This window comes from Leucobacter sp. UT-8R-CII-1-4, assembly GCF_030010235.1.
In the GTDB taxonomy this organism is placed as follows: Bacteria; Actinomycetota; Actinomycetes; order Actinomycetales; family Microbacteriaceae; genus Leucobacter.
The window spans coordinates 422,478-471,071 of the sequence record NZ_JASCRS010000003.1 but is presented as its reverse complement, the minus strand read 5'-3'; the positions used below and the strand labels follow the sequence as shown (position 1 = coordinate 471,071).

The 48,594-nt window shown below is 57.2% G+C and carries 39 protein-coding genes, 1 tRNA gene and 2 pseudogenes; 10 read left to right on the top strand and 32 right to left on the bottom strand.

Annotated elements, in window-relative coordinates:
- From QBL02_RS09535 to secA, 5 genes and pseudogenes are all read right to left on the bottom strand, one after another.
- Positions 1-852, bottom strand: a pseudogene (locus QBL02_RS09535) (hypothetical protein); the annotation flags it as partial.
- Positions 853-1,088: 236 nt separating this feature from the next.
- Positions 1,089-2,045, bottom strand: a complete 957-nt coding sequence (locus QBL02_RS09530; protein ID WP_282726181.1) for a DMT family transporter — start codon at positions 2,043-2,045, stop codon at positions 1,089-1,091.
- A 108-nt stretch (positions 2,046-2,153) separates the two neighbouring features.
- A tRNA-Thr gene (locus QBL02_RS09525) sits at positions 2,154-2,226 on the bottom strand.
- A 101-nt stretch (positions 2,227-2,327) separates the two neighbouring features.
- Positions 2,328-3,281 (bottom strand): thioredoxin domain-containing protein, encoded by a 954-nt coding sequence (locus QBL02_RS09520; protein WP_282726180.1) that lies wholly within the window; start codon positions 3,279-3,281, stop codon positions 2,328-2,330.
- Between the two features lie 75 nt (positions 3,282-3,356).
- Positions 3,357-6,161 carry a preprotein translocase subunit SecA gene (gene secA, locus QBL02_RS09515; RefSeq protein ID WP_282726179.1) on the bottom strand — a complete coding sequence of 935 codons (2,805 nt, stop codon included), beginning with the start codon at positions 6,159-6,161 and terminating at the stop codon, positions 3,357-3,359.
- 121 nt (positions 6,162-6,282) lie between these two features.
- Here secA and QBL02_RS09510 point away from each other — a divergent pair, with 121 nt between their 5' ends.
- The gene (locus QBL02_RS09510) at positions 6,283-7,086 is read left to right on the top strand and encodes a polyprenol monophosphomannose synthase (protein ID WP_282726178.1); all 804 of its coding nucleotides are present in this window, start codon (positions 6,283-6,285) and stop codon (positions 7,084-7,086) included.
- 31 nt (positions 7,087-7,117) lie between these two features.
- On the opposite strand, the gene raiA is transcribed toward QBL02_RS09510, so the two are convergent.
- From raiA to manA, 11 genes are all read right to left on the bottom strand, one after another.
- Positions 7,118-7,750 carry a ribosome-associated translation inhibitor RaiA gene (gene raiA / locus QBL02_RS09505; RefSeq protein WP_282726177.1) on the bottom strand — a complete coding sequence of 211 codons (633 nt, stop codon included), beginning with the start codon at positions 7,748-7,750 and terminating at the stop codon, positions 7,118-7,120.
- Positions 7,751-7,767: 17 nt separating this feature from the next.
- Positions 7,768-8,583, bottom strand: coding sequence for a phosphoribosyltransferase family protein (locus tag QBL02_RS09500; protein WP_282726176.1), 816 nt, complete (start codon positions 8,581-8,583; stop codon positions 7,768-7,770).
- A gap of 104 nt (positions 8,584-8,687) precedes the next feature.
- Positions 8,688-10,367: an LpqB family beta-propeller domain-containing protein gene (locus tag QBL02_RS09495; RefSeq protein ID WP_282726175.1), complete on the bottom strand. Its 1,680-nt coding sequence runs from the start codon at positions 10,365-10,367 to the stop codon at positions 8,688-8,690.
- Positions 10,364-12,073 carry an MtrAB system histidine kinase MtrB gene (mtrB, locus tag QBL02_RS09490; protein WP_282726174.1) on the bottom strand — a complete coding sequence of 570 codons (1,710 nt, stop codon included), beginning with the start codon at positions 12,071-12,073 and terminating at the stop codon, positions 10,364-10,366. Before mtrB ends, QBL02_RS09495 begins: the two co-directional genes overlap by 4 nt.
- Positions 12,074-12,077: 4 nt before the next feature.
- Positions 12,078-12,761: an MtrAB system response regulator MtrA gene (gene mtrA, locus QBL02_RS09485; protein WP_282726173.1), complete on the bottom strand. Its 684-nt coding sequence runs from the start codon at positions 12,759-12,761 to the stop codon at positions 12,078-12,080.
- A gap of 92 nt (positions 12,762-12,853) precedes the next feature.
- Positions 12,854-13,297 (bottom strand): hypothetical protein, encoded by a 444-nt coding sequence (locus QBL02_RS09480; RefSeq protein ID WP_282726172.1) that lies wholly within the window; start codon positions 13,295-13,297, stop codon positions 12,854-12,856.
- Positions 13,298-13,310: 13 nt separating this feature from the next.
- A complete protein-coding gene (locus QBL02_RS09475) occupies positions 13,311-13,550 on the bottom strand; it encodes a DUF3499 family protein (protein ID WP_282726171.1) in 240 nt (79 codons plus the stop codon).
- Between the two features lie 10 nt (positions 13,551-13,560).
- On the bottom strand, positions 13,561-14,967 hold the full coding sequence (locus tag QBL02_RS09470) for a DUF5719 family protein (protein WP_282726170.1): 1,407 nt from the start codon (positions 14,965-14,967) through the stop codon (positions 13,561-13,563).
- Positions 14,964-18,224, bottom strand: a complete 3,261-nt coding sequence (locus QBL02_RS09465; RefSeq protein ID WP_282726169.1) for a glycosyltransferase — start codon at positions 18,222-18,224, stop codon at positions 14,964-14,966. The genes QBL02_RS09470 and QBL02_RS09465 overlap by 4 nt, the downstream gene beginning before the upstream one ends.
- 162 nt (positions 18,225-18,386) lie before the next feature.
- On the bottom strand, positions 18,387-18,704 hold the full coding sequence (locus QBL02_RS09460; RefSeq protein ID WP_282726168.1) for a WhiB family transcriptional regulator: 318 nt from the start codon (positions 18,702-18,704) through the stop codon (positions 18,387-18,389).
- A gap of 95 nt (positions 18,705-18,799) precedes the next feature.
- A complete protein-coding gene (gene manA, locus QBL02_RS09455) occupies positions 18,800-20,140 on the bottom strand; it encodes a mannose-6-phosphate isomerase, class I (protein ID WP_282726167.1) in 1,341 nt (446 codons plus the stop codon).
- Between the two features lie 37 nt (positions 20,141-20,177).
- Here manA and QBL02_RS09450 point away from each other — a divergent pair, with 37 nt between their 5' ends.
- On the top strand, positions 20,178-21,557 hold the full coding sequence (locus QBL02_RS09450; RefSeq protein ID WP_282726166.1) for an O-antigen ligase family protein: 1,380 nt from the start codon (positions 20,178-20,180) through the stop codon (positions 21,555-21,557).
- A gap of 76 nt (positions 21,558-21,633) precedes the next feature.
- Here QBL02_RS09450 and QBL02_RS09445 read toward each other — a convergent pair whose 3' ends face one another.
- Positions 21,634-22,437 carry an alpha/beta fold hydrolase gene (locus QBL02_RS09445; RefSeq protein ID WP_282726165.1) on the bottom strand — a complete coding sequence of 268 codons (804 nt, stop codon included), beginning with the start codon at positions 22,435-22,437 and terminating at the stop codon, positions 21,634-21,636.
- A 69-nt stretch (positions 22,438-22,506) separates the two neighbouring features.
- Here QBL02_RS09445 and QBL02_RS09440 point away from each other — a divergent pair, with 69 nt between their 5' ends.
- Complete coding sequence (locus QBL02_RS09440) at positions 22,507-22,881, top strand: hypothetical protein (RefSeq protein ID WP_282726221.1); 375 nt, start codon at positions 22,507-22,509, stop codon at positions 22,879-22,881.
- Here the strand turns inward: QBL02_RS09440 and QBL02_RS09435 are convergent.
- Genes QBL02_RS09435 through QBL02_RS09425 form a run of 3 tightly spaced genes read right to left on the bottom strand, consistent with a single transcriptional unit; the run spans position 22,870 to position 27,601 of the window.
- Positions 22,870-24,408 (bottom strand): DUF2142 domain-containing protein, encoded by a 1,539-nt coding sequence (locus QBL02_RS09435; protein WP_282726164.1) that lies wholly within the window; start codon positions 24,406-24,408, stop codon positions 22,870-22,872. The two genes, QBL02_RS09440 and QBL02_RS09435, sit on opposite strands and share 12 nt — an antisense overlap.
- Positions 24,409-24,464: 56 nt before the next feature.
- Positions 24,465-25,823 carry a glycosyltransferase family 4 protein gene (locus QBL02_RS09430; RefSeq protein WP_282726163.1) on the bottom strand — a complete coding sequence of 453 codons (1,359 nt, stop codon included), beginning with the start codon at positions 25,821-25,823 and terminating at the stop codon, positions 24,465-24,467.
- On the bottom strand, positions 25,820-27,601 hold the full coding sequence (locus QBL02_RS09425; RefSeq protein ID WP_282726162.1) for an ABC transporter ATP-binding protein: 1,782 nt from the start codon (positions 27,599-27,601) through the stop codon (positions 25,820-25,822). The genes QBL02_RS09430 and QBL02_RS09425 overlap by 4 nt, the downstream gene beginning before the upstream one ends.
- Positions 27,602-27,701: 100 nt before the next feature.
- Between QBL02_RS09425 and QBL02_RS09420 the strand changes: the two genes are divergently transcribed.
- Complete coding sequence (locus tag QBL02_RS09420) at positions 27,702-28,871, top strand: glycosyltransferase family 4 protein (protein WP_349238640.1); 1,170 nt, start codon at positions 27,702-27,704, stop codon at positions 28,869-28,871.
- Between the two features lie 70 nt (positions 28,872-28,941).
- The gene (locus QBL02_RS09415) at positions 28,942-30,087 is read left to right on the top strand and encodes a hypothetical protein (RefSeq protein ID WP_282726161.1); all 1,146 of its coding nucleotides are present in this window, start codon (positions 28,942-28,944) and stop codon (positions 30,085-30,087) included.
- A 23-nt stretch (positions 30,088-30,110) separates the two neighbouring features.
- On the opposite strand, the gene QBL02_RS09410 is transcribed toward QBL02_RS09415, so the two are convergent.
- The 4 genes from QBL02_RS09410 to QBL02_RS09395 are packed head-to-tail and all read right to left on the bottom strand — an operon-like array spanning position 30,111 to position 33,323.
- Positions 30,111-31,253 (bottom strand): hypothetical protein, encoded by a 1,143-nt coding sequence (locus QBL02_RS09410; RefSeq protein WP_282726160.1) that lies wholly within the window; start codon positions 31,251-31,253, stop codon positions 30,111-30,113.
- A gap of 51 nt (positions 31,254-31,304) precedes the next feature.
- Positions 31,305-32,315, bottom strand: coding sequence for a ketoacyl-ACP synthase III (locus QBL02_RS09405; RefSeq protein WP_282726159.1), 1,011 nt, complete (start codon positions 32,313-32,315; stop codon positions 31,305-31,307).
- A 16-nt stretch (positions 32,316-32,331) separates the two neighbouring features.
- Positions 32,332-33,099 (bottom strand): SDR family oxidoreductase, encoded by a 768-nt coding sequence (locus QBL02_RS09400; protein WP_282726158.1) that lies wholly within the window; start codon positions 33,097-33,099, stop codon positions 32,332-32,334.
- Positions 33,096-33,323 (bottom strand): acyl carrier protein, encoded by a 228-nt coding sequence (locus QBL02_RS09395; protein ID WP_282726157.1) that lies wholly within the window; start codon positions 33,321-33,323, stop codon positions 33,096-33,098. Before QBL02_RS09395 ends, QBL02_RS09400 begins: the two co-directional genes overlap by 4 nt.
- Positions 33,324-33,370: 47 nt before the next feature.
- Here QBL02_RS09395 and QBL02_RS09390 point away from each other — a divergent pair, with 47 nt between their 5' ends.
- The gene (locus tag QBL02_RS09390) at positions 33,371-34,273 is read left to right on the top strand and encodes a DapH/DapD/GlmU-related protein (RefSeq protein ID WP_282726156.1); all 903 of its coding nucleotides are present in this window, start codon (positions 33,371-33,373) and stop codon (positions 34,271-34,273) included.
- A 54-nt stretch (positions 34,274-34,327) separates the two neighbouring features.
- Here the strand turns inward: QBL02_RS09390 and QBL02_RS09385 are convergent, their stop codons facing one another.
- A complete protein-coding gene (locus QBL02_RS09385; protein ID WP_282726155.1) occupies positions 34,328-34,999 on the bottom strand; it encodes a GCN5 family acetyltransferase in 672 nt (223 codons plus the stop codon).
- Between the two features lie 76 nt (positions 35,000-35,075).
- Between QBL02_RS09385 and QBL02_RS09380 the strand changes: the two genes are divergently transcribed.
- A complete protein-coding gene (locus QBL02_RS09380) occupies positions 35,076-36,263 on the top strand; it encodes a hypothetical protein (protein ID WP_282726154.1) in 1,188 nt (395 codons plus the stop codon).
- A gap of 27 nt (positions 36,264-36,290) precedes the next feature.
- Here QBL02_RS09380 and QBL02_RS09375 read toward each other — a convergent pair whose 3' ends face one another.
- Positions 36,291-37,427, bottom strand: coding sequence for an acyltransferase (locus tag QBL02_RS09375; protein WP_282726153.1), 1,137 nt, complete (start codon positions 37,425-37,427; stop codon positions 36,291-36,293).
- A 77-nt stretch (positions 37,428-37,504) separates the two neighbouring features.
- On the opposite strand from QBL02_RS09375, the gene QBL02_RS09370 reads away from it, so the two are divergent.
- Positions 37,505-38,590 (top strand): glycosyltransferase, encoded by a 1,086-nt coding sequence (locus tag QBL02_RS09370; RefSeq protein WP_282726152.1) that lies wholly within the window; start codon positions 37,505-37,507, stop codon positions 38,588-38,590.
- A 57-nt stretch (positions 38,591-38,647) separates the two neighbouring features.
- Here QBL02_RS09370 and QBL02_RS09365 read toward each other — a convergent pair whose 3' ends face one another.
- Positions 38,648-39,937: a nucleotide sugar dehydrogenase gene (locus tag QBL02_RS09365; protein ID WP_282726151.1), complete on the bottom strand. Its 1,290-nt coding sequence runs from the start codon at positions 39,935-39,937 to the stop codon at positions 38,648-38,650.
- 85 nt (positions 39,938-40,022) lie between these two features.
- Between QBL02_RS09365 and wecB the strand changes: the two genes are divergently transcribed.
- Positions 40,023-41,096 (top strand): UDP-N-acetylglucosamine 2-epimerase (non-hydrolyzing), encoded by a 1,074-nt coding sequence (gene wecB, locus QBL02_RS09360; RefSeq protein WP_282726150.1) that lies wholly within the window; start codon positions 40,023-40,025, stop codon positions 41,094-41,096.
- A 75-nt stretch (positions 41,097-41,171) separates the two neighbouring features.
- Here wecB and QBL02_RS09355 read toward each other — a convergent pair whose 3' ends face one another.
- Genes QBL02_RS09355 through QBL02_RS09345 form a run of 3 tightly spaced genes read right to left on the bottom strand, consistent with a single transcriptional unit; the run spans position 41,172 to position 45,229 of the window.
- On the bottom strand, positions 41,172-42,305 hold the full coding sequence (locus QBL02_RS09355) for a glycosyltransferase family 1 protein (RefSeq protein WP_282726149.1): 1,134 nt from the start codon (positions 42,303-42,305) through the stop codon (positions 41,172-41,174).
- Positions 42,302-44,080, bottom strand: a complete 1,779-nt coding sequence (locus tag QBL02_RS09350; RefSeq protein ID WP_282726148.1) for an ABC transporter ATP-binding protein — start codon at positions 44,078-44,080, stop codon at positions 42,302-42,304. The genes QBL02_RS09355 and QBL02_RS09350 overlap by 4 nt, the downstream gene beginning before the upstream one ends.
- Before the next feature lie 33 nt (positions 44,081-44,113).
- On the bottom strand, positions 44,114-45,229 hold the full coding sequence (locus tag QBL02_RS09345) for a DegT/DnrJ/EryC1/StrS family aminotransferase (RefSeq protein WP_282726147.1): 1,116 nt from the start codon (positions 45,227-45,229) through the stop codon (positions 44,114-44,116).
- A gap of 124 nt (positions 45,230-45,353) precedes the next feature.
- On the opposite strand from QBL02_RS09345, the gene QBL02_RS09340 reads away from it, so the two are divergent.
- Positions 45,354-47,129: an asparagine synthase-related protein gene (locus QBL02_RS09340; RefSeq protein WP_282726146.1), complete on the top strand. Its 1,776-nt coding sequence runs from the start codon at positions 45,354-45,356 to the stop codon at positions 47,127-47,129.
- 15 nt (positions 47,130-47,144) lie between these two features.
- Here QBL02_RS09340 and QBL02_RS09335 read toward each other — a convergent pair whose 3' ends face one another.
- Complete coding sequence (locus QBL02_RS09335) at positions 47,145-48,320, bottom strand: hypothetical protein (protein WP_282726145.1); 1,176 nt, start codon at positions 48,318-48,320, stop codon at positions 47,145-47,147.
- 48 nt (positions 48,321-48,368) lie between these two features.
- Positions 48,369-48,594: pseudogene (locus tag QBL02_RS09330) on the bottom strand (hypothetical protein); the annotation flags it as partial.

Sequence of the window (48,594 nt, the reverse complement as noted above, 5' to 3'; positions counted from 1 at the left end):
CTGCCACACCTCAGCAAACGAACCGAACACGACATACGTGCCCGTGAACTTCCCCGCGAGCGGCGGACGCGAACCCGAAGTCTCCGGATCACTCGCCACAAAACCAGTACCCCGCACCGTCACCACATTCGCAGCATCCGGATCAAGATCAGAAACAGCACCCTCAACAGTCACCGCAGGAGCAGCAACCACTGGCGCACTGTAGGCGACCGCTGTGGTGGTGTCCTGTGACTTATCGCCCATGCCCTGGCCGTGAGCCTTTGAGGTGTACACGGCGTACGACTTTGCATCTTCGAATGCAGGGGCGGTGAACGTAGTTGTAAACGTTCCGTCGGCATTGAGCTTTGCGGTGCGTCCCGCCTCGGTTGAGCCGTCCTCGTTCGTTGGTCCAACGAACACTGTGTCAAGCATGCTGCCTGACCCAATGTAGAAACCGGGGAGCCCGGCTGGACCGAATCCGACATACACGCCCGGGGCTGCGGGGTTAAAACCGCTACCCGTTACGGTAATGGTGCCGCCGGCACGCGCAGCTTCAGTGGTGACCACAACTGGCGTCGAAACCGCTGCCGCTTGTGGAGCTTCAGCTGGAGCTTCTTCGCTCGCCGGTGCCTCTTCGACTGCAGTCTCTTCGGCAGGAGCTTCGGTAGCTTCCGAAGGCTCAGCCGTTTCTGATGCCTCAGTCGTTTCTTCGGCAGGAGCTTCAGCAACCGGTGGCTCAACTACCTGGCTGGTCTCTGCGGCCGGCTCTTCAGCAGACGCAGCTGGAGCAGCAAGTAGCGCCCCGCTAACTACTAGGGCAGCAGAGAGCAGCGTGGCGAGTCCGCCACGCATCCGCTTACCAAATGCCTCCACGGCAACACTCCTCGGCTCAGGACAAACAAAACGGGGGCACACAAAGACCCCCATCGGACTTAGCTGAGGTAAACCTAACTTCAGCCAACTCTAATAGTCTGACGAATATCATCAGATGTTGCAAGTCTCATGCATTAATTGGCGTACGAAAAGCACAGTCGCTTCATTACTGGGCGCGCCAACGTTTCTCCCCAGCGCAGCAAAAAGCTTGAGCTACGAGGATCGCCCACCCACAGCTACGGGCGTTTTTTAGCGGGCAACGCAGCGATCAGAACCGCCACTAGCGCAATACCCGTGCCGATCAGCATGCCAGTAGAAACGCCACCGGCGAGCGGCATCCCTGCTTCGATAGCGACCGAAGTGAGCAACTGACCCGCCACATTCGACATGCTGAGCAAGAGCACACCCGCCGTGCGCACGAGCACCGCCGCGAGTCCAATAAAAACAGTACCGAGCGCTCCGCCTAGGTAATACAGCGGCTCAGAGGGCCAATACCCTGGCCAGCCATGTATTCCGACCGAGACAGCAGCGATGGCCGCGAGCAACACAGTTCCAAATAGAAAACTAATTGTCGTTGCAGTCAATGCGCTCTGTGCCGCCGAGCGCAACACCCCATTCACCGCAGCCTGCATCGAAACTCCAGCACCGACGAGAACGGGGATCACGATAAGCCACATCTGCGAACCAACCCCGCCCGAGCCAGACAGGTCAGCAACAACCGAGAATCCGACTGCGATCAAGGCAAGAACGGTTCCGAGAACTCGCGTAAGCGTCGGATTCACGCGACCGCCGGGGCCAATACCCATCCGATCGATCATGAGCCCGCCAAGCACCTGGCCTGCAACCATACCGACTGTAAACATAGCGAGCCCGAGAACGGTCGCAACGATACCCTGGGAAAGCACCAGAAATGCGCCAAAGGCACCGCCGCACAACGCCCACCAAGGCAGATGCCCGCTACGAAACTCACGCCAGACCAGCGCAAACCCTTTTCTCCCACGACGACTAAGCGCGGCAAAGATTGCTGCCACCGCGAGCCCCATGGCAAAAGAGATAAATGCGGTGAGATACGGGTCACCGATCTGCTGGCTCAGACCACCATTGATTCGCGACTGGGTTGCTGTGAGCGCACCTGCAAAGCCGCTACCAACGAGCGCCAGCCAAAGCGGAAGACTCGATTTTGTTGACGGCACTCAACTATCGTACCGTCGCCCCGTGGCTTCGTGATCCACAGCAAAACATCGCAGCCTGCGGAACACAAACCAAAAAGGACCCGCCGAAGCGGGTCCTTTTTTCGTCTGAGCCCCCTGTCGGACTCGAACCGACCACCTGCGGTTTACAAGGCCGCTGCTCTACCAGATGAGCTAAGGAGGCAATGGTACTCAGTCGAAACTGACCACCTAGAAGAGGATACCTGGTTTTTAGGTGCTTCGCTGACCACGCGCAATGAAACGCGGCCAGCGAAGCTAAAAAACCTAGTTGCTTGACTCTGCAGCCGCGTCTTTCTTCGCGTTGCTGCCGTCAATCTCGGCCTTTACCTTCAGCAGGTACTCTTCGAGAGTTCCGTCGCGGCCTTCAACCCACTGCTGACCGTTCACAATAACGGTTGGCGTGCTGGTGAGGCGCTGTGGCTTGTCGGCAGGCTGCAGATCGCCGACACGAGGGTCATTGATTAGCTGAGCGCCTTCCGCGAGACCAAGCAATCCGGTCTCGCTTGCTGACTTCCAGTTGCCGTTGATGAAGCTTGCGAAACGCTGGTCCTTCACGCACTGCTTCAGCTCGGTGGTGAGCTTTGCTCCCGCAGCCTCTGCGTTCTCAAGCAGCTGATCATCGGTCAGGCCAGTGGTCTGCTCCTGTGGCTGCACACCAGCGCTAAGCAGACGATTGTGCAGCGCGAACGCGCTGTCTGGCTGCTGGTCAACGACACAGCTCACCAGGTTTGCCGCACGAGTCGAGTACTTCGTACCAAGCGACTGACCATCAAGGAAGTTCAGCGGGAAGACGGTGAGAGCGATGTCACCGCTGCCGGCGTACTGCTCAAGCATGGTGCCGTTCTGCTGCTCAAAGTTGCCACAGGCTGGGCACATGTAGTCGACGTAAATCGTGACGTCAACCGGCAGCGATTCGAAGTCTTGGTCGAGCGCCTTACGATCCTCGTCGGGCTGCAGAGCCTTGGTCTTTTCAACCTTCAGATCTTTGCCGAAGGTAACACCACCAGAAATCATGTTCAGTGGGCCGGGGCCAGCTGGCTTAGCGTTCTGAGTCAGAACCAGCGCAACCACAGCGACGATCGCGATGATAACTGCCGCGATGCCGCCCTGCAGGAACAGGCGGTTGCGCTTTTCGCGCTTCTTCTCAGATTCGCGAGCGACACGTGCTTGTTCACGCGCCTGCTCACGTCGCTGATTCTTAGTAAGTTTCTCGTTCATTGAATCTCCATTTGGACCGGAAACCGGGTATCAATTCATGCTCCACCGGGGCGACCCGGCAGTGGAGTGGATGTGCTACTTCTTCTTACGGCGATCTGCACGGTTGCCGGCGTCGCCACCCTCAACCTGCTGACCAAACGCACCGCGCTGTGGCGCTGCTGCCTGCGAATTCTGGGCAGAAGACGCCTGTTGCGCTGCGGCTGCAGCGGCAGATTTAGCCTTCTTGCCGTTCTTCGCGGGGTTACCGCTCTTGCCAGTCTTTGTCGCAGCGCCGCTTACCGCGGTGCCACCATCCTCGTCAGGGGCCGAGTAGCTAAATGCAGAGTCGTCAACGCTCTGTTCAGCTTCAAGTCCGCCACCCTCAAGGTGTACGTGGTCTCCTGGTCCCTCTGCCTGACGCACCTGAACCTCAAGGTTGTAGAGCAGCCCAAGCGACTCTTCCTTGATCTGGCCCATTGTGCTCTGGAACAGGGTGTAACCCTCGCGCTGGTATTCGACCAGCGGATCGCGCTGAGCCATGGCACGCAGGCCAATACCCTCCTTGAGATACTCCATCTCGTAGAGGTGATCGCGCCAGCGGCGGTCAATAGCGGTCAGCACAACGCGGCGCTCAAGCTCACGCATTGCTTCTTCGCCGAGTGCCTCTTCACGCTTCTGGTATGCCAGCTCAGCGTCGGACAGGATCTCGCGACGGAGGAAGTCTCGGCTTACGCTCTTGCCGCCGGACTCTGCAAGGATCTCGTCGGGAGTGATGCTTACCGGGTAGATCTGCTTCAGATCGTTCCACAGCGAATCGAGATCCCAGTCGCCGGTGTCATGCGAATCGAGAATCGCATCGGTTACCTGCTCACGGAACACCTCAACACGGGCCTGAATGTCTTCGCCGTCGAGAATCTGGGCGCGGTCAGTGTAGATAGCCTTACGCTGGCGATCCAACACGTCATCGTACTTGAGCACGTTCTTGCGAATCTCAGCGTTGCGCTGCTCAACTTGGCTCTGCGCGCTCTGGATTGCTCGCGTAACAACCTTCGATTCAATTGCGAGGTCGTCCGGGAAGCTTGAGCGGTTCATCAGAGCGGCGGCTGCACCCGAGTTGAATAGACGCATCAGGTCATCAGTCAGTGACAGGTAGAAACGACTTTCGCCTGGATCACCCTGTCGTCCCGAGCGGCCGCGCAGCTGGTTATCGATACGACGCGACTCGTGACGCTCGGTACCGAGCACGTAGAGACCACCGGCCTCGATGACCTTTTCCGCCTCCTGCGAGACTGCTTCTTTCACAGCAGCAAATACTGCGGGCCATTCGGCCTCGTATGCCTCTGGGTCTTCTTCAGTCGAGAAGCCACGGCTGGTCATCTCCTGCACTGCAAGGAACTCAGCGTTTCCACCGAGCATGATGTCAGTACCACGGCCTGCCATGTTGGTGGCGACGGTGACGGCACCAAGGCGACCAGCTTGAGCAATGATCGAAGCCTCACGCGCATGGTTTTTAGCGTTCAGGACCTCGTGACGCACACCAGACTTCGCGAGCAGACGCGAAATGTACTCGCTCTTCTCAACGCTGGTGGTACCAACCAGCACAGGCTGGCCCGACTTGTGACGTTCGGCGATATCGGCAACTGCCTGCACAAATTTCGCTTCTTCGTTCTTGTAGACCAGGTCTGGCTGATCCTTGCGCTGCATGGTGCGGTTCGTTGGGATCGGTACGACGCCGAGCTTGTAGGTCGACATAAATTCGCCGGCCTCGGTCTCAGCAGTACCGGTCATGCCTGACAGCTTCTCGTAAAGACGGAAGTAGTTCTGCAGGGTAACGGTCGCGAGCATCTGGTTCTCGGCCTTGACCTGAACGTTTTCCTTGGCCTCGATGGCCTGGTGCATACCCTCGTTGTAACGACGGCCCGCAAGAATACGGCCGGTGTGCTCGTCAACGATCAGCACTTCGCCGTTCAGTACGACGTAGTCCTTGTCACGGGTGAACAGGGCGTTTGCCTTGATGCTGTTGTTCAGGAACGAGATCAGTGGGGTGTTCACCGATTCGTACAGGTTCGTGATGCCGAGGTAATCCTCGACCTTTTCAATGCCTGGCTCGAGCACACCAATGGTGCGCTTCTTCTCGTCAACTTCGTAGTCAACGCCTGCCTTCAGCGTCTTCGCGATCCGCGCAAACTCGGCAAACCAGCGATTCGCGTCACCTGAAGAAGGGCCCGAAATGATGAGAGGCGTACGCGCTTCATCGATCAGGATCGAGTCGACCTCGTCGATGATGGCGAAGAAGTGGCCGCGCTGCACACGATCGGCAGAGGTGCCAGCCATGTTGTCGCGCAGGTAGTCAAAACCAAACTCGTTGTTGGTGCCGTAAGTAATGTCTGCGTCGTACTGCTTGCGACGTTCAGCTGGCGACTGGCCTGCGACGATGCAGCCGGTGGTCATGCCCAGGGCACGGAAGACGCGGCCCATCAGCTCGCTCTGGTAGCTCGCGAGGTAGTCGTTCACCGTAATGATGTGCACACCCTTGCCAGCGAGCGCGTTGAGGTACGCAGGCATGGTTGCTACGAGGGTCTTACCTTCACCCGTCTTCATCTCACTGATGTTGCCGAGGTGCAGGTTCGCGCCGCCCATGACCTGCACGTCAAATGGACGCAGGCCGATTGTGCGCTTCGCAGCTTCGCGAACCGCGGCGAACGCCTCCGGCATCAGGTCATCAAGTGTCTCGCCATTTGCGAGACGCTCGCGAAACTCTTCGGTCTCGCCACGCAGCTCTTCATCACTGAGCTGTTCAAATGTGGGTTCGATCGCTGCGATGGTCTTGGCCAGTCGCTCAAGCTTCTTCAGGGTGCGACCTTCGCCTACGCGAAGGACTCGTTCGAGGACTGTCGCCACGTCGTATCTCCTGGAAATTGTACGGTGAGAGCCCGATGCGTCTGAGCCCAGGCACGCCGTGCTTTCTGTTGCCGAATTGTGACAACGCCTCAGCTTAGCAAGCCTGGCCTAGGGTTGTTCTGTGAGTGAGGATCAACTTTCTTCTCCGGCGGGCGAGCCCACGGAGGTTGCTCAGTCGCGCGGTAGCGACTCAGTGCTGGTGATTCTGCCTACTTTTAATGAGGTTGCAACGCTCGGCGAAGTGGTTTCTCGCCTCACTCAAGTGGTTTCCGAAGCTCACATTTTGATCGTTGACGATGCCAGCTCTGACGGCACAGCGGAACTGGCAGATGAACTTTCTGCGAACTCACCGAGCATCTTCGTGTTGCATCGCAGCGCAAAGCTTGGTCTTGGTACCGCGTATTTGGAAGGGTTTGAGTGGGCTGCTGCTCGCAGCTACCGCTGGCTCGTTGAAATGGACGCCGATGGATCGCATCTTCCTGAGCAGTTGCCCGAGCTTTTGCGGGCGGCGCGAGACGGTGCGGGGCTTGTCATTGGAGCGCGTTGGATCGAAGGCGGTCGTGTGCAGGGCTGGCCCTGGTATCGGCGCTGGATCTCTCGAACCGGGACGGGCGTGGCGAGGATGCTGCTGCGTTCCCGTTTGCACGACATCACGAGTGGCTTTCGGGTCATTGATCAGAGCTGGCTTTCAAGACTCCCTGAAGGCTTTCCAAGCACGCAAGGCTATGGCTTCCAAGTTGAGCTCGCATGGGGTCTTGAGGAGGCTGGCTGCCCGATTGCGGAAGTGCCGATCACGTTTGTCCAGCGCCGTGCCGGTAAATCGAAGATGACGGTCGGGATCGCCTGTGAGGCGCTTACTTTGGTGCTTCGACACGGACTCCGTTTGCGCTTGGCACCTAAAACGCCAAGTGGCCCGCTGGAATGATCCAGCGGGCCACAGGCTAAGTAACTATCGTTTAGTCGTCTGCGAGCGAGATGACACCGTAGTTCCATCCCTTTCGGCGGTACACCACACTTGGCTTCCCTGACTCGGTTTCGATGAAAAGGAAGAAATCGTGACCGACGAGTTCCATCTGGTCGACCGCTTCATCGATGGTGCAGCGTTCTGCCGGGAATTCCTTCTGGCGGATCACCACTGGGGTGTACTGCTCTTCAGTCTGCTCGGCGTTTATGACCGGATTCGCGCCGGTTGCAACTGCCTCGAGAGTTTCAAGCGGTGCGGGTGCAACATCAACCACGCTGAAACCTTCGGCTGCAGCTTCACCGAGCGAGGTGCGACCTTTGCCTCGACGATCTTGTTTGCGATCTTTCATACGGCGAATGCGTTCGAGCACTCGACCGTATGCGATGTCGAACGCGGTGTATTTATCGTTGCCGGTGCTTTCAGCTCGAATGACCGGGCCGGGACCTACTACCGTGATTTCGACGCGGTCCCCGTTGTTTGGACTGCGGTCGCTGAGACGCGAAACCTTAACTTCGAAGGCTTGCGCTTTCGGGAGGAGGAGTTCGACCTTATCGGTTTTCGAACCCACATAGTTCTCGAAGCGATCGGTTACTCCGACGCCCCTGCCGCGAATGCTTACATCCATGGTGACCTCCTTTGGGTTCAGGCGGGTGGCCACATTGGCGGACGCACCTTCACGCCTTTCTCGAACCCTACCGCTGTTGCCCCCTCCAGTTCCACATTGTTCAGCAATCCGTCAGAATTGATTTCATCTTTTCTCTGAGTGTTGTTCATGATGGCCACCGCGACTACTCGGGCGCCAACTGCGGCGAGCGCTTGCATCGCAGCATTCAGAGTGGCTCCGGTGGTCATGATGTCATCGACCAGCACCACTTCGGAACCTTGCAATCTGCTGTGCAAATGTCTTGGTACGCGCACCTTTTTGGCGTTGCGAATTCGATCTGCCGCGCTCAGACCAAGCTGCCCGGCTCGCCCAGGAGCTGCTTGGAGTGCACCCGGCAAAAAACTCCCGAGCTGGCCTCTCTTGTGCCCCTGCCTTGTTATGTACCGAAGCGAGTGGCTCACGATCAGGTCGAGGTGTCGATACCCGCGGCTTCGCACGCGCTCGATGCGCGATGGGGCGGTCACGATGAGTGCTGATCCGCTGCCGCGCTCTAGCGCTGCAACTAGGGGTCCGGCGAACAGTGCTCCGAGCAGTGGAGCGAACCGGATTGCTCCGCCGTGCTTGTACTTCACGATGAGGCGACGCATTGCGCCCTCATAGGGGCCGTACGCCCACACCTCGGCAAGCAGTGGGGCAGCAACCCGACCGGCCCTGCCGATGGTGGCGCGCAGCCCGGTTTCACATGGCAGGCAAAGTTCTCTATTCGCTGCCCCGCAAATCACACAGCTGCAGGGCCACAGGATTGAGCGCAGATCGAGCCAGAGTTCTCGAAGTGCACCTCGTTTTTCACGCATGGTGAGATTCTGAGCCCGCGAGGGGTCGACTGCGCCGATCTACACAGCCCGCCGAGGCAGCCGGCGATCCAACGCCCCTGTGAGCGAAGACCGTCGAGCTGCTGCTAGCCCACCTTCGCGATCAGATCTACGTTGTTCATCGATGGCTGCCAGCCAGAACCCTGCGGCACAAACATTCGATGCTGTTCGCCGAGCACACGCAATAGCGCGCGCCTGCCACCGCCGCCGCTGACCGAGGAGCCACCCGAAACCGTGCCCGACTCCGCTGCGAACCTGCCACTTACCTCACCGATCGTGACGCGCGCCGAATTGCCGAGCAAACCGGTTTCGCTCAGCAGCACGTACCGGTTGTCGCTGATCCAGTCGAAATCGATTGGTGCTCCCGAGTCCCAGAATTGCAGACTCACCTCTTCGGTAAGACCTACGGGCAGACCCTTCGAGTCGCGAACCACCCCGACTACCAAGAATTTGGTTCCAGTTTCGTCTTGCACGAGTGCCGCGAGTCGGTTGCCCCCGGTCGACAGACGAATCGCAGCAACTTCAACGTCGGAAAGCCAAGGCACTGCCAGCTCGGTCCAGTGCACGTCTGGAGTGCTTGCCCGAATAATGCCTGGCTGAGTCTCGCTGTACGTCCAGATGTAACCGAGCGCATCAATGCTCGGCGCAATCTGCTCATCACGGATATCAAGACCGATGCTGCGTTCTTTCGTGACGAGGGCCACACCATCGCTGTTGAGCACCGCTGCCGAGTTCAGATCTGGTGACATCGTGACAGCCTCCGGTCGAAGCTCAACAATCTTGTCGCTCAATCCATTCATCGGAGTCAGCGATCCACCGGCAGCAAGACCGAATTCACCGTCTTTCATGAGCGCAATGCTCTGATGTTCGCCAGCGGGGGTTTCTTCAGAAATTGCCGCGTCTCCCCCGGCGAGCACCGTGCCGTGCACTGCGATCTGAAAACGCGACACCCCTGAAAGGCCCTGCAGGCTCATTTCAAGTTGCCTGGTAATCGCTGCCATTTCACTGTCATCGGCATCAAGCATTTCGGTCGAGAAGTCGATCACCGCGGTGTTGTCGACAACCGCTACGTCTCTCGTCGACAGTGTGGTGCCCTCTGGAAACGCACTCCGCGCGGCTCCCGATATAAGCGCCGACGGGCCCTGCAGCAGTGCATTCACAATCTGTGATGGCATCGCCGAGTTACGAAGGAACCAACGAATCTCAGGCACCAGGCGTTGGTCCGGGCTCAAAAAGTAGAGCTGCCTGGTCGTCCAGACGGCTGAGAAGGTGCTCCGGTCGAGAATAATGCCGTTGGGGGCAGACGAGATGCGCCATTCACCGTTGACTTTGGTGAGCTCAAATTGCACGTCTGTGCCCTGCTCAGGGTTCGCTGGGGTCATTGTGCCGCCGGAGTCAACGGTGGCGCTCACATGCAGGGTCAGTACCGCCAGCCCTGATTCGGTGCTCTGGTACTGCTGAGGCCCCTCATTCACAAACACCCCGAGGCCGGGATCCCAGAGCTCAGCATAGGTTGGAGCAAGAAACTCTCGCGCAATCTCGTAGCCGTTGGCATGTGACGATGCGGCCCGCACAAAACCTCGCACGATGGTTTCTTGGTCTGCGCCCGAAATTGGACCCTGCGGGTTCAGGTAGGCACCACGCTCAACCTGGGCAAGATTTGGAAGCCCTTCTCGAACGGGACCCGAATCAGGCACGGTCGCGCAGGCAGTAAGCGCGAGCACCGCAAGCGAAGCGAGCATTGCTGAACGTATACGACGTGTCATCGTTCTTTCTCCCTTCGCACTCGTCTGCGGGGTCTGCGCAGCCATCCCCCGGTCACGTCGGGGTCGCCATCTTCTGGCACCACGTCGTCTGGCACCAGCGGCACGGGCGACATAAACGCTGCCGATTCGTCACCGCGCGGCAGCGTGAGCCGAAAGTTCGTGCCCTCGCCAAGTCGTGACCAGACTTCAAGCAGGCCCCCGTGCACGGCAGCGTCTTCAAACGCAATTGCGAGCCCGAGCCCGGTGCCTCCCAGAGTGCGTTTTCGCGATGGATCGGCCCGCCAGAAACGGTCGAACACGTGCAGGGTGTCTTCGCTCTTCATGCCGACACCCCAATCTCGAACGCCAATCGCCACGGCCGACGCGTTCGAGTCAACCGTAACAACGATTGGGCGACCCTCACCGTGCTCAATTGCGTTGCCTACGAGGTTTGACACAATACGTCGAATACGCCTTGGATCAACCTCGATCACACCGAAACCACCAAGTGGTCTGAGTTCAATCAAGCTTTCTGAGAGTGGGCGTAGCCCCTCAACCACTTCCTCGGTGAGCAGCACCAGGTTCGTGGGTTCTGTTTCCAGGGTGACCGGGCCCGCGTCGTAGCGGGAAATCTCAAGCAGGTCGGCCAGCAGCGCCTCAAATCGATCAACTTGATCGCTGAGCACCTGCACAGGCCTCGCCTGGCTTGATTCCGGGTCGGCCACCTGACTTCGCAGTACCTCAGCTGCCAATTTGATAGTGGTCAGTGGAGTGCGCAACTCGTGCGACACATCTGAAACGAATCGCTGCTGCATGCTTGAGAGTTGATCCAACTCTTCAATACGAGACTGCAAGGTATCGGCCATGTGATTGAAGTTGTTTGAGAGCTCGTCAAAGTGCGTGTCGCCCTGCATCGGAATACGAGCATCAATTTCGCCGGCGGCCAGGCGATGACTTGCAGAAGCCGCGGCTCGAATCGGACGGAACACCAGCCCAGAAATCGCCCACACCAACACCGCCAAAAGCAACAGCAGAAGCAGAGCCATAATGATCAGCGCGCGAGTAATAAACTCAATGCTTTTGCTGACATCGGCGAAGCTGTATCCGATGTACAGGTCGTAGCTGCCAGCTCCCGCCGGGAACACCACGGTCGAGGCCACCAAGATACCTGGCGACACAACACCACCATCGTCGACAAGCCGCACCGCCTGCCAGTACTGCGGCGCCCGACCCTCGATCAGGGCTTCGCTCAGGTCAGTTGACACCACATCAACCAATTGCTGCGAAGTGAACGAATCATCTGGCGCGAGAATTGACGGCCCCTGCCCCGCCTGCCTACGCAAATAGATCAACTGGCTAGCCGAGGTGCCTTGCACGGTGCTGCGAACCGAGCCGGCAAGGGTGGTCAGTGAGCTAATGTCGGCGGCATCTGACTCATCGAGCTGCCCCTGCGCGGCAAGGGTCGCTCGCGCGGAGTCTTGCAACGCCTGATCACGCCGCGAGGAATAGAGGTCAGTGCTGATTCGGTCGAGCACGAGCGCACCCATGAGAGCGACCATGAAGATCGCAATCAGACCGGTAATGGTCATGGTGCGCAGGCGTAGCGAACTGGCCCAGGCAGCGCGCACTGGCCCAAGCACCGGCTTGGTGACGCGCAGCAGCCACACCCTCAGGCGGCGAAGGCGCAACCCAAGTGGCGACCGACCGTGTCGTTTTGTCGCCGCCAAACGGCTACTCCGTTGCTGCACCGGCGCGGTACCCCACGCCGCGCACGGTTGTCACAATGGTGGGGTGATCCGGGTCGAGCTCGATCTTGGCGCGCAAACGCTGCACGTGTACGTTCACCAAACGTGTATCGGCTTTGTACTGGTAGCCCCAGACCTTTTCGAGCAGCACCTCGCGGGTGAACACCTGTTGAGGTTTTCTCGCGAGGATCACCAAAAGTTCGAATTCCAGCGGAGTGAGTGAAACAGTCTTGTCGCCTCGGCGCACCTCGTGACCAGTGACATCAATATCGATATCACCGACACGGAGTTTCTCGCCAGCCTCCTGCTGAGGCTCACGAAGTCGAGCCCGCACGCGAGCAATCAACTCGACGGGGTTGAATGGCTTCACAACGTAGTCATCGGCACCAGCTTCTAGGCCACGAACAACGTCTTCCGTTTCGCTGCGCGCGGTAAGCATGATGATTGGTGCACCAGACTCGGCGCGAATACGTGCCGCAACCTCGATGCCGTCGATACCGGGAAGCATCAGGTCAAGCAGCACCAGGTCGGGGCGGTGTTCACGAAACAGCTCGACCGCTGAGGGGCCGTCTGCAGCAAAAACCGTATCGAAGCCTTCGCCCTGCAGAACCATTCCGAGCATCTCAGACAGGGCTCTGTCATCATCAACCACAAGAATGCGTGCGCTCATGCTCCCATTATGTATGAGTCACCTGCGTTTGTTCGTCACCATCCGTTCAAGCGCGTTAAACCCAAGTGGTGCCAGGACCCGCGGCGTGTCGGCTAGAAGTGGTCGAATCGCCCTGGCGCGACTTCCCACGGCTCACGGCCTAGGTACTCACAAACGGCACGGTGCACGCAGTGCGCAATGAAGTATCTGCGGTGCTCTTCATCGTCAACGTGCAAGCCTTTGGCGCGTTGGATCGGCATTCGAAACATCACGATAGTGCGTGAGGGCCGATCAATCGAATAAAAGAGTGGCTGCTCGCTTTCGCCTACGCCTGTGGGCGCGGTGGCAAATCCGATCCGAATACCGTCGAGATCACTACCGAGATCTCGACGCAGAAGTTCAAGGGCGGCGCGGGCTGCAAGTTCAAAACGCGCAACTCTGGCGTCAGGATTTGGCAGCTGAGGGCCGGTAAGCGAAGAACGGATGGCGCGGCGCCCGTGACGCTTCACAGGTACCGCCGGGGGATCAAATCTCGCCCGTTTCTCTCGCCCAAACACGTCATCAGTCTACTTAGTCGGAGCTGTGCCGCACCAACTGCCAGCCCTCTGGCGGCGCGAGAGATTCAGCATGTCTCTCGCACAGGTCGAGCGCCGGCGGGGTGCGTTCGGGACTGAGCGGCCCCACCGCCATCATTCTGTCTGTGTAGTCAGCGGTGAGTGTGTACCGCGCCACTTGCGCGCACCCGACTCGAGCGCACAGCCTGCTCTCCCAGCCAGTGGGCCGCTCTGGTTCTGTGCGCTCGGGAGCCATATGACAAGTGTTAGCGGGTAAATACTGTGAGGGCCAGGCTGCGTTCCATCGGCGCAAGCACCGGATAGCCAGCAATGTTTGGGCCGCTCAGGATGCGCACCCCGGCATAGACGGGACCCGTGCTGGTGAGCCACAGTTGACCCTTGCCAGAGACGGGAATTGCGGCGCCTGCGGGCAGGTTAATTGTCTGCTCTGGCGCAGTTGCACCCTCGGTAGCCACTGTGACTGTGACTTCTTCAGTGCCTGGGTTGGTCAGCACGAGTTCTCCGCCAAGCACGACCGAAGCGCCGAACTTGCTGTTGCTTGGCAGTTCTGGTGCGGGAGAAAACCAGGCGTAATCATGTGCTGGTGGCACATCAGCCGAGCCCCGGGCTCCACCGACGACAGGTACATCAGCTTCGACGACGATCGCCTGGGCATTTGCTGGCCACTGTTTCACCTTGAAGTCAGAAACCACGCCAGCTTTGAGTTCAACGGTGCCAAGCTCGGTTGAGCTGCCCTCTGGGTCGTGCGCGCTGATCACGGCTGTGCCGCTGCCCTCAGGCGACAGCAAACGAACCTGAATCGGATTCAAGTCGGTGTCGGGCGCAGCACCGTCAGAGACTTTTTCTTCTGTGACCATGTTCGCAACACCTGGGATGACAAGCATTGGCTCAGGTGAAAGCTGGCGGGTAGCGGTGTCTACCGCGAATGAGCGAATGTCAATGGTCTGCGAGACTCCGAGGGCTGCCGTCACGGCGGCTCCCGTGCTTTCAACACGCACAACCAGACTTTCGCGCCCAGGCGCGTAGCCGTTCAAGGACACAATTCGCTGCGATCCGGCTGGCACCAACACACCCGTGGTGCGTGATGAGTCAACCTTGCCGTTTTCGTCAAAGATTGAAACTTGCACAGTGGATGGCACGGCAAACGGGTTGCCAAGTACAAGCGTGGTGGATTGGCCCAGAGTAGTGCCACCACCGACGAGCCACTGTTCATGCACGGGTTCTGCGCAGCTGGAGGCGCTGAGACCCTGAAGTGCCGTTGTGGTCACCTGCTGAAGCTCTGCAGCGGCAAGATTCCCGTCTGCAGAACTTTCGATCACTGATGGCGCGGTTCCGCCTTCAGTTTCACGGGCAAGGACGCGTTCTTCAAGCGATTCCCCGGTGAGCAGCACTGTGCTGCTGCCTCCAGGGATTGCTGCGGTTGGCCTCGACGGATCAGAACCGAGTTCGGCAAATGAGCCCGTGCACACCAGTGCATAAGTTGCGTTCTGGCTTGCGTCTGCGGTGACCGCGACGGCTTGACGTTCGAAGCTCGGGATCCCGACAACCCCAGAGCCAAGCAGCGCAGCGGTAGCTACCGAGACACCAATGATTGCTACACCCGTCAGCGCCCGCGCGCTTCCGCGCAGCATGCTCTTTGACTTTTCACTCATCGTTCGCCTCCCTCGCTCGCCTCATCGTCGGCTGGGCGCAAGAACTTTGGAATCTTGCGCTGTGGGTGTTTCTCAGCAGCGGCTGCCGGCTCGGCTGGTCCCGCTGGTCCCGCTGGTTCCGCTGATTCTGCTGGTTCCGCTGGTTCCGCTGGTTCTTGAGCCTCGGTAGTTTCCCGGTCTTCAATCGCCTGAGAGATTTCGTTTGCATCCGCGTTATGTTCAGACGCTGGATCGACCCTCTGCGGTTCGTCAGCCGAGGGCTCCACCGGAGCTGTTGTCTCGGTTGCGGGGTCAGCGGTCGCAGGTTCAACTACTGCCGGTTCAACCGAAGCGGCAGATTGCTCTGCCCCAGCCGGTGCGGTCTCGTCGGTCTTTGCCAAGACCTCGTCGGGCCCAGTCTTGCCGTTCTTACGCTTGCGCCTGCGCTGCGGCTCTTCAACCACCTCACCGGTAGGCAAGGCGAGCAAAATCATGGCGCCGAGCACAACAACCTGAATCCACCAGATCAGCTGAGTGAAGACCTTGTAACTCATACCGACAAGCCACGGGCCCGAGGCAACATGCTCATCCGCAACGGCGGTATTCGCACTCGTATCGGCAGCACGCCAGAGCAGTCCGTGTGATGTCTGTCCAGCGTTCTCAAGAGCGGTCTGCTGGTCAAATGCAGATTGCAACTGCGAACGCTCGGTCGCATCACCGGCATTCTCCAAGAGCACAAAACCGATATCCTCTGCGGCGAGTAGCGAGGCCGTGCGATCCTCATCGCCAGTACTCGCAAGCGCGCCCACAACCTCAGCCAGCTTGCTGTCTTCAACCGTCAACGACTCGGAGATCGCACCGGTACGCATTTCGTCAAGATGCAAACCTGCGCCGGTCACTATCTGAGCACGCACCTCACGTTTACCCTCAACGGTAATCACGAGAGTTCGAAGGTCGGGATCTTGAGTGCCCGCTGCGAGCACGAGCGCTGGCATCTGGGCTTCACCAGAAACCATTCCGGTCTGAGCCGTCGCCAATTTAACCGCAACCGGAGCAACCGAAGTAAGCGCAAGCACAAGTGAAACTGCGACAACCGGAGCGGCGGCCTTTCGCAGCACTGTTGTGCCAACTGAGGCAAGACCGAGAACTGCGATCCAGTAGAGCGCAATACCCGAACCGGTCCAGATCGAAACAGCTTCGCCGCCCACCACCATGAGCTGCAGCTTTGCGCTCACGACCGCGGTCAGCAAACCGAGACCACCGAGCACCGCGTGCAGCACGGTGAACGGTACTCGCCCGGTGAGCAAACCAATCGCTGCAAGCAGCACGATTGGCAAGAGCAGCACGCCGACAAGCAGCGTGACAGGGAAATTGCCGAGGCCGATCTGCTCAAAGATTGCACCCCAGCCTTCGAGCCCGAACTCTGGGAACCCAAGCAGCAGATGCCACGTGTTACCCGGGGTGAAGGGCGAAACGATGCCCGGATCAAGCAACAGGTCGATAGGGTTTGCACCGCGCAACAGCATCAACAGCTTCGGTGCGAAAAGCGCAAGCGGAGCGATTGCCACGGTGAGAACACGGGCCGTACCGCGCGGCGAGCTGATAATGCCAACCACCAGAAGCACAATCGCGGCAGGCAGCAGCACAGGAGCGCAAGCGAGCACAATGGCTGCAAGCAGCGAAGCTGTACCAGCCCAACTCCACGAGGTACGTGCGCGAGTGGCCGCGAGCAAGAGCCACGGTAGGACAACGGCAAGAATCAGCGTTGGCAATCGGCCGCCCGCGAGCGAGCCGAGCAGCACCGGACTAAACGCCCACGCGAAGCTCAATAGTGCACGGCCCGCAGCGTTTTTGGTCAGCTGAGCCGCCCAAATCCAGCCGCCAAGAGCCGCCAGCGGAATAGCCGCGACGAGCATCAACACAATCGCGTGCGATGGGTTCCAGAAGGTGAGGCTGCCAAGCAGCGCGAGCACCCAAGAGAACGGGTCAGCTGCGACACCATCAAAGATGCGTGTGTTTGCCCAGAGTTCGCCAATCGAATTGAGCGGTGCAAGCGCCCCGCCTGCAAGACTGGTCTTGGTGAGCGCCCACCAGGTGAGACCGATTGCGGCTAGCACGCTGGCCAGCAAGACTGCCAAACCGCCAGTCGAAATAAAGTGCAGTTCTTCGCGCATTCGGCCCTGCGAAGCAAGAATTGCTTCTCGGTCGATCATGCGTGCGGTTCGCACTGTCTTGCTGTCTACCCGGAGCGGGCGAACCGCGCTCCAACCTGCTGTGCTTGCGCCACGAACTCGACGCCGTGAAGCGGTGAGCGATCCTGGGGTGAAAAAGACTCGAAGAGCTGAGGAGAACTCAGCCCACATGTTGCCCGGCTGCTCTCGAATGAGCGCCCAGCACACTCGCGCGATCGCAACGAGCGGCAATCCGAGCCACATAAAGAAGGCAGCAAGTGCCGGAGCGTATGAAATTCGGCGATGCAATTGCGAGGTTCGTGCCTCGCGGTGGGCGGCCCGCAGCACTCGCTTTGATCGTTCGATGCGAGGGCCGGCGACACCCAGTTGCGCGAAGCGCACACGCGAAGTGGGCGCGACGACCACACGATAGCCGGCCAGTCGGGCGCGAACGCTGAGGTCAAGGCCGTCGTCGTACACGGCATATGCGGGGTCAAAGCCCTCAAGCTGACGCCAAACGTCTGCCCGCACAAGCATGCCGACTGGGCCAACACCCAGTACATCTTGAAGATGGTCGTATTGTTGCTGGTCGCGCTCTTGGCGACGCAATAGCCAACGATCGCCCCGCTGCGTCAGGCTTTGGCCGAGCTCAATGATCCGGTCCGGGTGATCCCAGTCGACGAGTTTTGGACCCGCAACTGCGACCGAGGGGGCGCGCTGCACTGTCGAAAGGATCTCTTCAAGTGCGCGCGGCTCTGGGGCTGAATCTTCAGTGAGCAGCCAGAACCAGTCTTGGAAGGGTTCTGTCTGTGGTTGCTCAGCCGCACCGGCGGTGAACTGCGAGTGTGTGGTTTCTGCCCGGTCGCTTGGCACCGCTGCGATGCCCTGCTGCACCGCAGCACCGAAGGAAGTAATCGCTTGCGTGCTGACCACGCCCGAAATACCGGCCACGCTTCTGAGCTGCTGCGCGATACTCTCGCGCCCGCCGTTCACGACAGCGATTACGCGTTCGGGCTGCCGTGTTTGCGCGGCAATCCCCGCGAGGGTCTGGTCTAGCCACTCGCCGCCGTGCCTGGCGACGAGAATGGCGGTCACTCTAGTTCGCATAACACCGCAAGCCTAGGCTGATCGCCTGGGATGTTTGCCACGGCGTGCCGCAGAAATCGAAATCTACGAGGGGCCTTCACGGAAAGGCACCTTGATGGTCCTGCGCAAGAGCATCTTAAAGGTGGCCTGCGGGCAGGCTGCCTTTAGCTTGAGAAGAAAGAGTTAGCCAGCTTCGCGGCGAAGCTTGCGTCGTTCGCGTTCGCTGAGCCCACCCCAGATACCGAAGCGCTCATCGTTGGCCAGCGCGTAGTCGAGGCATTCGCTGCGAACTTCGCACCCATCGCAAATTCTCTTTGCTTCGCGGGTGCTGCCGCCCTTTTCTGGGAAGAAGGCTTCTGGGTCGGTTTGCGCACAGAGTGCGTCTCCCTGCCAGGCGAGCGCCTCATCGTCATCAACCTTACGTACGCCTGGAACCCCGAGAAATACTGGGTCGACGTACCAGTTGCCGGGAACCTGCGAGCTGTTGGAGTGAAGCGACATTGGCACTGAACTCCTCTCGGTGTGGTGTCGGACTCTGATCTTCACACAATTACACCGTTGTAGTTCGACGAAGTCAAGCTGGAAATCTTAAACCCTCAATTAGCACTTGAGGGTTTAGACACGCGCGACCATTTGGTACCAACTGTCGCAATAAACACCTCGGCGACACCGGTAAGTTCAATGTCTTCACCCGCAGAAACATACAGCGATTGGCCTCGACCGGCACTCGCAACTTCTGAGAGTTCGCCCCCAACACGCTCAACACGCACCCGACCCGACACCACGACAAGCACAGTCGGGTAGGGCACAGCAACAATCACGCTTTCTGCGGGTTCGCTGTATTCTTCACCATTCGGCGATTCGTGATCGATCTGCACCGAACTCGGCTCATCAAACGCAAGATGCTTCGCTGGATCACCAAGCCTCGCCCGAGAAAGAGCGAACTCCGGCACCGCTGGCGCCCAGGTCACAAGACCCGGAGCAATGTGATCTGCAAAAATCCGCGGGGTATCAAGCTGCGAAGTGTCAACGATTCGAAGCACCTCGTCAACATCAATGTGCTTCTGCGTAAAGCCAGCACGCAATACGTTGTCCGAAGCCGCCATGACCTCAACCGCGATTCCGCAAAGATATGCGTGCAATTGCCTCGCCGACAGATAGATCGCCTCGCCCGGCTGCAGCGTGACCAAGTGCAGCAACACAGAAATAAGCGTGCCCGGATCGCCCGGGTAGGTGGCAGTGAGATTTACGAGGGCCTGCACACGCGCGGGATCGATCCCCACCCCACCATCAGGCACCTTCGCAAGAACATGCTCAATAGCCTCGAGCGCCTCGGCGACACCCGGTCCCCCGCCAAGCGCCCAGTGCAAAAACTCGGAGCGCGCCTCATCATCGCCAGCAAGCGATTGACACCGCTCAGCAACACTCAAGAGCGAATCACGCATTGCCCCCTCGGGAGCAGCTGCGGCGAGCGCAAGAAAGTCTTCACGAGCAGCCGCGAGATCACGAAACCCGCACAAAGCAGATACTTCGCTCAGCGCGACGAGCAGCTCAGGTTTGTGATTGTCGTCACCGTAATTGCGCTCACGTGAGCCTGGCAGCACACCAGCAGCCTCCTCGCGAGCGAAACCGGCCTCAGCCTGCTCCTTATTCGGGTGCACCTGCAACGAGAGCGGAGCGCCGATTCCGAGCACCTTCAACAAAAACGGCAGGTGCTGTCCATCTACCCCGTAGAGGCCCGGATCGCTTTCGATCAGATCGATCAGCGTCTGTGGCACGGGCCTGGCCTTAGCCACGGTCGCCGGGGCACCAGGGTGGTCGCCAAGCCACAGCTCCGCCTGCGGCTCACCCGTAGGGGCAACGCCAAGCAGCTCAGGCAATGCATCGCGAGATCCCCACGCGTACGCGCGCGGGGTGTTCTCGATGAAGATCAACATGTTCGTAGCTCCGTATCCACCCGCTACCATACCGACTATGACCGAGAGTAAGACTCGTTTGGGCGTAAGCGCCTTCGCAATCGTTGTATTCGTGTTCACGTTTGGCAGCAACGGGGTGCGCTACCTGGTCGGCTTGCCGGCATTTTTTGTGCTGGCTGCCGGCCTTGCGATTACGAGCGTGGTGCTGTTTATCAGGCTGAAACCAACACGGTTTCGCTGGTATCGACTACCCGCACCGATCTATTGGTTTCTCGTTCTTGCCGCGCTCTCCATTTTCTGGAGCGCCTACCGACTCGAAACCGTCGCCGGAGTGGTCGCCCAGATCCTGACCACCGCAACCGCAGTGGTGCTCGCCTTTATTTTGAGTTGGCACGAATTGCTGCGCACACTTGCCACATCGATGCGCTGGCTACTCGCAGTCTCCTATCTTTTTGAACTGTGGGTCGCTATCTTCGTGCGCGAACCGCTCCTGGCATGGTGGGTTGAGCGACCTGCCGGCAAAACCCCAGCGATCTTGTATTGGAGCCGAGATCTGCTGTTCTCAGGCGGCCCAATTCAGGGCATCGTCGCAAACTCGGTTCTGCTCGGTTTTATCGCACTGATTTCACTCATTCTGTTCGCCATTCAGTTGCGCGCCGGACTTGTCCGCCGCAGCGCCGGCTGGTTCTGGGTTGCCATCGCAGTGCTCACCCTTGTCCTCACCCGAAGCGCGACAATTTGGGTGGCGCTACTGGTCGTCGCGGTTGTGCTTGTGTTTGCTCTGTGGGGCCGGCGCACCGGCCAAGAGCATCGCATGCCGGTGTACTGGACGGCTGGCGCGCTACTCGCAGTTGCGGTTGCCGCAGTCACCTTCGCTCGCGAGTTCCTGTTTGGGTTGCTTGGTAAAAGCGGTGACCTCACTGGCCGAGTTGAAACCTGGCAAAAAGTTTGGGAACTTGTCGAGCAGCGGCCCTGGTTTGGTTGGGGCTGGGTGAGCTACTGGCCAACCTGGGTTGCGCCGTTTAAGGGACTCGACACAAAGGCCGGTATCGCTGTAATGAGCGCGCACAATGCTTGGCTTGATGTGTGGCTGCAATTGGGCATTATCGGTGTGCTGGTGTTCGCACCGATCGTGGTACTCACGCTGCAACGTGTTTGGTTCCGCGCGGTGGATCAGCCGCGTCGCGGTCCCGGCCCAGCTCAGCCGTTTGCTACGAGTGCGCTGTGGCCACTACTGGTGCTCACCGCGCTGCTCGTCCAGTCGCTTACCGAGAGCCGCCTGCTGCTTGAAAGCGGCTGGCTGATGCTGATCATTCTCGCGGTAAAGACCCGCTTCGATTTCGAGATTCCGGCTCAAGACACCGAGCCAACGAAACTGCCGTGGCGCAAGGTGCCAATTCCGCGGGATCAGCACGGCGCAGTCGCGCGAGACAGCTAATCCGAAAAGCCGGCCATCGCAACATGCGGTGGCCGGCTGTATTTTTCGTTGGATCGGCGACTGCGCCGAAGCTACCTCAGCTTTCGAGCCAGTGCCACACTCGTTCGGCGGCGGTCTCACCCTCAGCGATCATCGCCTCATGCCCGGGCCCGCCGAGCACGGTCAGCTCACCATCCGGCAGTTCAAGCGCGACCTGATAGCACCACTCGGGCGGGGTGACCTTGTCCTTGCTGCCGCAGAGCACCAGCGCTGGTTGTACCACCTGCGGCAGACAGTCTTCGATCCGGTGATCCATCGTAGGTTCAAGCTTTTTAATAAACCAGCGAGGGCCGGCCTTCATGTACTCGACCACGCCAGTCGCCATCGCAATAAAGGGTTTGCCTGCAAAGAGATCTTGCATCATGCGCTTCGCCTGCTGCTTGACAGTGCGTTCGGCAGCATTCACCGCTGGTGCAAACAACACCACGCGATCAACCAAGTCTGCGTGCCGCGCAGCGAGCTCAGCAACAACCTGAGCTCCCATCGAGTGCCCAACGGCCACGACAGGATCGTTTCTGCCTGTGCGCTCGTTTGCGGCACGCAAGGCCTCAGCGAGCAGGTTCGCCGTGTCTGGAATACTCAGTGCGCGCTCGGGCTCTGGCGAGTCGCCGAAGCCGGGCAGATCCACCGCTAAAACCTCAGCATCCGGAAGAATCGCTTCGATAAAACGGGTGAAGGTTACCGCGCCCATGCCGATGCCGTGCACCAGCACGAATCTTGGAGCCTCTGGGTGCGGCCAGCGATACCAGAGGATTGAGTGATCACCCTCTCGATATGAGAATGATTCCGGGGCAACTAAGCCCTGCAGTTCCCAGATAGTTTTTGTTTCCCTCTTCGACACAGATCAAAGTCTAGGTGGGCTTTCCGAAGTCGGAAGCACTCATGGTGGTGCTCTAAGCTCTTTCGAGTGATGCTGACTTCTGAACGACTCGCGCAATTGCGAAATTTCGCGACAATCGAGCGAACCGCGATACTCGAGTATCGCGGCAGAGAAGGCGAAGACCCGCTCACCACTCTTTCTGAGATTCCATCGGTTGATGAGTTCGTCGTGTTCGAGCTACGAAGCGAACTCCTTGAAGAACGTGGACAACTTGCCGAGTTCTCGCTCGCGAGGCTCGCCGGGCACGGAAGCACCGACGAGGCTGCGGAGCACAAACGCAACGCCGATCATGTGGAGTTCGAATTGCTCCGAGAAATCGCGTCAGCTTGCCCGGAGCTCACCCCAGCGGTGTGGCTGGTAGCAAACGCTCTCGACGTCCACACCCCAACAGATCTATCGGATTGAACGCCTCAGTTCTGGCGAAATCTCTTCTTGCGCTGGCACCGGCCGAACACCCTTCGGGTAGAGCCAAAGCCATGCACCGAGTAGCGTGAGCGCGAATGCGCCACTGCCGCCAAACCAAACAAGCATTGGCGAGACAGGAATATCCCACCACCATTCCATGTTGTGGTTCAGATTAAAGCCGCCAACATCAGTACCAGTGATATAGCGGCGCATATTGTTTCTGAGCGAAAGTGAATTCGCCAGTGCCACGGCCGCAAACAGCACACCAGCTTGCAATCGACTTAGCCCGAGGTGATCGTGGGCAAAGCCGTAAATGGCGAGGCCGATCAGAATAATCAGCAGCGGCAACATGTATCTAGGCTGTACCCAGTCGCCAACCCGTGCGCCCTCGCCGTGTAGAACATACAAAGGAATCACCACGAGTGCGCTGAATGCAAGAATCAGCACGATGCCCTTGCGCATTGAGGTCACTCGCAGTCCCCAAAGCACAATCGCAAAGAGCACCCCGATCATGAGCACCCAAACAGACTTCACGAGCGGAGTGTCGAACCAGCCAAGACCCCAGGTGCCGGTGCCGCCGGTCCAAAGCCAAGGCAAATCGAGCAGGTTGCTGAAAACTAGCCCCATTCCAGATTCGGTCGCAGCGCCAAGCTCATCAGCTGAGACCGCAGTTGCCCCGCCCTGAGTCACGGTGGCGACTGCCGCACCAGTTGACTGCCCCGAAGCCAGGAAGAAAAAAGCGCCAATAACAATGACGGCAAACGAAAGAATGGCCTTTTTTAGCCAAACACGATTCTTCTCAAAAGTCAGAATCATGGCGGCGAGAGCTGCAAACGCAACAAATACTGCCGAATCACCACGGGTCCCAGCGCCCATCACCGCGATAACCACGGTAATAGCACCGAGCGCGATTCTTCTTGGCAAGGTTGTCGCCGTGAAATAGCCGTAGTTCGCAACCCAAACCAGAAGCCCTGCCAACAACGCCCAGGAACTTGGGTTCACGCTCGGAATAATAAACACACCCAGTGGCACCAATGCCACTACGCTCGTCCAAATGATTGGCCCGCGCTGGCCCGGGCGCAAGAGCGCCAAGACTGAGAACACCGCGCCCACAAAGAGACCAGCATTCACGAGGCGCATCACCACAGTGGAAACCGCAATATCTGGAGTCGCAAACACCGACATCACTGCGTAAAACACCGGCGGGTAGGCACCGACAAAGTTGCCTCGCTCGGTGGAAATCATACGAGAATCATCGAGCGCGCACTGGGCGCTCTTCTCTGACTGCTGAGCAAAGCAGCCGGAGCTCTCGATAAGCCGCTCAGAGACTACCCGCTCGTTCGGCTGATCCCCTGGCGCGCACAGACCCTCGCGGTCGCCAAGGCCACACCAGATGCTGGCCAGGTGGTAGTCATCGTCTGGCGCGGCACCGACGGGAGACGCGATCGCCCAAGCGCCGAGCCCCGCAAACGCGAACACCGCCGTCAAGACAGCGAGCACGATCCGTCGCGTTCTACGTGAAACCATCAGTTCGAATATCCTCTCGAGGGCGCAATCTGCCCGCTCAGCATGCTAGCCAAGTGTTACCTGCTCGGAATGAGCTTACGAACAAATAGGCGGAATCCCTCGGAACGCCGCCAGAAAGTAGTGTGGCGCAGGCGCCCGATCGAACGAGTTACCTCTTTACCGACTGGCGAGGCCCGTCGAATTCGATCGGCTGCTTGGCGTGGCTGCACGCAAAAAGCCAGCAGCGTTTCAAGGGTGCGCTCCCAACGCATCGTCTCGCCGAAGGCAAGCACGCGCTCGCTCATTTCGGCACGCTCTGGCGAATACAGCACCTCTTCGATCGCTGTCGCGAGTGCGTCAACATCTTCTGGTGGCACCACGGCACCGAGGTCGTGCGCACGCACCAGATCGGCGAAAGTATCGCCGTCGGTCGAGACGATCGGCAGACCCGCCCAAAGGTAGTCAAGGATACGAGTGCGGAAACTAAACGCCGTCTCGACATGCTCGAAGTGGGTACTGACGCCCAAATCAGCGTCGAGCAGATAGTTCACGCGATCCTCGTAGTCGACCCACTCAGTGTTAAAGAACACGTGTTTTCCGGTCAACCCAAGTTCGTCTGAAAGTCGCATCGTCTCGGCGGCCATCTTCATGGCTGGCACATCTGGGTTCGGATGCTTCACACCAAGAAAGTAGAGCCGCAGCTTCGGATGTCGTTCAACAAGTGAGGCAACTGCGTTGATCAGGGTAAGCGGATCAAACCAGTTGTAGACCCCGCCACCCCAAATGATTACCTGGTCGTCTGCGCCAATTCCCTCGACTGACCCCTTAATCGCGTGCCGCGTCTGCACCGCTGGGGTATTCGAAATACCAAATGGAGCAATATCGATAAGCGAGCGCAAGCTCGGGTCAGGGTCGTAATTGAGCGGGTTGATCCTCGACACCGCTGAAAGCTGACCGAGCCAAAAGTCTCGCTGCTTCTCGGAAGCGCAGAGCATAAAGTCAGCAAGCTCAAGCTGCACATTCAGCACCTCAGAGATGTACTCCGTGGTTTTCGCGCGTTTGCGAGGGCTATCGTCTTTGCCCTGCTCAAGATATTCAAGGTGCATCGGGTCATAGATATCGGCCACGATGATGGTGTCAGTGTTTCGGATCCAAGGGAAGGTCGAAAGCGTGTAGCCCTGAAAAACGAGCACCTCGCACCAATCGACATGGCGCTTCAGAGCTGCCTCGTCAACATGCTCAACAACAAAATCGTCGTGTTCAAGAGTTGATGCCTGTGTCGACACCAAACGCACGTCACACACCTGATGCAGGGCCTTTGACATCTCCCACGCGCGAATCGCGGGACCCGCCATCTTCGCGCCGAGCACATCGCCGGTAATCACGAGCACACGCGTCGGTGCATCTTTCGGCATCAAGCTCACTTGCTGGTTCATGCGGTCAAGCCTGCCAGCTTTGCCTGAATCGCGAAATCTGGCACCTGTTTAACGACCTCATCAAATGAACCAATGCCACGAATCTTGCCGCCATCGAGGTAACAAACCTGATCGTAATCACGAATCGTTGCGAGTCGATGGGCGACGGTAATAAACGTCACCTCACCCTGCAGCTCACGCATGGACTGGGTGACTCGATTCTCTGTTGCGGTGTCGAGAGAGCTTGTCGCTTCGTCCATCACCATAACGAGCGGATCGGAATACAGTGCGCGGGCAATGCCGAGACGCTGTTGCTGACCGCCAGAAATTGATTCACCTCGCTCACCGATACGCGCAAGCAATCCGCCCTCGCGCTCAGCAAGCGAAGTGAGGTGAGCACGCTGCAGTGCGCGCTCGACCTGCTCAAGGTCATAGTTCTCTTCCCAGGTAAGAGCGACGTTTTGCGCGATGCTGCCGTCAAAGAGGGCCACGCGCTGCGGCACATAGCCGACGCGCCTACGCCACTGGCCGAGTGCGTCTTCGAGCGAAACATCGTCGATGCAGAGTTCGCCACCGGTAGGCGTACTCAACCCAAGCAAAATGTCGATCAGAGTGGATTTGCCGGCGCCAGATGGTCCAACGATCGCCAAACTCGAACCGAAAGGAATCGAAAGGGAAATGCCATCGAGCACATTCGAGTCGGTATCTGGGTAGCGGAACTGCACATTCTTCAGCTCAAGTTGTTGCGGGTTGCCAGGCAACTCACGCGCGTCATCCCTTTCGTCTTCGCTCGGCGTATCGGTGTTTGCCTGTTGCAACTCACGAATCACATCAAGCGCGTACACCTCATTCGACGAAGCCGAAGCAAGGCAAGACTGAATGCCGTTGAGAGCTGGAATCACGCGGAACCCGGTGACGGCGAAAAGACCAACGGCCACCGTCGCGCCCCCAAGACCGCCCATCATGTATGCGGCGCCACCAACGAGCACCACTCCGCCGATCAGCGCGGTCTCAAATGCGTACTTCGGCACCTGACTGAGGTACGCCATGTCGGCGCGAGCATCGGTGGCCTTCACACGATCTTTTGAAATGACGCGGCCGATTTCGCCGAGTTTGCCACGCAGCGTGACCTCTTTCAGCGCTTCTACCATTTCGGTCATGACCGTCGCCATGCGGTAAACCAGGTCACGGTTTGCCTCACCGGCACGTTTTGCAGCGCGGCTCACAAAGCGGTTCATCAAGAGTGCGATTGAAAGCAAGTAGACCAGCGCGATCAGCGCGGTGACCGGCTGCGCGATCACGAGCACCAGAATCGTCGCGAGGAAGGTCATGACGTTACCGGGGATCATCGAGATCTGCAGCAGGAAACCAAGGTTGGTGTTTGCCATCGCGGTATCAACGATGCGGGTCACCTCTGGGGTGCTCAGCTGTGAGCGACGCTCCCAGCTCGAGTGAATGTAGGTACTGAACAGCTGATCGCCAGCCTCAAGTTCGTAGCGAGCGAAGCGCCTCGTCGCACGACGGTGCAGAATAAGCGCGAAAACGCCCTTCAAAACGAAGAGGCCGCAAATCACAATCACCAAGATTGGAGTGGCCGACTCTGGCACTTCTCCAACAACGGGCAGCGTCATTCCGGTACCCGTCGCGAGTGGCGAAGTCACCACAACGATCAAAGCGAGCGCGAACGAGTCAAGAATTGCAAGCATTCCGGTAAGCACCGAATAGCCGATGTAGAAGGCTTTCGACCCCTTCGGGAGCACTTTGAACAACTCGTTCAGAGTGTTCCACAGGCTTTTCACTGATCATTCCTCCGTCACTGTGTTGCCGGGTTTGAGCTTACCCTGCCTTTCTGCACCAAGACTTCGATAGAATTCAGAACATGGTTTGGACGGGTGTTAAATGAGAGTTGTCATCACCAGCCGCATATATCGACCGGAGCCTTCCGCCGCATCCCTCATGCTTGGCGGAGTTGCAGATGCACTGACTTCTCGCGGCCATGAGGTCGAGGTGCTAACAGTGACTCCACCCTCACATCTCGATCCCGGTTCTCCAAAAGAACAGGTCCGCACTTTCCCTGTGCTTCGTGATCGCACCGGATACGTGCGCGGCTACCTGCAGTACATGAGTTTTGATATTCCGCTGTTCTTTCGGTTACTAACTACTCGGCGGCCAGACGTTGTATTTGTCGAACCACCCCCGACCACAGGTGTCGTAGTTCGGATTGCCTGTGCCATTCGACGGATCCCGTACGTATACGATGCAGCCGATATCTGGTCTGATGCGGCTAGTCACGCAACGAACTCTGGCTTAGTGGTGAAGACCGTACGAGAATTCGAAAGATTCGCCCTCAAGGGCGCCCGCGCGCTCGTTACGATCTCACAGGGTGTTGTTGACCGCGTGCGTGAACTTGGCGTGAAAAACAGAATGGTCATCACCGGTTACGGCGCAGACACCGAGACCTTTCACTATGTGAAGACCGACACCATTGAACCCGTTTTCCTCTACGCGGGTACACACACAGAACTCCACGGAGCAAGCATTCTGATTGAAGCCTTTGCTCAGTTCCGATTGACTCACCCCGAATTCCGGCTGCAATTCATCGGCAACGGAACCGGACAAGAAGAGATGATGCAGCGCGCGTCAGAGCTCGGAATTGCCGACGCAGTCGGCTTCGAATCAACCGTCGCGGCAGAGGAACTCAACGTCAGATTGTCCCGCGCCACAGCGTCGCTCGCGACACTACTGCCGGGTGGCGGTTACGAATATGCGTTCACTACGAAGGTGTATTCCTCGCTGGCTGCAGGTTGCCCCGTGCTGTTTGCTGGCCCCGGACCAACCGGCCCATTTTTGCAAGACGCCAGCTCAGTCGTCCCCGCCGGGTATTCGGTGGAATACAGCGTCGACGCCATCACCGCTGCGATGAGGGTCCTCGCTGAGACTCCCATTGCTGCAAACCAACGGCGTGCAGTCTCGGAGTGGGCCACGGCCCACTGTTCTATGCATGCGGTAGCCGACAAGGTGGCTGATGTAATCGAGTCTTCAGCTTCTCGGGGGCCTCACGATGAGTAGTTTTTTTGAGCGCTGCGCCGGGTACCTAGTTAAACACCGTTCCCGCCTTCCCGGTTGGGCACGCAATCTCATGGAATCGGCAGCCCGCGAACCTGACGGTGTTGTTGGCAAATTAGCCGCGCGATTGCTTGGAGGCGGCTCTGCTCCAGTAACCACTGTTCCCGAGAGTGCTGTCAAGGTATACGTAGCTCCCACAAATTATGCGGGCCAAGGCTTCCTCTGGGCCCGCGCGCTCGAACAAGCCGATCCTAAAATTGGTGCGAGAAATATGGCGATCCAACTACCCGGAGGATTCGCGTTTCAAGCCGACACCTTGGTACCAATTGCAGCGATCAACGCTTCGGCGGAGTGGGCCGAAGCCGAATGGCAGGCTGCGAGCAAATTCACACATGTGCTCGTCGAAGCAGAACGGCCAATGTTTGGCAAACGCTTCGGTCGCAACGTAGAAGCCGAAGTCGCCGCTCTAGAGGCAGCAGGTGTCTCAGTTGCTTTCATCAGCCACGGCACGGACATTCGCAACCCAGCGATGCATCAGCTGGCGACTCCCTGGTCGCCATACCCGGAAGACCCACGCACCGAAACCCTTCAGGCAGATGCCGAAGCCAATCTTGACCTCCTACAGCGGCTGGGTCGTCCGGTTTTCATTTCAACGCCAGATCTTGCCGCCGAATTACCGGACAGCCATTGGTGCCCAGTCATCGCGGATGTTGCAAGATTTCAAGCGAATAGCTCACGACCGCTATTCAGCGCAGCAAAGCCTCGCGTGATCCATGTATCGAGCGATCCGCTGCAAAAAGGCAGCGACCGTATCGCTCCAGCGTTGCAACCCCTCATTGATGCCGACCGAATCGACTACAAGACAATTTCTGGTGTTCCGTCAGCTGAGATGCCAGCAGTGCTCGCGGCAGCCGACATTGTGCTTGACCAGTTCCGTCTGGGCTCTTACGGTGTCGCTGCCTGCGAAGCCATGGCGAGTGGGCGAGTTGTCGTAGGACACGTGTTGCCCAGCGTTCGCGAGCGAATTCGACAGGAAACCGGGTTTGATCTTCCAGTTGTCGAAGCTACCCTCGATACTCTGCACGCGACAGTCGAAGGGCTATTGGCAGATCCGGATCGTGCCCGAATTACCGCTCATCTCGGTCAGGAATACGTGAAGTCTCTGCACAATGGTGAAGCCAGCGCGCGGGCGCTCCTACAGCATTGGATTCAGGAGTAATTCAAGAGTGTTACGTCCGAAGCTCAACGCACGCTTCGGAGCTTGTCTAGAAACCATCTCAGCGGTGCAGTAAGACGCCAACTCAAAGAGTCCTCACGTGCTTGAATCTGCGCTTCAAAATATTGGATGAACGAACGCCGAAGATTCACATAGGTGTTCTCTGCAATTGGAATAGCACAGTACGAAAGCACCACGCGAGCAAGGTTTGACTCGCTACCCTGCGGCGGTGTGAACTGCTCGCTCTTTAGCGTGAGCTGTTCCTCACGAAGCTGCAGAGCGGCATCAACCGCCCGTTCAAGTTCGCCGAAGCTCTTCGCCTGCGGAATGGTACCGGACTCCACAAAACTGAAAAGTGGGGTATCGCCGTACATTCGAAATCGGTTGACATCCTCAGAAAGCACGCATACCGGAACTTCAGCGTAGATCGCGTCAAAAACTGCCGCAGAGTTGCCGGCAATCACCACGTCAAACTCTTCAAGGACGGAAGCGAGATCAGCAGATTGATCGAGGACTTCATGTCCGATCCGCAGCAGCGCAGTCCTATGGGCGGCCTCTTCATCGAGGTACTGCGTCGCTGAGTGCATCTTAACGACAATGTGAAAACGTGAACGTAGCGGCTCAAATGCGCGCAACATAGCCTCATAGTCTTCCGAGACTTTGTCATTAAACGTAGGTAAGTAGAGCAGCTTCGGTCGGCCACCTTCGACTTTTCGGGCCTTTCGAAGATTTGCAAAGTTTGGTGGATCAACAAAGTGGGAGCGCCCATACGCTTGGAAAGTATCAGCCTCGTACTTACTGAAGACAAACGCTGCATCGTATGGTTCTTGCAAGTACGGGATATAGCTTGACGAAGGCTTCGCAGCGAGCAAGAAATACGGCACCTTCATGCGATAGTCGAACTTCAAGCCACGCATCGAAGGCAGATCGCTGAGGGGATAGCTTTCGAGCACCACTTGATAGTGAGTTTCACTCTTCGCGGCATTTGCGAAGACGCTGAAACCCATCTCAGAAATCGCTTTCAGAGTGTCTGCCGCAGATGAATTGTGCCCGGAGTCCTCCGGCACAAACACCGCCACCTCTGCCCCACTGGCAATGAGCTCTTTTGCAGCATTCTGCACTCGATAGAACTGGATCAAACTATCGACGACAAAGGCAACTTTATCCATGCAAAATCCTTTCCAGTGCGGTCTAGTTCTTCCATTGAGGAAGATCGAGTGCTACCACTCCAGCAGCATTCCGCCCCAGGAAAGACCCACTCCAAACCCGAGCAACATTACCTTCATTCCTGGCGAAAGTAGATTCTTTTCCTCTGCGCGCGAAAGCGCGATCGGGATGCTTGACGAAACGGTGTTTCCAGTCTGGTCAAGGGCCACAAAGAATTTCTCGCTCGGTACTCCCAAACGCTTGCGCAAGTGTTCGAGCATGAAGGCGTTTGCCTGGTGGAAAACAAATAGATCGATGTCTTCGAGAGTGGCATTGTTTTTCGCGAGAATCGACGCGACGGTCTCTGGCACCACACGTAGAGTGAAGTTGAAGATCTCTGGTCCGTCCATAAACAGATCAAAGCCATTGCTTTCAACGGAACGCAATCCAACATCGGACTTCGGCTGCAATTGCTCGCCACTACGCAAACCACCGTTGGGCACGATCAGGTGTTTTGCGCCTTGCCCATCAGAGCCGTAGGTCAACGCCGTCATCGACTCTGCGTTCCCGTCATTTGTGACCAGGGAAGCGGCTGCGCCATCGCCGAAAATTGTGCGTACGCTCTTGTCAGCCGGGTTCACAAACTTTGTGTAAGTATCCGCGGTAATCACGAGCACCTTCGAGGCCTGGCCTGACTCGATCAGCCCTTTCGCCTGGCCAAGCGCATAAATGTAGCCTGAGCAACCAAGATTGATGTCAACTGCGCCAGTTGAAGTCGGCAGTTCGAGGCCAGCCTGAACAATACAAGCAGTTGTAGGCAGAAAATAGTCCGGACTTTGTGTGCAGACAATTAGATAATCAATTTCGTCGGGGCGAACCGCATGGCGCGCAAACAGCGCCTTGCCCGCAGCAATTGCCAAATCTGACGAGAACTCATCTTCTGCTGAAATGTGACGGCTGTGCACACCGGTCTTGGCAGCAATCTTCTCGACGCTCCACTCCGGAAACTCGACCGAGATCATCTCGTTGGTCAGCACTGCCTCAGGAAGATAATACTCAATTGCCGCGATTCGAGCGTTGCTCATGATTCGCCTTTCAGAATTAATGTGCGGTGTAGCCGCCGTCAACGACGAGCGTGCTACCGGTGACCCAGCGCGAAGCTTGCGAGAGAAGATAAAGTGCTGCGTTCGCAACGTCAACGCTCACACCAAGCCCCAGCGGGTGCGTTTGACGAATTGACTCCCAGGCCTCACTACCCACCTTGGCGCGAATCCCGTCAGTGAGCGGCGTTTCCACAATCCCCGCTGCAATGCTGTTGACGCGAATGTCCTCACCCGCGAGTTCCAATGCAAGAGAGCGCCCAATCGAAGCAATTGCGGCTTTTGAGGCAGCATAGGCGCTGACACCAGCTTCACCAGTCAGAGCCACTGCCGAAGACAGCAAGACGATACTGGAATGAGGCGCACGTACTTTCGGCGAACGAAACGCTTTTGCGACCATCAACGCTGAGGTGACATTCGTTTCAAACACCTTGGCGACCTGCTCGGCCCGCATTACCCGCAGCGGAGTCACAGCGTGCACACCCGCAGCGTGCACCACCCCACTCAGCAATCCCAGCTCAGCGCTCGCCTGCTGGAACGTCGATGAAAGTGATTTCGGATCAGTTACATCACAGACAATCGCGAGATGCCCCTCGCCGTCGAGCAGCGAAAGCGTCTCTTCGAGTTGATCCATGCGACGCGCAACGATCGCAACTTTCGCGCCCTGCTGGCTTGCCGCGATCGCGGTAGCTCGACCGATGCCCGATGAAGCTCCTGTAATCAGGATCGCGTGATTGCCAAGCGCTAGAAAGTCATGCTGTTTGTTCACGCCGCTGCTGTGTCCACAAGATGCTTCAAATCAGCAATTGTGGCGGCGTTTGCGAGTTCATCAGCATCAATAGACAGGCCAAGACGTTCGTCAATCTCAGCAATGAACGAGATGTTTGAGAGAGAATCCCAATCAATATCAAAAAGATTATCTGTCAGTGACAGTTTTTCAGCCTCAACCTCGAGGATCGTTGCGACAAGGTCAAGGAAAGATTGAGTGTCCATAGTGGATCAGACTACCAGTCCGTCGGATGCGAACTACACTGACACCCATGAGCACTCTTCGGGCACGCGATATCGCAAATGATTTACACGCAGTCTTGGTTGGCGCTGACGCAGTAGTTGGCGTTCCTGCGCCTCTGCACTTGGCGGGGCTTGGAAACCTCACCTTCGTTGGCGACGTAGCAAAATACGCTGAGGCCTTTGAACAGGCCATGACCGCTGGCGCAATCATTCTCGCCCCGATTGGCTCGGAACCCACCGGCGCTGCGGTCGGGTCGCTCATTCTTGTGGACAATCCTCGCGCAACCTTTGGGCAGCTTGTGGCCCAGCACTTTGCTCCCAAGGTTGAAGCAGGGGTGGCAGAAACTGCTCGCGTGCATCCGAAAGCAATTGTGCACCCGAGCGCGCACATCGGCGAGTACACCGTGATTCGCGAAGGAGCAGTGATTGCCGCACATGCGGAGATCCGAGATCACGTAGTGATCGGCAGAAATGTAGTAATCGGTGAATCCTCACTTGTGAAGAGCCACGCTGTGATTGGCGAAGAAGGCTTCGGTATTGAAAAAGATGCCGCCGGCAACAATTTTCATGTGCCACACATTGGCTCGGCCATACTTGGTGCGCATACCGAGGTCGGCAACTTCACGACTGTCTGCTCCGGCACAATTACACCAACTGTCGTCGGTGACTACACAAAAATCGACGATCATGTGCATATTGCGCACAACTGCCAAATCGGTCGCAATGTGATTATTACCGCATGTGCCGAAGTCTCTGGCAGCGTAACGATTGAAGATGAGGTCTGGCTCGGACCAAACAGTTCAATCATGCAGGGCGTCACCCTCGGCCGAGATTCTCTGCTGGGCCTTGGCGCCGTCGCGCTGAAGTCCATTCCAGCAAACGAGGTGCGGGTCGGTAACCCTGCCCGCAGGCTTGGCGACAACAAAAAATAATCGAATGGGTGGCTAGCCACCCATTCGATTCAGTTCCGTGAGGAGATGTGGCGCCTAGTAGTTTTCGGCTGGGACCTTGTCGAACCACCAGAACGGGTGAGTGAGCACCTGCATGAGCGGCTCTTTGCCAACCCACATTCCAAAGTGACCCTCACGCCAGCGGCCACTCGAATCGCTAAGGTATTTCATATTCGGCATCATGAAGCGTTCTTCATATGCGTGGTACTTGACGTCTTCTTGCCAGCGGGAAAGCAGTTCATTGGCGAACTCAATGCCCCCCATACGAGCTGGCTCGTGTGAACTGAACCCGCCGAGCGGGCGGCCCACTGCTGCTTCAAAGACTTCGCGTTGACGCTCAGCCCAATAAAAATTGTCATCGCCAAGCCACTCGCAGAACCCGCCTTCAAGGTGCAGCTGCACTTCATGGCCCATCGACTCGATCTCTCTAAGGATCAACAGTGACGGCAAACTAAGCAGGTTGTAACCTCTGGCGTGAACACGCATGAAGAATGTAGAGGTGCAGTCAGCTTCGGCATCAATCTTGGCGACTCGGTGTGCCTGCTCGATACTGTTGTCGATGTCGTGGCGCAAAATCAGGTGCTTCGCTGTCGGCTCTGCCAAGTACTGGCCAAATCCAGTTACCGCATAACCATCCTCCCGGTATCGTACGAGCGTGTCGCTGTACGATTTGAGAGAGTAGTCGTAGTGCTCTTCATTTTGGCTCATGAGCACTCATTCTAGTGCGGTTGGCCAAAACTAGAATCAAGGGAAACTAGCTTCAACAAAAGGATTATCTCGCGTCGTGAATCGAAATAGCTTGCCAGTCTTCTTAAACAGGCTTATTGATCGCCTCGCAGATGCTCCGAGCAGCCCGCTCGGCCGTTTGGCTGCACGACGGTATGGTAAACCAGTGCTTGGCTGTGACACCACTCATTTCGAGGAAGCACCGGTGAGAGTGCTCATTGCTCCAGTGAACTACTCAGGACAGGCACACGCTTGGGCGCGATCGTTGGAAGTCTCTGATCCCTCGGTCTCAGCTCGAAATTTTGCGATCGACGTTCCTGGAGGGTTCTCGTTTGATGCGGACCTTGTGGTGCCTGTGCCGACCTACCACAATGATCAGGATTGGCAGCAGCGACAACTACTAGCCTCTGCCCAAGCAACCCACTTTTTGATTGAGGCTGAAGAGCCACCGTTCGGTCGACTTTTTGGTAGATCACTTGCACGTCAAGCCAGTGCAATCGAAAAAGCTGGCACCAGTGTCGCCTATATGGCTCATGGCACAGACGCGAGACTTCCCTCGCGCCATATCGAAGACAATCCGCTCTCCTACTACTTGTCGCCAACGGTGTATCTCCCCCGCGCGGAAGAGCTTGCTGCCCGAAACATTGCCTACCTTGAGCGAACTGGCCGGCCTATCTTTGTTTCCACTCCGGACCTACTGAAGGACCTGCCTCTGGCACACTGGTGCCCCGTAGTGGTTGATCCCTCTAGATGGGAGGTTGCTCGCTCGCCACGTAAACCCGGCGCACCACTACGAGTGGCGCATGCTCCCTCGGTTGCCGCAGTCAAAGGCACCGATCTCATTCTGCCAACGCTTGAAAAGCTGCAGCGAGAAGGCGTCATTGAGTTCAACCTGATTCAGGGTGTTCCTTCAGGCGAAATGCCTCTGGCCTTCGCACAGGCAGACGTGCTCATCGATCAGTTTCGATCAGCTTCCTATGGTGTAGCTGCGTGTGAAGCAATGGCTGCCGGCTGTGTGGTCACCGGACAGGTTGGCGACTACGTCCGTGATGTTGTGAAAAGCACCACCGGCGCAGACCTGCCGATTATCGAGTCAACCCCTGATTCGCTTGAGTCAGTTCTGCGTAGCCTCGCCGCCGACTCATCATTGCAAACGCTCAGTGAACAATCAATCAGTTTTGTACGTGAGGTACACGATGGCCGCCTCTCCGCACAGACGCTGTTTACGCACTGGATCAAACGGTAAAGTCCGCTGGATCATCAGGGCTGATGTCTACCCAGCAGCTTTACGCAAATCACGGTTGTCTTTCCAGCGGCGCATTCTTCGCTCAAGTGGCTTTTCGACAAAACTGTGCAGCAGCCACGCTAGCAAGAGATCGATAACGAAGATCACGGCGAACCAAGCCAGGTTGCGCCATGAAGGTTCATGAAAACCAAAAACGCGCAGCGCGAGATAAATGACGGTTGCGTGGATCAGATAGAACGCGAACGACCATTCACCAAATTTCACTTGCCATCTTGATTCAAAGAGCGAGCGTTTGCCTCGAAGCGTCGCCGAAGTAAAAGCAACAATCACAAGCCCCACGGCAAGCGTAAAAAATTCGTTTCCTAGCTGCGCGACGATCAGCAGCCCTGGAAGCGCTCGTGCACCAACGATGAGCGCAAGCAGCCCGACAAGCGCGGCAATTGCAACGAATGGACTGATGCGGGGCCGCCACCCGCATCGCATTGCCCATGCAAGAGCCATCCCCAAAAAGAACTCAGGTAGCCGAGTGATGGGCATCGGCAGATGCGCAAGGAAAGAGCCCGGCCAGATGACCAATGCCAAACGATAGCCGAACGCCCAAACCATCACGCTTGCAACAACGAGAAGCGCACCTCGAACTCGAAACACTGTGAGTACCTTCGATACCCAGGGGTGGGAGAAGTAAAACAAAGCCTCAACTGTGAGCGTCCAAGCAGCGGGATTACCTGAAAAAAGGATCGCCGGGTTTGCCGACCATCCCTGCACGAGAATAACTGACAGCAGAAGCACGCCAATATCAAATGGCTTTAGAAAACTTCCCTCAGGGATTGGACTCAGCGTGTAGAACACAGGTATCGCTAGTAATAAAGCAACCATGTGCGCTGGCCAGATCCTCGCAAATCTTCGCCAGTAGAACGTTGAAGTTGAGACGCCAGGCCGGGCCGACCAGGTAAGCACGAATCCGGAAAGCACAAAGAAAAATGTGACACCGAAGTAACCCTGGTCGAAGAGAGCATTTATGGGACCGGGCAAAGGCGCGAACACCCGCATATGGAAAAGGAAAACCATAAAAGCTGCCCACCATCGCAGGCCAGTGAGCACATCGAGGCGAGGTGTCGGCTCGGCCAGTACAGCCTGCATTTGAATGCTGTCTTGCTTGTTCACATACACCCGTTCGTTCACTCCGACAGCTATATACATTACCCGACAAGGGTTTTCAGCTATGCCGATAACATCAAAGGGTGGTAGATCCGATTGTCGACGTTGTTATTGCAGTGCATTCGAGCACTCGCCCCATTGCTCGCGCTGCCGGTTCAGTATTGGACGGGACCGATCAGCCCATCAGAGTCACGGTGGTGGCCCACAATATTGACCCTGCCATTATTCGAGAAAATCTCGGCAGCTACGCAGAAGACCCGAGACTTCGCTTGCTGGAACTGCAGGACGGTATTCCGTCACCAGCCGGACCGATGAACCTTGGCTTCGATCACGCAGAAGCACCCTTTGTTTCGCTGCTCGGCTCAGACGACGAATTTGAGAAGGGCCTGATTGGCTCTTGGCTCGCTCTACAGCAAGAGACCGGCGCAGATGTCGTACTCGCGAAGATTCAGGAAGTTCAGGGCGTCATCGATCCCTACCCTCCTGTACGTTTTGGTCGCCGGACCCGCAAACTCGATCCGTGCAAGGATCGCCTCATGTACCGGAGCGCCCCGCTTGGCTTGGTCAGTCGCGAGCGTTTCCCGGATCTTCGGTTCTCTGCTGGCCTCGGCTCAGGTGAAGACCTGATCTACACATTGACACTATGGTTTAACTCCACTGCTATCGCCTACGACTTGCAAGGACCACGGTATATCGGGCACGGTGATGCCCCAGATCGAGTCACGGGAGTTTCTCGCCCACTCGCTGACGACTTCGCGTTCTTGGACGAGCTAGAGAGCCTGCATTGGTTCCGCGCTTTGGCGCACGGCAAGCGCCTTGCTGTTGCCGTGAAGATGCTCCGAATTCACCTATTTGATGCCCTTGCAGCTCGCCTGGACTTCTGGCAAGACAATGAACCCCTTCGGCAAGAATTTGTTGCGTTGATCCAGCGCCTCGAGTCACTCTGCCCTGGTTCTGAAAAGCTATTGTCCCGAATCGATCGCAAGATTCTTGACGCAGTACGCCGACCCTCAACTAATCGAGATACGCTTGAGACCCTCCTGAGCAAGCGCTCGAGCTACCGCTCAGCAGGTGTATTACTCACGAGAAACCCGTTCCTAGCGCTGCACCGGCAAGCGCCGCTGCGCACGCTCGGCGCCGGATTCATGGTGATACAGGACAACCGCTAGGCATTCACTTATCTCAGGCGCCGACGACTCGCGGGGCCACTCGCTCAACCGAAGAGGCTAGGCGCCGACTGCGAATCGGGGTACACCCTTCCACACAGCTGGATCTGTGATGTTGCGGCCATCTGCAAGTAGTTTCACACCAGGGAACTCGTTGGGCCCGATTTCACGGTACATTGCGTGATCAGTCTGCAAGATCACCACGTCTGCTGGCTGCCCTAGCTCGTGCGCGACGAACCCGAAGCGTGCGAGTTCATCATCAGCGAAAAGTGGATCGTGCACCGTGACCTCAGCGCCACGCGCGATCAGAGCAGCGACGAGTGGGAATACGCCAGAGACCGCTGTCTCTTTCACTCCCCCACGGTAGGCGGCACCAAGCACGGCAACCTTTACTCCCGTGAGTGCACCCATCATTTGCTCGACTCGGCCGACAACGTATTCCGGCATCGACTCGTTGTACTCACGCGCAGTGCGCACAATGCTAGCTTCGGGGTCCGTAGAAAGGTAGAGCTTCGGGTAGACCGGAATGCAGTGACCACCCACAGCAATGCCCGGGCGGTGAATATGACTGAATGGCTGCGTGTTGCAGGCTTCAATCACCTTATAGATATCGATATCAGCGGTGTCCGCAAATCTCGCAAATTGATTCGCCAGACCAATGTTTACGTCACGATAGGTAGTCTCGGCGAGTTTTGCCAGTTCAGCTGCTTCGGCGCTCCCCATGTCCCATACGCCATTGGCCTGAGACAGGTCGTCACGTTCGTCAAAGGCCAGCACAGACTCATAAAATGCAATCGCCCGTTCGGCACCAGCTTGATTCAGCGCGCCGACTAGCTTCGGGTACTTTCGCAGATCTGCAAAAATTCGGCCTGAGAACACTCGCTCAGGTGAAAACACAAGATGAAAGTCTTCGCCCTCGCGCAGCCCTGAAATTTCCTCAATCATTGGCTTCCAGCGACCGCGCGTAGTGCCTACCGGAAGCGTCGTCTCGTAGGAGACGAGGGTCCCAGGTCGCAACAACTCCGCAAAAGAGCGGGTTGCCGCATCCATCCAGGCAAAATCTGGCTTGCCGTGTTCTTCATCAACCAGAAGCGGCACAACGATAACAATTGCCTCAGCGTTGGGGATCGCCTCAGCGTAGTCGGTAGTGGCTCGCAACCTGCCAGCCGCTACTTGCTCGGCGAGCATTTCGGCAAGGCCAGCCTCGCCCGGGAACGGCTCAACACCTCGATTGATGGAGTCAACAAGATTAGCGTTGAGGTCAACACCGATGACCTCATGCCCCTCTGAAGCGTACTGAACCGCGAGGGGCAGACCAATCTTGCCAGTGGCTACAACCGTAATCTTCACCCGCTAATCCTACACGCGAGCCGAACGGCGGGCTGTTAGCGCCATGAATGGCACGCCTTAACACGAATCATCTACTATTGAGCAGGTGAAGATCATGAGCGTCGTCGGGGCCCGCCCACAATTCGTCAAGCTCGCGCCAATCGCTAAAGCGATCAGCGAGACCGAACATGAGCATATTATTGTGCACACGGGTCAGCACTACGACCCCTTGCTCTCTGACATCTTCTTCCGTGACCTCGGAATCCCCGCCCCTGATGCTCATCTCGGTATTGGTTCTGGCAGCCACGGGGTGCAGACCGGCGCGATCCTGGCCCGGATGGACGAAGTACTCGAACAGTTTTCACCCGACTGCGTGCTCGTGTACGGCGACACAAATTCTACGCTTGCGGCAACGCTTAGCGCGGTGAAACTGCACTATCCAGTAGCGCATCTTGAGGCCGGTCTTCGATCGTTTAATCGCGATATGCCGGAGGAGCACAATCGCGTGCTCACCGACCACGCTTCAGACATCTGCCTCGCGCCCACTGAGGTTGCTCGTGAGCATCTCACCCGTGAGGGCCTAGCGAATCGAACTGTTGTTGTCGGTGATGTGATGACAGACGTGCTCTACGAAGTTCGCAATCAAGTAGAGTCTGCCGATCAAGCCGCGGCTATCGCCGACTTGCAGCTGCCCGATTCCTACTATCTTGCAACGATCCACCGGGCAGAGAATACCGATTCCCCGGAACGCCTCCGTGAAATTGTGACGGCCCTTAGCAACGCCGACAAACCAGTTGTGCTTCTAGCTCACCCGCGCCTGCGTGCGAAAGCTGCCGAGCAGGCCCTCGAACTCGAACAGGGCTCAATCGTTTTGCGCGACTCACTGGCGTACCCGCAGCTTATTGCAGCTGCCCTTGGCAGCTCGGGCATCGCCACCGACTCCGGAGGCCTACAAAAAGAAGCCTTCTTGCTGCGAGTACCGTGCACCACGATGCGGCGGGAGACTGAGTGGGTCGAGACAGTTCAGCTTGGCTGGAATGTACTTGCGAACAGCACCACAGAGATTCTGGCTGCTTTGACTCGCCCTGCTCCTCAACCCACCACAGCAGCACCCTACGGTGATGGACACGCTGCACGCAGAGTGGTTGAAGTGCTCAGCGAGCGTATTCCGCTCGGCTAAGTATCCACGCCGGCCGAAGCGTTCAAGCCAAATCTCAGCCGACGTGTCGTCGCCATTTCAGTCTGTGGCGATCGGCTACTTTACAAGGGCGTTGACGGCCGCATCCCAAACCGGCAATTGCGCATCCACGCTCAACTGTTCTGCGGCAGCGTCTGCGTGCTGCTTCCAGGCCTCGGTCTGCGCTTGGGTGACCGTGTTGAGTGTTCGAACAACAGATTCAACATCAAAGCCTTCAGTAACAGCGCCAATACCGAACTCAGCCACTGGTTCCGCCATAGCCTCGGTCGGGCCAACAATTACACCAAGCCTCGCCTGCACATAGTCGAACAATTTGTTCGGCAACGCAAGCCGATTATTCGTGTTGATTGGCGGCAGAATATGAATACCAATGTCGAATTGGTTGATCGTGGCAAGCAGTTCGGAGTAGGGACGTGGCGGATGCACATTGATCCGGTCACCGAGTTGATCAGCAAGTTCACGCAGCGATTGCGCATAAGCGCTACGTTCCGCTGTCAGGTACAAATCAAGCGTGATATTCGCGCTGCTACGAGCCACTGCTTCCATCATGACTTCAATACGTCGGTCCGCTTGGGCGCTACCAGAATGCACAATACGAATCGGATCGCCAGTCAGACCAGGGGTGAGCTGCTGATACGGCAGCGCATTGTGTACCACTCCGCAAGAAATCTGATACTCATCTTGGTAGCGCTGCGCTATCTGTTTCGAAACAGTTGTTGCTGACGCCGCCCGCCGCACCTGGCCAAGCATCCACTCGTAATATGGTCGTTTCAGGGTGACCCATTCCGAGAGGTGGTCATGCAACCCAGGGTAAAACTCATGCAAGTCAACATGAACTCGGTCAGGTGAGACCAGTTCAAAGGCGATTTTCACGCCCTCTGGATCGTTCACCAGTACAGCGTCAAAGTGTTCACCCCGCAACGCACGTTCGGCGCCACCCACGAACGGCTCAAGACGCCGTACGACCTCGTACCACTTCAGCCTGCGGAAAACAGCCTGGATACGTTCACGGCGCTGCGATCCAGCGGATACATAGCTAAGGTGCCGAACCCTTGGATCTGGTTGCTCGCCAAAACCGCAGGTCGTCACCTGGAAGCTGTCGGCGAAAAGTCGAACCTGCTTCATCACGCGAGCATCATTCGCGATGTCGGAGAAAGAAAGAATGAGAAGCCGTGGTTTTGGCTGGGTCATATCAGTCCTGCTAGCTGTGCTTGGAGCTTGAACTCGGGTACTTGCTCGACGACTTCTTCGAAACGTCCCTGGCCAAGAATCTTGCCTTGGTCCAAGTAGCACACGCAGTCGTAGTCACGAATCGTAGCGAGTCGATGCGCAACGGTAATAAACGTGACATCGCCTTGCAAATCCTGCATCGACTCGGTGACGCGTCGTTCAGTCGCAGTATCGAGCGAGCTCGTCGCTTCGTCCATCACCATAACGAGTGGATCGGTATAGAGGGCGCGAGCGATACCCATACGTTGCTGTTGCCCACCAGAGATAGCCGAGCCTCGTTCGCCGATACGCTCATGTATGCCCTGGCCTCTTGATGCAAGAGTGCTCAAGTGTGCACGCTCGAGTGCCCGTTCTACCTTTTCAGCGTCGTAGTCTTCTTCCCAGGTGAGCGCGACGTTTTGTGCAATGGTCGCATCGAAGAGGGCCACACGCTGCGGCACATAGCCGACGCTGTGTCGCCACTGCTTGATGATGTCAGACAAAGGCACGCCGTCAATATCGATTTCCCCTTCGGTGGGGACGCTCAATCCAAGAAGGAGATCGATAAGGGTCGATTTTCCGGCACCGGATGGCCCAACCACCGCAAGCGTTGAGCCAAACGGAATCGTCAGGTTCAGATCGTCAAGCACGTTCTTTTCTGCACCTGGATAACGGAAAGAAACAGCACGAAGCGCCAGCTCCCGCGGGTTCTCGGGCAGAGTACCCGTATCGTCCTGTTGCGCTGCGATGGTTTCGTCACTGCGTGCGTGTTTCAGTTCGCGGATAACGTCTTTTGCGTAGATCTCATTCGCGTTTGCAGTTGTGATCGAGGTCTGCACCGCGGTCATTGCTGGAATCATGCGGAAACCCGTGGCTGCGAAAAGCGCAACAGACACCATCGCTGCGTTGAGTCCACCGGTGAGGTAAGAGGTACCACCGATCAGCAAGAAACCGCCGATCAATGCACTCTCGTAGGCATACTTTGGAACAATGCCGACAAAAGAAATATTCGCGCGCGCGCGAGTGGCGACCTTACGGTTTTTCGTGATTACTCGACCAATTTCGTCCAGCTTGTCGCGAAGCACAACCTCTTTGAGCGCGTCCACCATCTCGGTCATGATCGTGGCAATGGCAAAGGAATAAAGGCGATTCTCTGTGCCGGCCCAGGTCGCACGTTTACCAAGCACGAGCAGCATGAGCGCTGCAAATGCTGAGAGGTACACCAAAGCGATCAACGCAGTAAGTGGTTGGCTTACTACAAGCACGCCAAGCACGGCGATGAAAGTAAGTGCGTTTGTTGGAATCTGCGATAGCGGCAGGATAAAACCAAGGTTCGCGTTCGCCATCGACATATCCACAAGTCGGGTGGCCGAAGCGGTACTAATCTGCGAACGCTTCTCCCAGGAGGAGTGAGTGTAGGCACGAAATAGTTCGTCGCCGATCTCAAGCTCAAACTGCGCAAAGCGACGCGTTGCATACCAGTGAAGCAGAATTGCTAGCACACCCTTGAGCAAGAAAAGTGCGCATATCGCAACGACCAGCCATCCCGAAGCGGAAAGCGGAACCTCGCCAATCACCGGCAGGTGAATTGGCTCCCCCGTTCCGATTGGGGTTACCACAACGACAACTAAGGCAAGCGCGAGCGTATCGAGAATCGCCAGAGCGCCCGAGACGATCGAATACCAAACGTAAAAGGGCTTTGCCCCACGAGGAAGCAAGTTGAAGAGTTCAACTAGCGTCCGCCACAAACTCCGCATGTTTGTTCCTCAGCCTAATCAAAGAAGGGAAGATCAGGCGCCAGCGTTCAGAACCTTCGTCACGCCTTGCACGATACGATCAAGATCCTCTGCTGACAGCGATGGGTGGACTGGCAGTGAGAACACTTCTGCCGCTGCAATTTCTGTTTGAGGCAGTTCAAGCCCAACTGCGAAACGTTCAAGCGAAGGCAAGCGGTGGTTTGGAATCGGGTAGTACACGCCGGTGCCAATCCCGTACTCGCTATTCAGCGCCTCACGAATATTGTCTCGTTCTGACGCGTCTACACGAACGGTGTACTGGTGGTACACATGCTTTGCTTGTTCAGCGACCTTTGGCGTGATGATTCCGTCGACACTGGCTAGACCAGCATCGAGCACCGCAGCGTTCTCGCGGCGAATTTCGGTCCACCGGTCAACCTTCGTAAGCTGCACCCGTCCGATTGCAGCGTGCAAGTCGGTCATACGTGCGTTGAAGCCGATGACCTCGTTCTGGTACTGCGCTTCCATACCCTGATTACGAAGCACTCGAACCTTTCGGGCCAGGTCATCGTTGGCGCACGAAACCATACCGCCCTCACCTGAGGTCATGTTCTTCGTTGGGTACAGGCTAAACATTGCGAAAGTACCGAAGGTGCCGACTGGTCGATCGTTCCAGGTCGCACCGTGTGCTTGAGCAGCGTCTTCGTAGATCTCGAGCCCGTGCTCCTGTGCAATCGCTTCAATCTGATCTGCGAGGAAAGGGTGACCATAAAGGTGCACCGGCATGATTCCCTTGGTACGTGGCGTAATCGCGGCGCGCACCGATTCTGGGTCAAGTGTGAAGTGATCAAGCTCAATATCAGCAAACACCGGTGTCGCTCCAGTGAGCGCAACCGAGTTTCCAGTTGCAGCGAAAGTGAACGATGGCACGATCACTTCGTCACCAGCACCGACGCCAGCGGCCAAAAGACCAAGATGCTGCCCGCTGGTTCCCGAGTTCACGGCAACGGTTGGCCGACCATTCACAAAGTGCGCAGCGAATTCCTGCTCAAAAGCAGCAACCTCTGGACCCTGTGCAATCATTCCCGACTGAAGCACGCGGTCAACAGCTGCGCGCTCCTCTTCACCGATGATTGGTTTGGCTGGAGGGATGAATGAAATCTCGCTCATGAACCTAATCCTAACCCGCCCATGCTGAAGCATTTGCCGCGTGCTGGGATGTGCCTTCCCGTTTCTACCAAAGTCACAGCCTCTCTTGCGCTGAGCCAGGCAATGCTGTGATTTGATTTTTAACATGCACATGCTTGCAATCGTTACTGCCCCCCAAAACCACGATGCTATTCAGAAAAAGCTCGAACGACATTTTTCTGAACTACAGAACACCGGATTCACCGGCGACGCTCGTTTCGGTCGCTTCGGCGACGTGTTGCTCGCATACGACGCGTCTTCTCCATATGCTTTTTTCACCGAATCATCGACTGGATTTCACCTCTGGGGCGGGTTCCGCGGCGTCCAGAACCACAGCTCAGATGGCGCCCCTGAGATTGCGTCCTACGCAGGCATAATTCTCGACGACAAAGACAACGCCGCCACACTTCGCACCGAAGCCGACCCAAACTATCCGTGGCCACTGTTTTACGCGAGCACGGAGCGTGGAGCAGCAATCGGTAGTGATGTACACGCGATCGCGATCGCGCTCGGGCTGAGTGAGCTTTCGCTCGAAGCCGTTAGCGAACTCATCTCTTATCAATATGTGCTCGGGCGCTCAACCACTGTAGAAGGCATCAACCGGCTTTGGCCTGGCGAAGAGCTCTCGTTCTCAGCGACAGCTTCTGCTCTTCCAATAGCTATGCAACCGCAAAAGAAGCATGCTTCCCCCGACTATGTTGAGCTCGAAGACTTTGACCTCGACAAACAAGTTGATGAGACATTCGAAAGCCTCGTCGAAGCAGTCAAGCAGCTAAATGTTGAGAGCGAAAACACCGTAGTGCAGCTTTCCGGCGGCCTAGATTCTCGTCTCACCGCGATTGCGATCTCCCGTTCCGGGGCAAGCGACGTGAACTGCATCACTATGAACCTAGAAGATGGCAAAGAGCTTGCAATCGCTGGCGAGATCACCTCACGGTACGGGTTCGCACACGAAACACTCACGCTCCCGGAGAGCGGCCAAGAAGATCTTCGTGCGGCTTGGCTACTTACCGCAGGTCAGGCACCACTGCACGCCGCAGCCAACAATATTCCGTACTACCGCTCCCAACTCAAGAACAGGGACCATGTTCGAATCGTTGGTGCATGGCCAGCTGATTTACTCATCGGCGCCTTCGTGCCGAACTTCTCAGAGTTTGCCGATCCTCGCGAAACCAAACGTGCGTTGAAATTCTGGCTTGGGACATTCACCGAGAATCTCGGCGCTGAAGAGCTCTTCCGCGACTCACCGTGGGCTACCCGCCATATCAAGCAGACTCGTAAACGAATTGCAGCGCAGGTTTCCGGGCCGCACGGCAGCACTGCGGCACAGCGCGTGAGCTACTGGGCATACACCTACTGTGCTCCGGTATTCACTTTCCTCTCACCAGCACGAATGTGCGCAAACGTACTCGAGATTGCGCCGGTGATGGCTCCTGGTTTCGTTCAGAATTTGCTCCGTCTCCGGGGCAAAGACATCCAGCAGCGTAATTTCTACCAACGAATGATTTGGGCAAAGGCTCCGGAGTTGCAGGATATTCCCTACCACAACACAGGAAAATTGCTTTCACCTGAGTACGACACCAGCACCGCTCCAATGTCGTGGAAGTTGCGCGCGATGCTCGCCTTCCCGCTCGGTATTTTTCGCATGTTGAACCGCATGTACAACCGGAGACTCAGCCAAGGCCAAACCACGACACTTTCGGTGCAGTCTTCGCATTGGAACTCACTATTGAGCGAGCATACGAAGGCACCACTCACTATCGCAAATGGCGTGACACTCGATCCACGAGTAGTCACCAACCCATTTGGACGGATTGGTATCAGTGCGACTGCTGTCGCATGTGCGTGGACGAGAAGCTACCTCAAGAGTTACCAAGACTAAGAGTCTGGTAGCTCCTTAGTCAAGAAGTGCTGCCACAGCAGCACGCAGCCGCTGACCAGACACCTCAGCGGTTGCGTGCTGTCTGACCCAAAGCTGGCCCCGTTCACCTTGAGCGCGAAGCTCACTGCTGGTGAGCTGCAAGGCTCTTCGCAAGTGCTCGGTAACTTGATAGTGATAAGTCACAACCCAAGCTTCGTTCGACCCAGCCGGCAGGTCAGTCTCGATGTGCTCGTCAGCGCTGGAGAGCACCACAGCACCCGCTGCCAACGCTTCGACACCAAACACACCAAGCACATACGAATAGAACTGGTTCAGCACAATGTGTGCTCGTGCGAGTTGTCTTTGAACTTCCTCATGTGGTGCTGTCAACAGCTCCACGTACTCAAAGTCGAAGCCTTCTGCACGCATAGCGGCAACCGCAGCGCGGACTAGCTGCGTACCCTTCGGAATCGGCGACGATGCCGCATGCACGATGACGGGTCGCTCCACATTGTCGAACTTCTCGAGTGAATCAAGCACCTTATCACCGTCGAAAAAGTACATGAATGGCTCGGTAGGGCGTTGCAGATAGCCGATTTGGTCAACTGCTGCGGTGAAAATGAGATCCGCGTGCTCGTCTGCAGTGTTCGCCAGGTCCTTGCGCGCATTGTCGTATGAATCAGTAGCAAATACCGGCGAAAGAGTTGGCAGATAACTCGCACCGTGCGGCAGCCCGACGCGCTCCTCCACTGTTGCGAGAACCTTCAAGGATCGAATATCAGAGCCCGTGAAGTAGCAGATGACTTTCAGGCCACGCTCTTTCAAGAACTGAAATTCAAAAGCACGCGAATCGTGTTGAGTCGCGAGAAACCCGTTCCCGCCGACATAGATAAAACCCTCGGCGAGCGTTGCCAAGCGCCCAAACTCCCAAGCCTCACGAAGTTTCTGTGCTGGCCAACCACCAAAGCCTGCCTTTGGCATGTAGTCATACGGGCCGGAGTAATATGCGTGCGGAACGAGGCAGACTGAATATGAATTTGGCAACGCATTCGCAATGCTGACCATCATGCTGGCCACCTCTTCGGGGCCGACAACCCAGCTAATCTGACGGCCCTTCGGACGTCGAGTGTGCACTTGATAGCTCAGGCGCGCAACTAAACGCTGCCCGATTTGCAAGCCTGAATTTACGGTCTGCCTTAGCAAGGTGATCACACGATCATGCTAATGCACCTAGCTAAGACCGACCGTTGAAATTCGCTGCTACTGGAAAGTGAATCTGCCGTTCTCGTAGCGTGCCGTGCCTTGTTGGAATGGCATGACACATCCGCCACCCTCAAGCGTGCAGTCGGCGTTACCAGCAGGCCAACCCCACGAACCAGCAGGACCACCAGCAGCCAAGTAACCATCACGGAACGGACCATACGTCATACCAAACGTGCCAGCAGGGGAAGTCCACACCGTTCCCAGCTGGAACTCCTGCACTTCA

Bases quoted from the DNA above. Each gene is read 5' to 3' on its own strand.
- QBL02_RS09430 (WP_282726163.1), bottom strand. From the start codon at position 25,823: ATGAACCAGCAAGTGAGCTTGATGCCGAAAGATGCACCGACGCGTGTG.
- QBL02_RS09395 (WP_282726157.1), bottom strand. From the start codon at position 33,323: ATGGACACTCAATCTTTCCTTGACCTTGTCGCAACGATCCTCGAGGTT.
- QBL02_RS09405 (WP_282726159.1), bottom strand. From the start codon at position 32,315: ATGAGCAACGCTCGAATCGCGGCAATTGAGTATTATCTTCCTGAGGCA.
- QBL02_RS09450 (WP_282726166.1), top strand. From the start codon at position 20,178: ATGACCGAGAGTAAGACTCGTTTGGGCGTAAGCGCCTTCGCAATCGTT.
- QBL02_RS09440 (WP_282726221.1), top strand. From the start codon at position 22,507: ATGCTGACTTCTGAACGACTCGCGCAATTGCGAAATTTCGCGACAATC.
- QBL02_RS09390 (WP_282726156.1), top strand. From the start codon at position 33,371: ATGAGCACTCTTCGGGCACGCGATATCGCAAATGATTTACACGCAGTC.
- QBL02_RS09345 (WP_282726147.1), bottom strand. From the start codon at position 45,229: ATGAGCGAGATTTCATTCATCCCTCCAGCCAAACCAATCATCGGTGAA.
- QBL02_RS09420 (WP_349238640.1), top strand. From the start codon at position 27,702: ATGAGAGTTGTCATCACCAGCCGCATATATCGACCGGAGCCTTCCGCC.
- QBL02_RS09460 (WP_282726168.1), bottom strand. From the start codon at position 18,704: ATGTCGCTTCACTCCAACAGCTCGCAGGTTCCCGGCAACTGGTACGTC.
- QBL02_RS09465 (WP_282726169.1), bottom strand. From the start codon at position 18,224: ATGCGAACTAGAGTGACCGCCATTCTCGTCGCCAGGCACGGCGGCGAG.
- QBL02_RS09385 (WP_282726155.1), bottom strand. From the start codon at position 34,999: ATGAGCCAAAATGAAGAGCACTACGACTACTCTCTCAAATCGTACAGC.
- QBL02_RS09350 (WP_282726148.1), bottom strand. From the start codon at position 44,080: ATGCGGAGTTTGTGGCGGACGCTAGTTGAACTCTTCAACTTGCTTCCT.
- QBL02_RS09470 (WP_282726170.1), bottom strand. From the start codon at position 14,967: ATGAGTGAAAAGTCAAAGAGCATGCTGCGCGGAAGCGCGCGGGCGCTG.
- QBL02_RS09475 (WP_282726171.1), bottom strand. From the start codon at position 13,550: ATGGCTCCCGAGCGCACAGAACCAGAGCGGCCCACTGGCTGGGAGAGC.
- QBL02_RS09495 (WP_282726175.1), bottom strand. From the start codon at position 10,367: ATGACACGTCGTATACGTTCAGCAATGCTCGCTTCGCTTGCGGTGCTC.
- QBL02_RS09355 (WP_282726149.1), bottom strand. From the start codon at position 42,305: ATGACCCAGCCAAAACCACGGCTTCTCATTCTTTCTTTCTCCGACATC.
- raiA (WP_282726177.1), bottom strand. From the start codon at position 7,750: ATGGATGTAAGCATTCGCGGCAGGGGCGTCGGAGTAACCGATCGCTTC.
- QBL02_RS09500 (WP_282726176.1), bottom strand. From the start codon at position 8,583: ATGCGTGAAAAACGAGGTGCACTTCGAGAACTCTGGCTCGATCTGCGC.
- QBL02_RS09415 (WP_282726161.1), top strand. From the start codon at position 28,942: ATGGAATCGGCAGCCCGCGAACCTGACGGTGTTGTTGGCAAATTAGCC.
- mtrA (WP_282726173.1), bottom strand. From the start codon at position 12,761: ATGAGCGCACGCATTCTTGTGGTTGATGATGACAGAGCCCTGTCTGAG.
- QBL02_RS09340 (WP_282726146.1), top strand. From the start codon at position 45,354: ATGCACATGCTTGCAATCGTTACTGCCCCCCAAAACCACGATGCTATT.
- manA (WP_282726167.1), bottom strand. From the start codon at position 20,140: ATGTTGATCTTCATCGAGAACACCCCGCGCGCGTACGCGTGGGGATCT.
- QBL02_RS09435 (WP_282726164.1), bottom strand. From the start codon at position 24,408: ATGGTTTCACGTAGAACGCGACGGATCGTGCTCGCTGTCTTGACGGCG.
- QBL02_RS09520 (WP_282726180.1), bottom strand. From the start codon at position 3,281: ATGAACGAGAAACTTACTAAGAATCAGCGACGTGAGCAGGCGCGTGAA.
- QBL02_RS09410 (WP_282726160.1), bottom strand. From the start codon at position 31,253: ATGGATAAAGTTGCCTTTGTCGTCGATAGTTTGATCCAGTTCTATCGA.